The 57671-nt window shown below is 33.9% G+C and carries 41 protein-coding genes and 1 rRNA gene (1 of these 42 running past the window's edge); 13 read left to right on the top strand and 29 right to left on the bottom strand.

Annotation, left to right across the window (positions count from 1 at the left end; genetic code table 11):
- Both ACM55G_RS05000 and ACM55G_RS04995 read right to left on the bottom strand, forming a co-directional pair.
- Window positions 1-645, bottom strand: the 5' portion of a protein-coding gene (locus ACM55G_RS05000) for a DUF4861 family protein (RefSeq protein ID WP_416842825.1). 321 nt of this gene lie to the left of the window's left edge; only the first 645 of its 966 coding nucleotides appear in the window; the start codon lies at window positions 643-645; its stop codon lies off the left edge, out of view.
- A 153-nt stretch (window positions 646-798) separates the two neighbouring features.
- Entirely contained in the window at window positions 799-2181 is a 1383-nt protein-coding gene (locus tag ACM55G_RS04995; protein WP_416842824.1) for a glycoside hydrolase family 28 protein, read from the bottom strand.
- Window positions 2182-2554: 373 nt separating this feature from the next.
- Between ACM55G_RS04995 and ACM55G_RS04990 the strand changes: the two genes are divergently transcribed.
- Window positions 2555-3583, top strand: coding sequence for a LacI family DNA-binding transcriptional regulator (locus tag ACM55G_RS04990; protein WP_416842823.1), 1029 nt, complete (start codon window positions 2555-2557; stop codon window positions 3581-3583).
- 66 nt (window positions 3584-3649) lie between these two features.
- On the opposite strand, the gene ACM55G_RS04985 is transcribed toward ACM55G_RS04990, so the two are convergent.
- The 20 genes from ACM55G_RS04985 to ACM55G_RS04890 form a co-directional block, all read right to left on the bottom strand.
- Window positions 3650-5266 (bottom strand): UxaA family hydrolase, encoded by a 1617-nt coding sequence (locus ACM55G_RS04985; RefSeq protein WP_416842822.1) that lies wholly within the window; start codon window positions 5264-5266, stop codon window positions 3650-3652.
- Window positions 5267-5275: 9 nt separating this feature from the next.
- Window positions 5276-6739 (bottom strand): tagaturonate reductase, encoded by a 1464-nt coding sequence (locus tag ACM55G_RS04980; protein WP_416842821.1) that lies wholly within the window; start codon window positions 6737-6739, stop codon window positions 5276-5278.
- 65 nt (window positions 6740-6804) lie between these two features.
- The gene (locus ACM55G_RS04975; RefSeq protein ID WP_416842820.1) at window positions 6805-7476 is read right to left on the bottom strand and encodes a bifunctional 4-hydroxy-2-oxoglutarate aldolase/2-dehydro-3-deoxy-phosphogluconate aldolase; all 672 of its coding nucleotides are present in this window, start codon (window positions 7474-7476) and stop codon (window positions 6805-6807) included.
- A gap of 10 nt (window positions 7477-7486) precedes the next feature.
- Window positions 7487-8509 carry a PfkB family carbohydrate kinase gene (locus ACM55G_RS04970; protein WP_416842819.1) on the bottom strand — a complete coding sequence of 341 codons (1023 nt, stop codon included), beginning with the start codon at window positions 8507-8509 and terminating at the stop codon, window positions 7487-7489.
- A gap of 11 nt (window positions 8510-8520) precedes the next feature.
- Complete coding sequence (locus ACM55G_RS04965; protein WP_416842818.1) at window positions 8521-8880, bottom strand: cupin domain-containing protein; 360 nt, start codon at window positions 8878-8880, stop codon at window positions 8521-8523.
- Window positions 8881-8912: 32 nt separating this feature from the next.
- The gene (gene uxaC / locus ACM55G_RS04960) at window positions 8913-10313 is read right to left on the bottom strand and encodes a glucuronate isomerase (RefSeq protein WP_416842817.1); all 1401 of its coding nucleotides are present in this window, start codon (window positions 10311-10313) and stop codon (window positions 8913-8915) included.
- A 17-nt stretch (window positions 10314-10330) separates the two neighbouring features.
- Entirely contained in the window at window positions 10331-11116 is a 786-nt protein-coding gene (locus tag ACM55G_RS04955; RefSeq protein ID WP_416842816.1) for a gluconate 5-dehydrogenase, read from the bottom strand.
- A gap of 6 nt (window positions 11117-11122) precedes the next feature.
- Window positions 11123-11959, bottom strand: coding sequence for a 5-dehydro-4-deoxy-D-glucuronate isomerase (kduI, locus tag ACM55G_RS04950; protein WP_416842815.1), 837 nt, complete (start codon window positions 11957-11959; stop codon window positions 11123-11125).
- A gap of 179 nt (window positions 11960-12138) precedes the next feature.
- Window positions 12139-13131 carry a Gfo/Idh/MocA family protein gene (locus ACM55G_RS04945; protein WP_416842814.1) on the bottom strand — a complete coding sequence of 331 codons (993 nt, stop codon included), beginning with the start codon at window positions 13129-13131 and terminating at the stop codon, window positions 12139-12141.
- Window positions 13132-13251: 120 nt separating this feature from the next.
- On the bottom strand, window positions 13252-14787 hold the full coding sequence (locus ACM55G_RS04940) for an aldehyde dehydrogenase (NADP(+)) (RefSeq protein WP_416842813.1): 1536 nt from the start codon (window positions 14785-14787) through the stop codon (window positions 13252-13254).
- Window positions 14788-14870: 83 nt separating this feature from the next.
- Window positions 14871-15794 (bottom strand): 5-dehydro-4-deoxyglucarate dehydratase, encoded by a 924-nt coding sequence (locus ACM55G_RS04935; protein WP_416842812.1) that lies wholly within the window; start codon window positions 15792-15794, stop codon window positions 14871-14873.
- A 34-nt stretch (window positions 15795-15828) separates the two neighbouring features.
- The gene (gene garD, locus ACM55G_RS04930) at window positions 15829-17370 is read right to left on the bottom strand and encodes a galactarate dehydratase (protein ID WP_416842811.1); all 1542 of its coding nucleotides are present in this window, start codon (window positions 17368-17370) and stop codon (window positions 15829-15831) included.
- Entirely contained in the window at window positions 17371-18804 is a 1434-nt protein-coding gene (locus tag ACM55G_RS04925) for a GntP family permease (RefSeq protein ID WP_416842810.1), read from the bottom strand. It lies immediately after the preceding gene.
- A gap of 242 nt (window positions 18805-19046) precedes the next feature.
- Window positions 19047-20492 (bottom strand): MFS transporter, encoded by a 1446-nt coding sequence (locus tag ACM55G_RS04920; RefSeq protein WP_416842809.1) that lies wholly within the window; start codon window positions 20490-20492, stop codon window positions 19047-19049.
- A gap of 629 nt (window positions 20493-21121) precedes the next feature.
- Window positions 21122-21397: a DDE-type integrase/transposase/recombinase gene (locus ACM55G_RS04915; RefSeq protein ID WP_416842808.1), complete on the bottom strand. Its 276-nt coding sequence runs from the start codon at window positions 21395-21397 to the stop codon at window positions 21122-21124.
- Between the two features lie 812 nt (window positions 21398-22209).
- Window positions 22210-24126, bottom strand: a complete 1917-nt coding sequence (locus ACM55G_RS04910; RefSeq protein ID WP_416842807.1) for an alpha-amylase family protein — start codon at window positions 24124-24126, stop codon at window positions 22210-22212.
- A 287-nt stretch (window positions 24127-24413) separates the two neighbouring features.
- On the bottom strand, window positions 24414-25169 hold the full coding sequence (locus ACM55G_RS04905; protein WP_416842806.1) for an NUDIX hydrolase: 756 nt from the start codon (window positions 25167-25169) through the stop codon (window positions 24414-24416).
- 1035 nt (window positions 25170-26204) lie between these two features.
- The gene (locus ACM55G_RS04900) at window positions 26205-28430 is read right to left on the bottom strand and encodes a glycoside hydrolase family 3 N-terminal domain-containing protein (RefSeq protein WP_416842805.1); all 2226 of its coding nucleotides are present in this window, start codon (window positions 28428-28430) and stop codon (window positions 26205-26207) included.
- Window positions 28431-28507: 77 nt separating this feature from the next.
- Complete coding sequence (locus tag ACM55G_RS04895) at window positions 28508-30247, bottom strand: cellulase family glycosylhydrolase (protein WP_416842804.1); 1740 nt, start codon at window positions 30245-30247, stop codon at window positions 28508-28510.
- 32 nt (window positions 30248-30279) lie between these two features.
- Window positions 30280-31740 (bottom strand): glycoside hydrolase family 30 protein, encoded by a 1461-nt coding sequence (locus ACM55G_RS04890; RefSeq protein ID WP_416842803.1) that lies wholly within the window; start codon window positions 31738-31740, stop codon window positions 30280-30282.
- Window positions 31741-33528: 1788 nt separating this feature from the next.
- On the opposite strand from ACM55G_RS04890, the gene ACM55G_RS04885 reads away from it, so the two are divergent.
- Together ACM55G_RS04885 and ACM55G_RS04880 are read left to right on the top strand one after the other, a co-directional pair.
- Complete coding sequence (locus tag ACM55G_RS04885) at window positions 33529-34746, top strand: triple tyrosine motif-containing protein (RefSeq protein WP_416842802.1); 1218 nt, start codon at window positions 33529-33531, stop codon at window positions 34744-34746.
- Window positions 34747-34870: 124 nt separating this feature from the next.
- On the top strand, window positions 34871-35002 hold the full coding sequence (locus ACM55G_RS04880; protein WP_416842801.1) for a helix-turn-helix transcriptional regulator: 132 nt from the start codon (window positions 34871-34873) through the stop codon (window positions 35000-35002).
- Window positions 35003-35062: 60 nt separating this feature from the next.
- Here the strand turns inward: ACM55G_RS04880 and ACM55G_RS04875 are convergent, their stop codons facing one another.
- Together ACM55G_RS04875 and gldJ are read right to left on the bottom strand one after the other, a co-directional pair.
- On the bottom strand, window positions 35063-36346 hold the full coding sequence (locus ACM55G_RS04875; RefSeq protein WP_416842800.1) for a UDP-N-acetylmuramoyl-tripeptide--D-alanyl-D-alanine ligase: 1284 nt from the start codon (window positions 36344-36346) through the stop codon (window positions 35063-35065).
- A gap of 65 nt (window positions 36347-36411) precedes the next feature.
- Window positions 36412-38097, bottom strand: coding sequence for a gliding motility lipoprotein GldJ (gldJ, locus tag ACM55G_RS04870; RefSeq protein ID WP_416842799.1), 1686 nt, complete (start codon window positions 38095-38097; stop codon window positions 36412-36414).
- Window positions 38098-38295: 198 nt separating this feature from the next.
- Here gldJ and porU point away from each other — a divergent pair, with 198 nt between their 5' ends.
- The 5 genes from porU (at window position 38296) to ACM55G_RS04845 (ending at window position 46689) form a co-directional block, all read left to right on the top strand.
- Window positions 38296-42126 (top strand): type IX secretion system sortase PorU, encoded by a 3831-nt coding sequence (porU, locus tag ACM55G_RS04865; protein WP_416842798.1) that lies wholly within the window; start codon window positions 38296-38298, stop codon window positions 42124-42126.
- A 38-nt stretch (window positions 42127-42164) separates the two neighbouring features.
- Window positions 42165-43334 carry a type IX secretion system outer membrane channel protein PorV gene (porV, locus tag ACM55G_RS04860; RefSeq protein WP_416842797.1) on the top strand — a complete coding sequence of 390 codons (1170 nt, stop codon included), beginning with the start codon at window positions 42165-42167 and terminating at the stop codon, window positions 43332-43334.
- A gap of 78 nt (window positions 43335-43412) precedes the next feature.
- Window positions 43413-43895 carry a cytidine deaminase gene (gene cdd, locus ACM55G_RS04855; RefSeq protein WP_416842796.1) on the top strand — a complete coding sequence of 161 codons (483 nt, stop codon included), beginning with the start codon at window positions 43413-43415 and terminating at the stop codon, window positions 43893-43895.
- A gap of 146 nt (window positions 43896-44041) precedes the next feature.
- Window positions 44042-45040, top strand: coding sequence for a pyruvate dehydrogenase (acetyl-transferring) E1 component subunit alpha (pdhA, locus tag ACM55G_RS04850; protein WP_416842795.1), 999 nt, complete (start codon window positions 44042-44044; stop codon window positions 45038-45040).
- A gap of 8 nt (window positions 45041-45048) precedes the next feature.
- Window positions 45049-46689 (top strand): pyruvate dehydrogenase complex dihydrolipoamide acetyltransferase, encoded by a 1641-nt coding sequence (locus tag ACM55G_RS04845; RefSeq protein WP_416842794.1) that lies wholly within the window; start codon window positions 45049-45051, stop codon window positions 46687-46689.
- A 55-nt stretch (window positions 46690-46744) separates the two neighbouring features.
- Here the strand turns inward: ACM55G_RS04845 and ACM55G_RS04840 are convergent, their stop codons facing one another.
- Window positions 46745-47986 (bottom strand): glycosyltransferase, encoded by a 1242-nt coding sequence (locus ACM55G_RS04840; protein ID WP_416842793.1) that lies wholly within the window; start codon window positions 47984-47986, stop codon window positions 46745-46747.
- A gap of 111 nt (window positions 47987-48097) precedes the next feature.
- Between ACM55G_RS04840 and ACM55G_RS04835 the strand changes: the two genes are divergently transcribed.
- Window positions 48098-48679 (top strand): MiaE family protein, encoded by a 582-nt coding sequence (locus tag ACM55G_RS04835; RefSeq protein ID WP_416842792.1) that lies wholly within the window; start codon window positions 48098-48100, stop codon window positions 48677-48679.
- Between the two features lie 81 nt (window positions 48680-48760).
- On the opposite strand, the gene ACM55G_RS04830 is transcribed toward ACM55G_RS04835, so the two are convergent.
- From ACM55G_RS04830 to ACM55G_RS04820, 3 genes are all read right to left on the bottom strand, one after another.
- Window positions 48761-50629 (bottom strand): OmpA family protein, encoded by a 1869-nt coding sequence (locus ACM55G_RS04830; RefSeq protein ID WP_416842791.1) that lies wholly within the window; start codon window positions 50627-50629, stop codon window positions 48761-48763.
- A gap of 18 nt (window positions 50630-50647) precedes the next feature.
- Window positions 50648-51565, bottom strand: coding sequence for a PorP/SprF family type IX secretion system membrane protein (locus tag ACM55G_RS04825; RefSeq protein WP_416842790.1), 918 nt, complete (start codon window positions 51563-51565; stop codon window positions 50648-50650).
- A gap of 66 nt (window positions 51566-51631) precedes the next feature.
- Window positions 51632-55678 (bottom strand): T9SS type B sorting domain-containing protein, encoded by a 4047-nt coding sequence (locus ACM55G_RS04820; protein WP_416842789.1) that lies wholly within the window; start codon window positions 55676-55678, stop codon window positions 51632-51634.
- A gap of 809 nt (window positions 55679-56487) precedes the next feature.
- Between ACM55G_RS04820 and ACM55G_RS14920 the strand changes: the two genes are divergently transcribed.
- Genes ACM55G_RS14920 through ACM55G_RS04805 form a run of 4 tightly spaced genes read left to right on the top strand, consistent with a single transcriptional unit; the run spans window position 56488 to window position 57478 of the window.
- A complete protein-coding gene (locus ACM55G_RS14920; protein ID WP_465245444.1) occupies window positions 56488-56622 on the top strand; it encodes an ISAon1 family transposase N-terminal region protein in 135 nt (44 codons plus the stop codon).
- Between the two features lie 25 nt (window positions 56623-56647).
- On the top strand, window positions 56648-57004 hold the full coding sequence (locus ACM55G_RS04815; RefSeq protein WP_416842788.1) for a hypothetical protein: 357 nt from the start codon (window positions 56648-56650) through the stop codon (window positions 57002-57004).
- On the top strand, window positions 56983-57303 hold the full coding sequence (locus ACM55G_RS04810; protein WP_416842787.1) for a transposase: 321 nt from the start codon (window positions 56983-56985) through the stop codon (window positions 57301-57303). The genes ACM55G_RS04815 and ACM55G_RS04810 overlap by 22 nt, the downstream gene beginning before the upstream one ends.
- 10 nt (window positions 57304-57313) lie before the next feature.
- Complete coding sequence (locus ACM55G_RS04805) at window positions 57314-57478, top strand: hypothetical protein (RefSeq protein ID WP_416842785.1); 165 nt, start codon at window positions 57314-57316, stop codon at window positions 57476-57478.
- A 79-nt stretch (window positions 57479-57557) separates the two neighbouring features.
- Here the strand turns inward: ACM55G_RS04805 and rrf are convergent.
- Window positions 57558-57667: ribosomal RNA gene (gene rrf, locus ACM55G_RS04800) — 5S ribosomal RNA — on the bottom strand.
- Window positions 57668-57671 lie beyond the last annotated feature (4 nt).

Here is a 57671-nt window from a genome sequence, read left to right as displayed (position 1 = left end):
CGTACAAATTCCAGCTATTTTTTTTGACGATTGAATGGTATGTTTGGTATAACGCTGGTCAGGATTAATGGTTAATTCAGATGTGAAATCAATTTTATCCGAAGCTGTTTTCCAACCATAATACTGCACCTTTACACTTGAATTATTTGGTTCATTTTCTACTCTAACTATTGTAGAATCTACTGCATAAAAATGTAATCTTTCCTTGTTAAGATAACGATCGATGGAACCTACTCCGATTCCTTTTCCAGCTTTTAGAATATCAGCACCCCAATCGCTCATTTCATGATAGGAATCAAAATTATCCTGTCCCACTTTTGACAAAACGATTGCTTCGGTTTTTTTTCCAAAAATATCAATTGCATTTCTCCAGTCGAGATACAAGCGATACCCTATTTTATTACTTTCCCACCCAGCACCTTCATATCGAATATCAAAAGAATGATCCGTATGTTCCGGAGCAACCTTTAATCTTTGAACATTTTTATAAGTACCCCCAACGTATTTACGTCCTTCCCATTTACCGCCCTCTTTTACAGATACTTCAGCATAGGTTTTGGATGCTGTTGCTATTTTTTTCTCTTGTGCTTTACAAGAAAATAGTGATACTAATACTGATGCGGCAATGCTTTTTATTATTTTCATTTTTATGTTGTATTAGAATTATTCGTTTATTGTAATAAAAAATTAAATTTTCTTCATTATTAAAAAAAGGAGCTTGACAAACCAATCAAGCCCCTAATAAAAAACAAAAAAATTAAACCAAAATCATTTTATTATATTAGTAGTGGATTTATTTTATTTTGGGCTCGCTACAAGCGCCCCATTAGCATAAGTATCGATTAATTGAAGCCCTTCTACATTTTCAATAGAATAAGCTTTACCAACTTTCTCAATTTTTACGTTTTTAAATACCACATTTTTAATAGGAGCTTCTTTATAGCCTTTGGCCAAAATACCATACTTCCCACCGTCTTTTACCTTTATGTTTTCAAGAAAGACATTTTGTACTCGAGGAATAAAATTTCCCGACTGACTTCCATATACATTATAAAACATATCTATTATCAAAACTGACTCTTTCACTTGTCCAATGTCTAAATTTCTCACGTAAACGTTTTCAATCAAACCTCCTCTTTTAGAATTTGATTTTAGTCTAATTGCTCTATCTAAATTTGGGCTATCCATAACGCAATTTTCTACAAAGACATTTCTTACACCTGCGGAAATTTCACTCCCCATAACAACGCCTCCATGACCATCGATCATTTTGCAATTTTGAACAATTATATTTTCACTTGGTATCGCCACACGTCTTCCATCAGCATCTCTTCCAGACTTAATAGCGATGCAATCATCCCCTGTATTGAACGTACAATTTTTTATAATAACATTTTTTGAATATTCCGGATCACATCCATCATTGTTAGGTCCATGACTTTGAACCGTAACCCCATCCACTGTAACATTGGTAGACTTGATAGGATGTATTACCCAAAATGGAGCATTAATAATTTTCACCTCTTTCAAAAGCATATTTGTACATTCAAAAAACTCTATGAAATTTGGTCTCAAATAATGTCCTTCTCCAAAAACGCGCTCCGAAACAGGAACTCCTTCTTCAGCCATAGCAACCAATATCACTCTATTTGCGGGGTCTCCTTGACTTGGCATTCCTTCTTTCCAGCCATATATTTTGCTTCCGCACCACCACAACCATTTTTCGTTGTTTGCCTGACCATTCAATATTCCTTTTCCAGTTATCGCCACATTATTTTTCTTGTAGGCATATATCAAAGGCGAATAATTCATCAATTCTGTTCCTTCCCATGAAGTATGAACAATCGGATAATCCGCGGTATTGGTACTAAATAAAATTTCAGCACCTTCTTCTAAATGGAGATTTACATTGTTTTCTAAATGTATAGGACCCGTTAAATATTTCCCAGACGGAACCAAAACTTTCCCTCCCCCATTTTCAGTGCAAATTTGAATTGCTTTTTTAAATGCCTGAGTATTATCAAAAATACCGCCATTTTGCGCTCCAAAATCAGTAATTATATAAGTTTTATTACGAAAAGAAGGCACCTTTACACCGTCAATAATATGCTGCATGGTTTTCCATGGATTATCACCTACAATCGATTGCTGTTGCTTTACCCCACAGGAAAGAAAAAACATTGAAAACAAAATCAGAAAGACGTTGTTTCTTGTAAAAAAAAGATTTATTACCATTTGATTTATTAAAATTTCTAAATTAACCTTATTCTTTTATTAAAAAACAATTTTATGCAATCGATTACACAAACTTAAATATTAATTTTCAAATAACCAACATAAAATCAATTAAAATAATATTCTTATAAAAATAAACAGTTATTAATACAGTTATTATAAAAATAATGCGTTTAAACCACATTATTGCTATTAGTTCTTTATTAAAACACTTACAAATACTAGTAATTGTTAAAACTTTATGCAATCGATAACAATACGCAAAAACAGACATAAAAAAACATTAATTTTGCTACTCTCTAATAAACATTAATTCATTGTGAATAAAAAAACAACAATTTACGACATTGCAAAAAAACTTGATACAACTGCCGCTACGGTATCTCGTGCTTTAAATAATAATCCTAAAATAAGCGCCAGTACTCGTAAACTAGTTTTAGAAACAGCGGCTCTGATGAATTATAAACAAAACAAGCTTGCTTTAGCACTACAAAGTGGCAAAAGCGGCAATATAGGAGTCATTGTCCCGCGCATTGATAGTAATTTTTTCGCTTCTGTTATTAGAGGAATAGAGGATGAATTACAACCTGAAGGGTATCATGTTATCATATGTCAAACACATGAAAACGAGAAAAGAGAAATCGACAATATAAATACACTATTAAATGCACAAGTGGATGGTATTTTAATATCTGCTTCGAATGTTTCTAAAGAGAATAATTCCATTATTAATAGAGTCATTGAAAAAAATGTTCCATTGATCTTTTTTGACAGAAAGAAAAATATTGATGGTGTTAGTTCTGTTACAATAAACGATTTTGAAGGAGGGTATTTAGCGACTAAACATCTCATAGAAGAAGGATGTACTAAAATTGCCCATTTAACAGGAGACCAATCTTTAGAGATATATGAAAATCGGAATAACGGATATAAAAAAGCACTCCAGGACAGTGGCATCGAATATAATGAGGATTATATAATACAAACAAAAAGTACCGTTGAAGCAGGAAGACAGGCTGTAGAAAAATTATTAAAGTTAAAAAATCCTCCAAATGCCATATTCTCCTCAAGTGATTTTGCAGCTTTGGGAGCCATCCAAGAACTAAAAGAACAAGGTATAAGTATCCCCGAAGACTTTTGTGTGTTTGGTTTTGGTAATGAACCTTTTACAAAATTCATGGAACTTTCTATATCCTCAGTCGATCAGTCCCCTATGGAAATGGGCAAGATGGCAGCAAAAGTATTCTTGGAACAAATAAACAGTACCGAAAAGATTAAAATAGAGAAAAAGGTAGTGTTGAACCCCGAATTGCATATTAGAAAATCATCTATGAGACACGGTCTTTAACGATAATAAAAAGTGTCAAGCTATAAACTTCACACTTTTTTTATCTTAAAAAATTCGATTTTTCTTTTACAAAGAAACCCCTCTTTTCCAAGGAATAAAATCATTCTGATTTAAAATAGCTGCTTTGGTTTTAATCGTACCACTTGCTACATTTATAATAAACTCCAGCATTTCATCTGCCATTTCATTAATTGATTTTTCACCAGTGATAATTCCACCAGTGTCAATATCGATAATATCAGACATTTTTTGCGCTAATTGAGTGTTAGAAGATATTTTCACAACTGGCGCAATTGGATTTCCTGTCGGAGTTCCTAAACCTGTCGTAAACAATACCATATTTGCTCCAGAACCTACCATTGCCGTTGTACATTCTACGTCATTTCCTGGGGTACATAACAATGTAAAACCTGGTTCATTAATATATTCGCCATAATCGTAAACACCTACAATTGGGGATGTCCCTCCTTTTTTAGCAGCACCCGCAGATTTCATCGCATCAGTAATCAAACCGTCTTTAATGTTACCTGGTGATGGATTCATATCAAATCCAGAACCGGCATCAACTACGGTTTTTTCATACCATTGCATTAATTCCAAGAAACGTTTTCCGTCTTTGTCATCTACACAACGGTTTACCAATTCTTGTTCTACACCACATAATTCAGGAAATTCAGAAAGAATGGTAGTTCCTCCTAAAGCAACCAAATTATCAGATAAAACACCTAATGTTGGATTAGCAGAAATTCCAGAGAATCCATCAGAACCACCACACTCTAAACCAATTCTTAATTTTGATAATGGAGTAGGAGTTCTTTTAATTTTATTCGCTTCTTTGATAGCTGCGAAAGAGTCTTTGACAACCGTATTCAACATATCTTCAATAGTCCCAATCTGTTGTTGGTCGTAAATCAAAACCGGTTTATCACTGTTTGGATTAATGGCTTTCATCGCATCTTGGAAAATAGATATTTGCAAGTTTTGACAACCTAAACTCAAAACAGTAGCACCAGCTACGTTTGGATTGTTTACGTATCCAGCCAAAAGTTTTGCCAAAGAGTGTGAATCCTGACGAATTCCACCACAACCACCTTGATGTTGGATAAATTTCACTTCAATATTTTCAAACAAATCTACTTCGTTTGATTTTGTAACAACATCTTCAGTCCCTTTTTCAGTATTTACTAAAGAACGCAGCAACAATTGGTAATCGTTTTCTTTAGGTTTGGTTAGTTCTTTTTCGAAAATTCCTTTTAAGATTTCGATGTTTCTGTTTTCACAAAAAACCAATGGGAAAAATAACCAAACATTCTCCGTTCCTACTTGTCCGTCTGTTCTCTGGTATCCTTGAAAAGTTCTATCTTTCCATTTAGTTACATCAGGAACAGTCCAACCGATAGTTTGCGTTTTAGCTGTTACTTTTGCACTTTCGTGTTTTACATTTTCAGTAGAAAGAAACCCCCCTTTTGCAATTGCCGCACTAGCTTTACCTACTAAAACACCATACATAATAATTTTTTCTCCTATTTCAAAAGGATACATTGCAATTTTATGCTTCATTTTCACATCGGTCTCGATAGTGATATCCTCACCTTCGAAGTTGATAACTTCACCAGCAACTAGATTAACTAATGCTACAGCAACATTATCGGACGGGTTTACTTTAATTAATTTTTTTTGCATGATTATAAATTATATACTGATTGACTTATTTTCATATTGTTTGTTAAAGTTAACAAACCCATTTTCAACTCCATTTTCTTCAATTTCATTCAAAGCTAGTACTAAAGCTTCTGACAATCCTTTGATTTTTGTTAAATCTTCACCCCAGAATTCGTTATTATCTAAAATTTTAGTTACAACCAAATCTAAAGTTCCTAATTGCCAGTCATTTTTAAATGCTTCCACTATCTCTGGAGAATCTCTTACAGGTAATACTTCGTTATTCCAAGTTCCTTTGTAGAATTGGATTAAACAAGCTAATGAAAAAGTTAAATTAGTAGGCAGTTTTTTATTCGCATTATAATGTTGCAATAAACTAGGTAAAACTCTTACTTTGAATTTTGAAATAGAATTTAAAGCAATATCAGCAAGTGCATGTTTGATAAATGGATTTTTAAACCGATCCATTACCTCTTCAGAATAGGCAAGGATTTCATTTTTGTCCATATCAAGGGTACCACTAATTTCACTAATAATGCTGTTTACGAATTTTCCCGTAAAACTTCCGTTAACTGTTTCCATTACTAATTTATTACCGTGCAAAAGTGAAACAGGAACCATTGCTGTATGCGCACCGTTCAAAATACGAACTTTTATCATTTTAAAAGGTCGTATATCGTCAACGATCTTCACATTCAAATTCGTTTTATGAAAAGGCAATTTTTGTTTTAAAGCATCACCGCCTTCAATAGCCCAAAGGAAAAATGGTTCAGCAGCAACAATTAAATCGTCTTGATACTCTAATTTGCTATTGTATTCTTCAATTTCAGCTCTTGGATATCCAGGTACAATTCTGTCAACCAAAGTACTGTGATACGTACAAGCTTCTGATACCCAAGTTTTAAATAAATCGGCTAATTTCCATAAATCACAATATTGCAAAATATATTTTTTTAAAGTCTCCGAGTTATAATCAATCAATTCACAAGGAATGATAGTCAATCCTTTAGCAGCATCTCCATTGAAATGTTTGAATCTTTCGTACAATAAAACAGTCAACTTTGCCGGGAATGAAACTGGTGGTTGCATATCTGGAGTATCACTTTCAATAAATTCAATTCCAGCTTCTGTGGTGTTTGAAACAATAAATTGAAGTTCATCTTCTTTGGCTAAAGCTAGATAATCTGCAAAATCAGTATATGGATTTATAGCTTTCACAACATTAGTAATTAACTCAATATCCTGTATTTTCTCTCCTTTTTTGATTCCATTCATAAACAACGTGTAAAGACCATCTTGGTCATTAATCATGTTTACCATACCATCTTTCAATGGCTGAACTATTGCAATTCCAGCATTGAAATCAACTTCTTTATTTAGTCTTTGAAAAGCATAATCAACGAAAGCTCTTAAGAAATTACCTTCCCCAAATTGGACTACCTTTATTGGGAACTTCTTTTCTAATCCTAAATTTTTTCTATTTAATTTTTCCATTTTATATTTAAATAATTCGGTTTATATTTATGTTTTCGAACAAGCTTTAAAAGCTAATTGTTCTTTTATTTATTTCTAACTTTATTTATTATAGCTAAGGTTTGTTGTACTTTCAGCTTCAAGCCATCATAATCTTTATTCGCCAAGATTTCATTAGAAATAAGTTGAGAACCAATTCCCACACAGGTTACACCAGCGTCAAACCAACCTTTTAAGTTGTCTTCCGAAGTTGAAACACCTCCAGTAGGCATGATGCTTGTCCATGGGCAAGGCCCTTTTATTGCTTTTATAAAATTTGGTCCATAGATGTCTCCAGGGAATAATTTTACAATCTCACAACCCAATTCTTCTGCTCTCGCAATTTCAGTAAGGGTACCACAACCCGGTGACCACAATACTTTTCGACGGTTACATGCAATCGCAATATCTTCCCTTAAAACTGGAGTTACTATAAAATTAGCTCCTAATTGCATATAAAGTGAAGCTGCTGCGGCATCCGTTATAGAACCAACTCCCAAGATCATTCCCGGTAATTCAGCTAATGCATATTTATTAAGTGCTCCAAAAATTTCAAAAGCAAAATCACCTCTGCTGGTAAATTCCATCAGACGTGCTCCACCATCATAACAGGCTTTTACAATTTTTTTTCCTAGTTCAACATCGGTATGAAAAAACAAAGGAACCATTCCTGTTGCTGCCATTACACTTGCTACTTCTATTCTTGAATATTTTGCCATAATTTTTTATTTATCTTGAAACTAATCCGGCGGAATCACCATCTAGCATATTTTCAACTTCTTTTAAGGTAACTAAATTGTAATCTCCTGCAATTGTATGTTTTAAACAACAAGCTGCAACTGCAAAATCCAACGCTCGTTGATCGTTATTTGGATATTCTAACAAACCATAAATTAATCCACCCATAAAAGCATCTCCACTACCTACACGGTCTACCACAGGAGTTACTTCTTTTACGGCTGCATTATAAATGGTTTTACCGTCAAATAAAATACCTCCAATTCTTTGATGAGAAGCACTTACAGAATAACGCAATGTAGTTGCCACAGTTTTCAAGTTTGGACATAATTCAAACAACTTCGTATACAAAGCCGGAAGTGTTTTTTCATCTTGATAATTCGGGTTTACTTTAGCTATTCCTAACATAAAATAAGCCGTATCGATATCTCCCAAAATTACATTACTGTATTTCAATAGCTCCGGCATCACCTCACTTGGGGTTTTACCATATTGCCATAATTTAGACCTGTAATTTAAATCACATGAAATAGGAATCCCTAATTTATGGGCTATTTTTACCGCTTCTAAACAGGCTTCAGCGGCGCTCTCCGATATGGCTGGCGTAATACCACTCCAATGAAACCAAGTAGCACCTTTTAAAACTTTTTCCCAATCAATAGCCCCTTTTTCAATGGTTGCCATAGCACTATGGGCACGGTCATAAACTACATTACTTCCTCTGGTCCCTGCACCAGTCTCCAGAAAATAGATTCCTAAACGTTCTCCTCCATAAATTACATTTTTGGATTCTACATTCATTTTTCGCATTTCTTTTAATGCGCAAGTTCCTATTTCATTATCGGGAAGCCTTGTTACAAACTCTGCATTTACACCATAATTAGCTAAAGAAACAGCCACATTAAATTCACCTCCACCATAGGAAGCTGTAAATGCTTTTGCTTGCTCAAAACGCAAATGCCTTTCTGTTGAAAGACGTAACATTATTTCGCCAAAAGAGACTACTTTATTCATTATATATAAAATTAAATGTTTGTCTTTTTCATAAAATCTTCTCTTATAGGGCTAAAAACGTCTATAAGCATCCCTTCTTCCAAGCAAACAACACCGTGTATTTTATCAGAAGGAATATAAAAGGAATCTCCTTTTTTTAATATTCTAGTTTCATCTTCAATAGTTACTTCAAATTTACCTGCGGCAATATGAGTAACTTGAGTGTGATGATGATTGTGCAAAGGACCTATTGCTCCTTTATCAAATTTAACATTGACCATCATAACCCTATCATCAAATCCTACTATTTGACGTTGCACGCCTTGACCAACTACTTCCCATTGGGTTTCTTCTTCTTTAAAAAAAAGATTACTTTTTGCTAAATAGGTCATAATCTAGATGAAATTTATAGTTATTTAAAGTATTAAAATTTGAAATACTCTTTGGCATTATTATAACTAATGTCCGAAACCATCTTACCAATCCACTCCATATCATTAGGAAGTTCGCCTCTTTTAATTTCGTCTCCTAAAAGATTACAAAGAATACGTCTGAAATATTCATGTCTTGGAAAAGACAAGAAGCTTCTTGAATCCGTTAGCATTCCGATAAAACAACTAATCAATCCCATGTTAGAAAGTGCGTTCAATTGTTTAGTCATTCCATCTTTCTGGTCTAAAAACCACCATCCGGAACCAAATTGTACTTTTCCCTTTACGCTTCCATCATTAAAGTTTCCAATCATGGTAGCCATAACTTCATTATCAGCAGGATTTAGATTGTAAATAATTGTCTTTGTCAATTTATCTTTACTGTCTAAAGCATTTAAAAAACCGGATAATTTTTGTGCCTGTGGATAATCTCCAATAGAATCCCATCCGGTATCAGGGCCTAAAATTCTATGCATACGTGCATTATTATTTCTTAACGCACCTAAATGAAACTGCTGAACCCATCCATATTGATGGTATGTTTCGCTTAAAAACAATAAAACAGCACTTTGGAACTTTAAAGCTTCCTCATTACTAATTGCTTGATTTTCTCTTTTCTTTTTGAATATTGAATTCACTTCACTTTCTGTAAAGTTTTCAAAATAGATTTGGTCTAAACCATGGTCACAAAGTTTGCAGCCATTTTTATCAAAATATTCAATTCTGTTTAATAACGCCGTACACAAATCAGCATAAGAATTAATAGAAACGCCCGCTACTTCACCTAAAGTATCTAAGTAAGCGTTATACCCATCATTTGAAATTAAAATAGCTTTATCAGGTCTAAAAGCGGTACTAACTTTAGTTTGAAAAGAACTTTTTGCCAGTTGTTGGTGGTATTCTAATGTATCAATTGGATCTTCAGTAGTACATACAAATTCCGCATTTACTTTTCGAAGCAAATTCTGAGTGCTGTATTCTGCCGAATTTATTTTAGCGGAAGCTTCGTCGTATATTTTCTCTGCAGATTTTTCGTTTAATAAATCATAAATATCAAAATAACGCGCCAGTTCTAAATGCGTCCAATGGTATAATGGATTACGCATGGTATACGGAACCGTTTTTGCCCAATTCATGAATTTATCTTTATCAGAACCGTTTCCAGTGATAAATTGCTCATTTATTCCCAGAGTACGCATCGCACGCCACTTGTAATGATCTCCATTTATCCATACTTTAGTTACATTGTCGAAAATGGTGTTTTCAGCAATATGCTGTGGGGATAAGTGGTTGTGGTAATCAATGATAGGCTGATTTTTAGAATAATTATGATATAATTCTTCCGCGTATTTATTCTCTAATAAAAAATTATCGTTTATAAACTTTGTGCTCATTATAAATTTATTAAATATTAATTTTCATTTGAAGGTTTTCCGATGGTAGCTAAAATCCCACCATCAACATATACAATTTGCCCATTAACAAAATCACTCGCTTTTGATGCTAAAAAGACGGCTGTACCTGCTAAATCTTCAGGATTACCCCAACGTGCGGCTGGTGTTCTATTAATTATAAAATCATTAAACGGATGCCCGTCAACTCGGATAGGTTCCGTTTGTGTTGTCGCAAAATAACCTGGTCCTATTCCGTTTACTTGCACATTATATTTTGCCCATTCGGTAGCTAAATTTCGGGTAAGCATTTTCAAACCACCCTTTGCCGCAGCATAAGCAGAAACACTATTTCGTCCCAATTCGCTCATCATAGAGCAAATATTAATTATTTTACCTTCTTTTCGCTCAATCATCTGTTTAACAACTAATTGTGACATAATAAAAGGTCCAACTAAATCTACATCTATCACTTTTCTAAAATCATTAACAGGCATTGTTATTGCCAATTCTCTCTTAATAATTCCAGCGTTATTGACTAGAATATGAATCTCTCCTAACTCTTTAGTAATTAATTCAATATTTTCTGCAGCTGCTTTTTCATCAGTCACATCAAATAAATAACCAGACACAGTATATCCTTTGCTTTTATAATAATTCAGCGCTTCTTCCATCTTACTTGGAGTCGTCCCTGTAATTACAAGCTCTGCTCCAGCAATTGCCAATCCTTCAGCCATTGCCATCCCTAAACCATGAGTTCCTCCGGTTATGAGCGCTCTTTTTCCTTTTAAGTTAAATAAATTCATATTCAATTATCTTAATTCATTAGGTGGACAAATATCCATATCACTATAATCTAAATTTTCTCCAGCCATTCCCCATACAAAAGAATAATTTGAAGTTCCCGCACCAGAATGGATGGACCACTCCGGAGACAAAACCGCTTGGTGGTTTTGCATGAAAATATGTCTTGTGTTTTGAGGTTCTCCCATAAAATGGCAAATAGTTTGGGGCGCCTCTATGTCAAAATAGAAATAAGCTTCCATACGTCTGTTGTGAGTGTGAGCAGGCATTGTATTCCAAACATTACCCGGTAACAATTCCGTAATCCCCATTTGCAGCTGACAAGTTTCAACGATACTATTTACTATTAGCTTGTTTAAAACTCTTCTATTGGCAGTTTTTTCTTCTCCCAATTGAATGATTTCAGCATCTTCTCTTCCAATTTTTTTGTTTGGAAATTTCTTATGTGCCGGTGCCGAATTAATATAAAATAAAGGTTGCTCCCCATTTGCTCCAGAAAAAATAACTTCCTTACAACCTTGGCCTATATATAGCGCTTCTTTTTTTTGTAAATCATATTGCACTCCGTCAACAGTTACCGTTCCTCTTCCTCCCACATTTATAATTCCCAATTCTCTTCTATCTAAAAAATTTTCAGATTTCAAATACGGAATGGTTTCTAATTTTAAACTTCCACCAACTGGCATTATACCACCAACAACATACCTATCATACATAGAATAAGTCAGTTGTATTTCATTTTCAACGAATAGCTTTTCAATTAAAAATTGCTCTCTCAACTCGTTTGTTCCATATTTGTTTACGTCTGTCGGATTCGAGGCGTATCTAAAAGAAAAATTTGTCATAATAAATTATTTATGTAATCGATTGCACAAATGTACTTTTTAATTGTATTAATTTATATATATTTTATAAAAAAAAATGTGGCAACTGTAAAAAAAAAAACATATTTATTGTCATTTCATAAAATTTAAAGGAAATTATTTACATTATATGGTAAAACCAGTTTAATAAACAAGTTACACTAAATATTCCTAATAATCTTATCCATTATCCAGCTGGTATGTAATCCTGAGGCTCCACTGGAAGGATGCTCCATATTTCCAAGCAAATGTTCCCGTATATTTTCTACGTGATAAAGCTGAACATTCTCCGGATGTTTTATAACTAATTCAATTTGGCTCTGTTTCGTACTCATTCGAATGGGGTTTTCATCAAATACAGAAAACTCTATCTTACCTTTACTACCCATAATTTGAACATGATCTTCCCGAATTCCGGAACCAAAATTCCAACTCCCTGTCCCCGTAATTCCAGATTCATGAACCCAAGAAGCAGTTACTGCATCATTTGCAGTATACAATCCCTGCTGATTAATAGTAAAACCAGATACGTCTTTTATTGCACCCAACAAGTGTACAAATAGGTCTAAACCATGGCTGGCTAAATCGTCAAAATAGCCACTTTGTGCTATTTTAGAATCTGTTCTCCAATTGTAATTCCCTGATAAATCAACATCAGATGCCGGCGCACTTAAATTCCAGCTAATGTATCTAATGTCGCCTATTTCATTAGCATCAAGCCACTTTTTTACTTGAGTAAACCTGGGCAATGAACGTCTATAATAAGCCACAAATAAAGGAATATCCTTTTCCTTAAATGCGTTATAAATCACCAGACTATCTTCATAAGTTGGCGCCATTGGCTTTTCAATACAGCATGGTTTTCCGGCCTGAGCCACTTTAAGTCCATAAAACTTGTGAGAATCGGGAGGAGTGGCGATATAAATAGCATCAATTTCAGGATCATTAATCAAATTATCCGCATCTGAATAGGATTTCTTAATCCCATGTCTTTTTGCATAATCCGCACTTTTAAGCGCATCCCGCCTCATCACAGCCGAAAGCTCAAATCCTTCCGTTTTTTGATACGCTGGCCCACTTTTTATTTCGGTGACATTACCACACCCAATTATACCCCAACGAATTATTTTTGATTTCAGATCTATATTCTCCATTCCTTTTTATTTAAAATTATCCCAATTCATAAAAAGAGGACTCGCTAAACATTTAAATTTCATTTCTCATAAACACAAAAAAAGGACAAAGCATTCGCTTTATCCTTTTTAAAAAAATTTTTATTTTTCTAAATTACCATTTACCAATCTCCAAATATTTAAGGGATTTTCATTTCTGAGTGCAATAGGCAATAACATATCCGGATAATCCTGATAACATATTGGTCTGGCAAAACGCTTAATTGCATTTGTACCTACTGATGTTGTTTGGGAAGTTGTAGTAGCAGGATATGGCCCTCCGTGTACCATAGAATGGCAAACCTCAACACCCGTTGGATAGCCATTGATTAAAATCCTTCCTACTTTTAATTCCAAAATATCAAATAATTCTCTGAATTCAGCAAAATCAGCATCAGTGCCATGGATTGTTGCCGTAAGATGTCCTTCAAGATTTCTGGCTGCGTCCAGAATTTGTTCTTTTGTTTGTGCTTCTACAATTATGTTTGACGGACCAAAATTCTCTTCTGCCAGTTCTTGATTTTGAAAGAACGTTGCTATTGATGTTTTAAAAACCCTTGCTTCGGCACTATTTAGAGCATCCACTGATTTTCCAGTGGCAATTACTTCAATAGTATCAATTTCTAAAGTGCTTTTGATTTTTTTATCGTAGGCTGCATTAATACCCGCCGTTAACATTGTTGCAGCAGGGACTTCATTTATTTTAGAAATTAAGTCCGCAATAAATTTATCGGCAGCATCCGATTGCTGAACAAATGTTAAGCCTGGATTAGTACAAAATTGTCCAACTCCTTGCGTTATTGAACCAGCCATTCCTGCTGCAATCGCTTCTGCTTTTTCTTTAAGGATACCCGGCAAAATAAAAACTGGATTTGTACTTCCCATTTCGGCAAAAACTGGAATAGGTTCTGATCTTGTGTTTGCGATATCAAATAATGCTTTTCCACCTTTAAATGAGCCTGTAAATCCAACTGCTTTTATTCCTGAATGCTTTACTAAAGCCTCACCTACCGCATTGGTATTCCCTTGTATTAATGAAAAAACACCGTCAGGCATTCCGCAAGCGTTCATCGCTTTTTCTATAGCGCCGGCAACCATTGCTGATGTTCCAGGATGTGCGGGATGCGCTTTTACAACAACAGGACAACCTGCTGCCAAAGCGGATACTGTATCTCCTCCTGCTACCGAAAATGCCAAAGGAAAATTACTCGCTCCAAATACCGCTACAGGACCCAAAGGCAGTAACATATGTCGGATATCTGATTTAGGTAACGGAGCTCTGTCCGGAATAGCCGTATCAACGCGAGCGTCTACCCAAGAACCCTCTCTTACAACCGAAGCAAATAAATTTAATTGACCGATAGTTCTTCCTCTTTCTCCCTGTAACCTTGCCAATGGCAGTGCGGTTTCCAAATGGCATCTTTCTAAAAGAGTATCTCCAAGGTTTAAAATTTCTGCACCAATACGCTCTAAGAAATTAGCAATACTGTCTTTATCTTTCTTTCTGTAAATATCAAAAGCTTTACTAGCTTTTTCTACTGCAGCATCAATTTGGCTTTCCGTTGAATTTATAAACGCTCCGTCCAATAATTCATTATTGGTGGGATTTACTGCGTAGAATTTTTCGAGATTACTCATTTGTATTTTTTTATAGGATTTATTAACATCTGAAAATAGAACAGCGGTTAAAGAAAAATTAGCTTTTTGAGAGACACTTTATATTAATTCAGAAGTTCTTCTTCCTTGTCAATAATTTTTTGAAGTTCCAATAACTCCTCCGCTGAAGGCATGATTAATGGCGCACGAACATCTCCTGCACTTTTGCCTATTAATTGACAACCCGCTTTAATTAAACTCACTGAATATCCTTGGTTTTTACTTCTTAAGCGAATAAAAGGAACAAAAAATTCTTTTACAATTCGGTTGACTGTTTCAGTATCCCCCGCTCTGAGTGACTTATAAAAATGATTTGCCAGTTTTGGAACAAAATTAAATACTGCTGAAGAATATGTATTTACCCCAATTGACAGATACGCTTCCGAAATAATTTCTGCGGTTGGTACGCCTCCAATATAAACTAAGCGGCTTCCTATTGATTTAATTGTAACATTTAATTCTTCTATGTTTCCGGTTCCGTCTTTCAAAGCGATAAAATTTGGACATAAATCTGCCAATTTTTTGATCTGTTCGCCTGACAATATTCCATTACCGCGGTTATAATAAATCACAGGTAATTTTGTATTTTGCATTATCGTTTTGGCATACTCCACTATTCCGCTTTGAGGACATTCTGTCAAATAAGGTGGCATTAAAAGTAACGCATCAATACCCGCCTCTTCAGCTATTTTTGCAAATTCTATGGCTTCGGGAATACTTCTTCCAACACTTGAAACAGTTGGTACTCTTCCATTAATAATTTTAGAAGTTACCCCAACGATTTGTTTGTATTCTTCCTTTGACAAGGAAAAAAATTCACCTGTTCCCCCTGCTACAAAAACAGCTGAAACTTCGTGACTTACAAACCATTCCAATCTGTCTGCAAAAGTGACTGCGTTAAATTGACCATTTTCATCCATATCCGTTATTGGAAAAGATAACAATCCATCACGTAATGCATTTTCAATTCTTGTATAAGATAATTCCATTGTAAATAATGTTTAAAAAATTTATATTCAATTTCTATGTCAGTGGTCCTGGATTAAACAAAACCAAATCATTGTGCAATCCTAATATATCGCAGGCAACCTTTTTCTTTCCGCTGGCTACATCCAGAATTAAGAAAAATAATTCCCAACCCATTTCCTCAATTGTTTTTTCACCTGATGCTATCTGTCCAGCATCCAAATCAATTAAATCAAACCATCTTTGACTTAATTTAGAATTTGATCCCACTTTAATAACGGGCACCATCGACAAGCCGTAAGGTGTTCCCCTACCCGTCATAAATACATGCATATTCATACCTGATGCCAATTGCAGTGTACCACAAACAAAATCACTGGCGGGTGTTGCAGCAAAAGACAATCCTTTTTTTCGAATTTTTTCACCAGGTCCAAGCACGTCTACTATTGGACTTTTTCCAGATTTTGCAATAGATCCCAACGCTTTTTCTACTATTGTACTCAAACCACCTAATTTGTTACCCGGTGTTGTATTTGCACTTCGATCTACCTGACCTTGCAAAAGGTAATCATCATACCATTTCATTTCATCCAAAAGTGCTCTTCCCACTGTCGGATTTATTGTTCTTGGCACTAATAAATGAATGGCATCCCTAACTTCGGTTACTTCGGAAAACATAACACTTCCGCCCGCTCGAACTATTAAATCTGTAGCAAATCCTGCAGCTGGATTAGCTGTCAAACCTGAAAAGGCATCACTTCCTCCACATTGCATTCCTACAACTAAATCTGAGGCAGGACAAGTTTCTCTTTTACGTTTGTTTAAGCTTTTTAAATGGGTTTCGGCAGTTTTCATAATTCCCTTCACCATATCATTAAATCCATGAAAGGATTCATCTTGCATATAGGTTATACTGGTAATTTCATCAGAATCGTCATTGTTTTTAGGCAAAAGGCTTTCAGGCCTTAATTTTTCACATCCTAATCCTATAATCATTATTCCTCCTCCAAAATTTGGATTTGCTGCAATATTCTTAATAGTCCTAATTGGAACAATTGCTGCAGGTGCATTGATAGCCACACCACATCCATAAGAATGATTGAGTGCTACAACATCATCTACATTTGGATATAGGGGAAGTAATTCTTGTTTAATTTTCTTTACCAGATGTTCGGTTAAACCGGCCACACATTGAACACTGGTGGTGATGCCTAAAACATTCTTGGTTCCTACACTACCGTCTGAATTTCGAAACCCTTCGAAAGTATATCCTTCCAAAGGTTCTACAGCAGGAATACTGTTCTCTGATAAGGAAATAAATTGCAAATCAGGAGGATTCGGCAAGTCCATTTTAGACTCCTCTATCCATTCTCCTTGCTTAACTAATTTATTTGCATATCCAATAGTTTGACCGTATCGGATAATTTCTCCACCTTTATTTATATCGGATAATGCAACTTTATGTCCAGATGGAATATACTGTAACAACTTTATTCCTTCTTGAATTAAAGTTCCTTCAGCCAAACCAAGAGTATTAGCCACAATTCCAACATTATCTAATGGGGTAGTTTTAATTACTATGTTATTTGTTACTTGCATTTAAATAAAAGGTAAAAATTTTGAAAGAATCATAATTAGAATTAAACCTGAAAATCCCATAACCATTGACAGAAAAGAAAAATGACGAATCGTTTCCTTTTCTTCCATCGCACACATTTCGGTAACAATCCAGAAAGCGCTGTCATTCATCCAAGTGAATATTTTAGAACCACATCCTATAGCCAAGGCTACATAAACTGGATTAAATTCCAGACCTGTGCTACTAATACCACTCATAACTCCTGCAGCTGTTACCATCGCAACCATTGCTGAACCTTGTACCGTTCGAACTGCAGCCGTTATAAAAAATGCTAAAGGCAAAACAGCCATCTGATAACTTGCTGCCAAACCACCTAAACTAATTCCGATTCCTGTCTGCTCCAGCATCTTACCAAATACACCTCCTGAAGTGGTTATCAGGATAATCACTCCGGCACTACTTATAGACTCGGTGATTACTTTTTGAAAACTCTTAGTATCCTTCAGCCTTGACCATAATAAAAATACCGCTATTGCTGCAGAAATTGCCAATGCAATATTAGGATCCCCTAAAATAGCAAAAGCCGAATTCCAGTACTTTTCAAACGAACTCAAACTGGCTTGATCTACTTTGCTTGACATTTCAGAAAAAGTATTGACCGTAATTAAAACTAAGGGCAGTATGACCGGCATAACAGAAATCCATAAACCTGGCAATTCTGAATTGTCTTTTTCAGCTAAACTTTTCAGATCATCAATACTGATATCTGGAGTATCCCGCATCGGTAAATTCCATCTTTTATTAGCCCAAAGTGCATAAACATACCCACATAAACTAGTGAATATCCCAACAAAGAACCCTCCCATTATCATGGTTCCGGTATCAATACCTAAGGCTTGAGCAACAAACAATGGCCCTGCAGCTGGCGGAACCAAGGAATGCGCCATAACTCCACCGGCAATAACCATCATTAAATAAAGACTGTATTTTTTAGGACTGTGGATTCCTAAACTTTTTATCAAAGGCAACATCAGATAAAAAACAGTTTGAAAGAATACTGGAATTGCCAATAAAAAACTACCGCACATTAAAGCCAATGAAGCATTCTTTTTTCCAAACAATCCCAAGAAACTGCGCACAATGCGTTCAGCACCGCCACTTTTCATCAAACAAGCTCCAATAATAGAACCTAGAGCGATTAAAATCCCTATTTTCCCACTAGTATTCCCAAAGGCGTCCGCTAATCGTTTTCCAATCCCCTCGTTTGACAACGACTGCGAATCTTGAATTGACATTCCTTTATGAATTGCATATTCATAAATAAGATCTGAAGAAGTTAACAAACCGGTAATTAAGGCTGCGAGTAACAAAGAAATAACAGCATGTAGCTTTAATACGATGATGCAAAAAAGGACTACTAAAGTTCCTGTTAAAATGATAAAAATCGGATCCATATAATAATTTAATTACTTTATTTATCTAAATTTAATTTGTTCTGTGAGATTCTATTTTATTGGAAATTTGGTTTTATTGAAAATTATTGCTGTTCAAATTTTTATTTCAATCCATTGAGTTGAATCGAAAATAAGCCGCTTTTCTCTATATATAAAGTATGGATTTAAACCTCAGAATAGTACCCAATTGGCATAATCTAAGTTTTCAATCAGCAAAAAAGCGGCTTATTAACTAAGTTATATTACAAATCCGTAATTGGAGCATATTTAGGAACTAGTGATTTCATTACAATCCAACCTGTTAAGTAACAAACCGCACAAATGGAGAAAATGATAAAATATCCAGCTTCAATCCCTTGAAAACCCATAAAATCCATATTAGTTTCTTTGGAATAATCAAATAACAGTCCTGAACCTTTATTGATCATAGTAGAGCCTATACCTCCAGCTAAACCACCAATACCAGTAATGGTAGCGATTGCTTTTTTAGGGAACATATCTCCAACTGTTGTAAAGATATTTGCCGACCAAGCTTGGTGAGCTGCACCTGAAATACCAATTATAATTACTGGCAACCAATAGCTAATATATCCCAAAGGTTGTGCTATTAAGGCTAATAATGGGAAGAATGCAAAAATTAACATGGCTCTCATTCTACCTTCATAGGGATTCATCCCTTTCTTTTCTACAAAATAAGTTGGCAACCAACCTCCAATGATGGAAAGTAAAGTAATCATGTATAGAACAAATAATGGCAAAGCAGCTTCTGTAGAATCCATTCCGTAAACCGAGCTTAAATAAGCAGGAGTCCAGAATAAAAAAAACCACCACACACCATCTGTCATAAACTTACCAAAAGCGAAAGCCCAAGTTTGTTTGTACTTAAGACAATCCATAAGAGATACTTTGGTAGCAGTTTCGGGCACGTAGCCTTCTAGTTTACTATCGGCAATATCATCTTGCTGGATATATTCTAATTCAGCAGCACTAACTTTTGTATGGTTTTCAGGTTTATCATACATAAAAACCCAAAATCCCATCCAAACAAAACCTAAGGCCCCAATAATAATAAATGCCATTTCCCAACCAAAAGATTTTGCAATAAATGGAATAGAAATTGGAGCAGCCAATGCACCAACAGTTGCACCAGCATTAAAGATACTGGTAGAGAATGCTCTATCTTTTTTAGGAAAATATTCCGCTGTAGTTTTAATAGCGGCAGGAAAATTTCCAGCCTCACCTACTGCCAAAACAAAACGAGCAAAAATAAATAAGGTAACACTCACGTTAATTACCATCCCGGTATCATTTACATTACGAATTGCTTCTTTCGCACCTTCAAATCCAACAAACCATTCGCCTGTTATTATCCCTGCTGTTGCTACACCGCAAAATGCATGTAAACAAGCTCCTATAGACCATATTCCAATAGCCCAAAGAAATCCTTTTTTGGTATCTAACCAATCCACAAATCTTCCTGCAAACAATAAAGAGACAGCATAAAATATTGAAAATAAGGCCGTAATATTTCCATAATCATTGTTAGTCCAGTGGAATTCAGGCGCAATAAAATCGCTCCATGTTAAAGATAGCACTTGTCTGTCCAAGTAATTGATGGTAGTTGCAAAAAAAAGCAAACCACAAATTGACCAACGGTAATTACCAATACCTTTATTTGTTTCGTTCATAGCTTCAATTTATAGAAAGTTAAATATTAAATTACTTTTGATTACACCTACATCTTTTAAAAAGTTGCAATAAAATCCAACTTTATATTAAAAATAAAATACTTCACTTAAAATTAATCTATTAGTCGTTTTAGCAAGAAATCTAAATTGAAATAGTAAACAATGTAATCGATTACACAAATATACTTTTTAATATTTATATTCCAACCCTTTTAAATAAAAATTTAAATTTGTAACATAAATAAACATATAAAACAAAAAAACCATTATAAATTAAACATTTTAGAAAGTAAATCATTATTGTCCGATAAATTAGCTTGTTATTTTACTCTTCTTGTGAGAATTCGATAATCGAAAAAAAAATTTGGAACAAGTACACTTCAAATACAACTTTTAAATCATTGTCTAAAAGGCAAAGTTGTTCATTCCTGACTTTATCAATTCTCATTCATTTTCAGGGTGGATATGCAAATGAAAACTGCAAATTAAGTGAAGCTACATTTTTATAATTAATTTGATTGTTAAATTCTTCAATAGTTGCATAATTCAAAGCAGAGTCTCTCAAATTTCAATGTATTCAATGACTTCAAGTTTCATTTGTTCTTTAGAAATCAGCTTGTTTCCATAAATTATTCAGTTTTTAAGGATTTAAAAAAGCTTTCTGCTACTGCATTGTCCCAATAATTTCCTTTGCGACTCATACTACGGGTTATTTTTTTATAGGAATCAAGAACATTTACAAACTTTTTGCTTGTATATTGAACACCTCTGCCGGAATGAAAAACTAAACCTTCATTAATATTTTGGTTTTTAACCGCTATTTTCAAAGCTCCAAGCGTAGTTTCATCTCTACTCATTCCATCGCTCAAACTCCAACCTATAATTTTTCGGTCATATAAATACATAATATTTGTCAGGTATACGAATCCCTCTTTGGTTTGGATGTAAGTAATATCCGAAACCTAAGCTTTTGAGGGTATTTTACAGAAAACGCTCTGTTTAATATGTTTTTGACGATTAAATAATTATGATTTGAGTTGTTTGTTAATTTGAATTTTATGCTTGATTTACTTCGTAAGCCTAGCTGTTTCATATATTTTGCTACAGTAATTTGCTTCGCCTATTCGAGCAAAGCTCTCGGGTCTTGAAATTTTATAACCAATACTACAAAGTTCTAATGTATAAGGCTAAGATGTATTTCATAAATTTCTATATGTTAAATTGTAAATATTAATTTTTCAAAATATACAATCTTCTCGTTAAACCGTTTGGAATAAAATTTGACAGCGTATGATTATTTTTTCTCACTTCAAGTTTACCCTAATAATAATTAGATTTGGAAAACTACATCTCTAAATGTGAATTCCAAACAGTCATTTTACTTGCCGTGGATTCCCCCAAGCAATTAAGTTAAGCCACATTTTCCCGTTATCTTTCCATACTCGAATCGTTGAGGAATTACTTCCCCAACAAACCCTTATGTCGGGTCATAAAAAACTCCATTATTTCTAACGGAGTTCTTTTAAAAAAAAAATTGATGCTTTTATAATTTAAGACTAACACGGGGCTTAGTATTGCTTCAAACTCTTGCTCCAAAACATTTTTTTCGTTGAAATTATACTGGAGCCAAAGGTTTATAACAACTCATAAATAGTTAATTTACGAATTCTAATCTTTATTTAATTTTAAAATTTTACTAAGCGCCTAAAAATGTTTATTATTCTCTAAGCCATAATACATCATAAGCACTTATAAAGTTTTTTTGTTGAATATCCATTTCTCTTTTAGTCAGTAAATTGAATAATTTATTTCCGCTCCAATTGGCAAATAAATTACTTTCGAAAAAAGTATCAAATCCGGAGAAATTTGCAATAACATAAACAACATCCCTATGATCTGTTTTTTTATACACTAACAAATGCGTATTTTCATAATCAATATATTCTAAGTCATTAGTATCGGCAAAAGCAGGGGTTTGTTTCCTGATTTCAATTAACTGTTTTAATTTATTGTAGACCTGAGCTTCTGCCGATGGAGTATCTTTTATGTTTTCGACCAAACTCCAGTTCATTTTAGATCGGTGCAACCAACGGTTATCGTATTTTTTACTTTCATCATTTAAGTACTCATAATTATTTGGCAAGGCAACCTCATCACCGCTATAAATCATTGGCAAACCACCTAAAGACAAAATAATGGCATGCTGTAAATTAATTCGTTTTATAGCTAGTTGAATTTCTTTTTCATTATTTTCTTTCAGTGCTTTTTCAAAACCGCATAAAGCCGCCATAGAACCTGAAATACGTGCCTTACCCGTTTCATGCTCTATCATAAAGCGTTGTCCAAGTGAAAAACTGCCATTAAAACCATCACAATAATGCTTTAAAATATACAGCCGATGTTGCAAACTATCCAGTCCAAGTTCAGTCACTAATTGATCATCAAATCCCAATCCTATGTCATCATGACAACGGGCATAATTTATCCATGTTGTATTTCTTGGTTTCTTAGGAACCGCATTCATTGATTTTTTAAGTAAACTAGTATTTCGTGTAGCCAAAGCTTCCCAACTTAAAGCCATAAAATTAGCATTATAAGCAATGTCGCATTCATTACCTTGAGCCAATCCTTCCCCAAAATATTTTATAATTTCTTCAGGAGCCACTATCGCTTCAGCAATATAACCCACACCCGGAGCTACAATTTGACCAGACAATTTAAAGAGTTGTAACAAAAGATGAACTTCTGGCAGGTTTTGATTAAATTTCCCTATTTCCTTCCACATGAAAGCCACTGCATCTAACCGAAAAATATCAATTCCTTTATTCGACCAGTATAAAATCGTGTCAATCATTTCTACTAAAACCATTGGATTCTTGTAATTCAAATCCCATTGATAGCCATAAAACAAGGTCATCACCCATTGATCACTCTCCGGTAAGTAAGTGAAATTACCCGGCGAAGTATCCGGAAAGATTTCAATCATCGTCTGTTCATAAGCATTCGGCAAATTCCTGTCAGGAAAAAAATAAAAAAAATCTTTGTATTTAGGATTACCTTTACGAGCTTCAACTGCCCATTGATGCTGGTCTGCACAATGATTAAGTACAAAATCCATAATTAAATTCATGTCGTTTTTTTGAAACTCTTTTACCAAAGCTTCAAAATCCTTCATAGTTCCAAATTTAGGATTCACTTCACGATAATTGCGGACCGCATAACCACCGTCGTTTTCAAATTCTGGCACATCCAAAAAAGGCATAAGATGCACAGTATTAATTCCCAAATCCCTGAGGTAAGGAATTTTATCTTTCAATCCATTGAAATCAGTATTAAAAAGATCCACATACAACATCATTCCAACAATTTTCTCGCTGGAATACCAGTTTGGATTAGATACACGTTTCAAATCACGTGCCTTTTGTAATGCAGAACGTTCTTCAAAATTCTTGACTAGAGACTGCATTAGTAATCCAAACGCCTCCTCTTTATAGGGACTATTAGCGTATAATTTTTGATATAAGTCACTAATAATTGGAAAATTTGCTCCAAATCTTATATGGAAATTCTTATCATCGATTTTTACATCTTCCAAGAAAATATTCAATTTTGATAACTTTTCAGCCTGTTGCATATTTTTATAAATTTTTTACCTATTTATCATTTTTTTTACTAAAATAATAGGAAATATTATTTCAAATATAAATTATTTTAAACATAATAAAAAATTACATGGAAAAAAAATACATTGAGAACAATCATTTATTACCAAAAATAATTACCCATTATACATTATCCTTTTTAAGCATAAAGGCCGCCCTATTGGACAGCCCTTACTTTTTATTATTCTTTAAAATTGGTTCCTTGAATATTTTTAATTCCACGCTTTGACTCTGCTGAATCAATCATTGAATACAAAAATCACCAACCCTGATGCAAACCATTCCTAACGACTTCGTTGTATCTTTCTTGGTCGAAACTATATAAATTAGGCGCTTTATGCGCAACATTACTTTTCTTTTCATCTAGTTTTGTCAATATTCCGATAGCCGTTATTTTGCGAAGAAAATTTCTGCGATCAAGCTTTCTACCCAAAATAGTTTCATATAATTTTTGTAGTTGAGGAATGGTGAATTTTTCAGGAAGTAAATTATAACCTACTGGCATTAAATTCAATTCCATGCGAACTGTTTCTAATGCTTTTTCCAAAATTTCCTTATGATCTAAAATCAAATCCGGTACTGCATGATGGTCTATCCACTCCACAATTTCATCTTTACCTTCCGGTTGAGGGACTGCTTGTAAAAAATCGACCAAAGCATAGTAACCAACAGTTACAAAACGATTTGTATACCACTTTCCCTCATCTAAAGGTATTCCGTAAAAGTTTAAAACTCGGTTACTAAAATCAATGCTATTTCTTTTAACGGCTCCAAATGTAGCAAATTGTCTCAGGAAAATTCCCTTTAACCCTGTTCTGCCATACAACACGCTAACAGCTGCATCATCGATATCTTCATCAACAGGCACAAAACCGCCCGGCAAAGCCCATTCATGGCTGTGTTTTGTTTTTATCAATAAAACTTTGAGCTGGTTATCCTGAAATCCGAAAATCACACAATCTATTGATAAACCTGGCTGATAATCATCCCTGTTATCTAAAATGTTTTTTAACATGTGATTATTTTTATAGTTAAATTTTTAAATACTTTAAAGCTCAATTTAGCTCAATTTTTTTTAAGAAAATAAATGAAATACCTAATTTTCAAAATTCATCTTTAATTACTTTAGGATTAAAATAAAAGAAATGATTTGAACAAAGAAAACAAACCTATTTAATAATAAAACATATTTTCAAAAGAAATTAACTAAAAAAGAACATTTATAAAAAAAATACGAAAATTTCATGCGAAATACATAGGGAATCAAAAAAATATACACATTAGGTCAAAACAACACAATTCTTTTGAAGTAATATAAATTACCCGAAAAAATCAAATTAAAGATTATAAAAATAATTTCAAATACTATTTTGGAGTAGCATTTTCAGCTCAATCGAATGGCCAAAGTGTAAATTATAGAGGAACGCAAAAATCACATTGGAAGAAACAGATGTGTTCTGGAGAACATCATGGACTAAAGATCAGAGAAAAGCGGTTATATGTTTAGAAGCTATATTAACAGATACGCCAAAATTATTATTATTTGTTATCTGTAATTAAATTCAGACAAGAAAATCTAAACGCTACTGGAAGAATCAAATTAAGAATTAGAAAATTGGCTATTAAAAAGTAGTAAACAGAATTTAAAAGAGGTTATATCATAAGACAAACCTCTTTTTTAAACTCCCTCTTTCTCAAATTTGCTGTCCTAATTTAATACCATAACTACAAGTTCTTTTAGGAGAATTGATTTAGAGTCAATACTTTTAATTTTTATTTACATCAATTTCAATATCTCTGCACAAGTAAATAAATTAAAAAATACCGCTTCAAATATATTAATTTTTGGCTATAAAGCCTTTATCTTTATTAAAATATAAGAGGTTTCCCTGTATATTAACACAAAACCCAAAGGTTTAAAATAAAAATTCAAATTCAGATCATCAAATTTCTTAACAAAAAAGAATGATTTTACAAATAACATTTTCTTTTTTATTCTTATCTCTTTCCAAAAAACTTTCTAAACAAGACATTCCTTTTTTAATAATTATTATTTCACCAGTTCAAAAGTACCTCTCAAACGAATATCCGCAGAAGACGACCCAATCATTAAATCAAAATCTCCAGGCTCAGTACCCCATTGCAATCCTGCATTGTAAAAAGATAGTTTTTCTTTGTCAATACTAAATTTTATAATTTTAGTTTCCCCAGCATTCAGTTCAATCTTTTGAAAATCTTTAAGTTCAATAATTGGTCTTACTACTGACCCCACTTTGTCTCTTAAGTACAACTGAACTACTTCTTCTCCTGTTACTTTTCCTGAATTGGTTACATTTAATGAGACTTCTATCTTTTCAGTATTTTTAATTTTATTTTTGGACAACTTCAAATTCGAATATTCAAAAGAAGTATAACTCAAACCGTATCCAAAAGGAAATCTAGAATTATTTTTTAAGTCGGTATAGGCCGAAACATAATTGGATTCCGTTTCGTTTTTAGCTGGTCTGCCGGTATTAAAATGATTGTAATAGATGGGAATCTGCCCTTCTTCCCTAGGGAAAGACATTGGTAATTTCCCTGAAGGATTGTAATCGCCAAACAAAACATCGGCAATAGCATTTCCCGCTTCGCTTCCCAACCACCAGGTATACAAAATCGCAGGGAGATTGTCAGCGGTCCAATTAAAAACAAGCGGTCTTCCTGCATTGATTAAAACCACAACCGGTTTTCCTGTAACTTGAATCGCTTTTATCAAATCTTCCTGAACGCCAGGTAAACGAAGATTACTGCGGCTTTTAGCTTCACCGCTCATATCTCTTCGTTCTCCAATACTTAAAATCACTACATCAGCTTGATTCGCAACAGCTATTGCTTCGGCAAAACCATCTTTGTTATCGCCTTCAATTTCACAACCTTTGGCGTAAAGCAACTCAGCGGTATTCCCAATCTTATTTTGCAAACCTTCCCATTGTGAAATAACGTGTTTGTCATAATCCACTTCTGGCAATTCTACTGACCAAAAACCCATATTTTGCTTGTGTTCTTTAACCAAAGGTCCAATAAAAGCGATCTTTTTTATGTTTTTGGAAAGCGGTAAAATGTTTTTTTCATTTTTCAATAACACGATACTTTTTGCAGCAATATCCCTTGCTGCTTTTCGGTGTTGTGGATTGTTCAACGCTGCTTGTTCTCTTTCCGGATTAGAGTATTTATATGGATTATCAAATAGTCCTAACTCGAATTTCTTGCGTAAAATTCTTTTTACGGCATCATCAATCAAGGCAATTGGCACTTTATTTTCTTTAACCAACTCCGCTAAATGATATCGATACGCATTGCTTTCCATATCCATATCACTCCCTGCAATTATAGCTTGTAATGCGGCTTCTTTTCTGTCTTTTGAAAATCCGTGATTGACCATTTCTCCTATCGAACCCCAATCGGAAACTATAAAACCTTGAAAGTTCCATTTTCCTTTTAGAATATCTCTTTGCAGGTATTTATTTCCTGTTGCAGGAATTCCATTTATATCATTAAACGAATTCATAAAGGTGGCGGCTCCAGCATCTAAAGCTGCTTTAAAAGGAGGCAAATACGTTTCCCAAAGCATTCTTTCACTCATATCAACCGAGTTATAATCTCTTCCGCCAACAGCCGCTCCATAAGCCGCAAAATGCTTAACACAAGCCATCACGCTATTGACATCTCCCAATTTCCCTTGAAATCCTTTCACTCTTGCATAAGCAATTCTCGAACCTAAATAGGTATCTTCTCCAGCACCTTCCATTACACGTCCCCAACGAGGATCACGCGCAATATCCACCATGGGCGCAAATGTCCAATGGATTCCACTTGCAGCCGCTTCTGTTGCAGCAATTCTTGCTGAAAGTTCCATCGCATCTAAATCCCAACTTGCAGCTTCAGCTAGTGGAATTGGAAAAGTAGTTTTATATCCATGAATAACATCCTGACCAAAGAGTAAAGGGATCTTTAATCGGGATTGCATCGCTAATTCTTGGTATTGTCTCGTGTATTGCGTTCCCAAAACATTCAACATAGAACCAATTAAACCTGCTTTAATTTCGGATTGTTTATTAGGATTTATGGTTATCGGTCCGGTAGCAGCATTGTCCCCAGTATATTGATTAAGCTGCCCTATTTTCTCTTCGAGGGTCATTCGCTTTAGCAAAGCATCCACTTTTTGGTCAATCGTTTTTTGTTGAGAAAACGCAATAAAGCAGGTCAACAAAAGTGTTGTGATTACTATTTTTTTCATTTCTAAAGGCTGTATTATTTTATAATCAAATTCATTTATTCTATAATCCAAAGATTAGGGAATGGGATTTTATTTTTTTACTCGTTTGTGTTCTTGAATTCTAAAAAGTTTAAATTGAAATTTCCTTTTTCGAAATAGACTCTGATTTTATTCGTTCCTTGTCTTAAAACCACATTTTTTAAAGTTACTGTTTGCCAATTATTTATCCCTCCAGAAGATGGAACGGCAATAGTTTCAGAAATTTTATCGTTTTCATCTTTAAGAAAAAGCTTTCCTCCCGCCACCTCACTCGAATACCGAATAGCAACATCAAAAGTAGTTTTGGTTTTTACCTCAACTGTGTATTGCAACCATTCACCATTTTCAATAAAGGCTACATGAAACCCATTCGTGATTTTATCATTACAAGACTGAATGTCAACACCATCATTTCTCATGGCATCACCTTTGTTCCATTTGGTAAATTTAGTCCCGTCATAATTGGCGACATCTTTATCAAAATAAGCGAATCCGTTTTGACCTAAATCATATTCTGTCGCAAATACTTTTCCGGGCAAAGTATGATTTTTGTATTTTTTAGTATCGGTTGTTTGTACTTGTCTGAACATCGCATCGATTACATCGTATCTGATAGTCAGTTTTTTCATTTTGTAATTTTCGGCAGTTTGCATTAATGCTTTTTTTGCAAAAGCTACTGTTGGTTTTTTTCCTCCGTTTGCCCAATATTGCAATAATTGCTCGTATTCCGGTGTTTTTGTAACGGAAGTAACTCCTGCTAGATTTTCAATTTTTTTCATTGGCCAAAAAGCCCAGCCAATAGTATTTGATTCCATTAAAGCGATTGCTTCCTTAAACCACACATTAGAGTTCTCACCACTTTCACCCAACCAAATTGGGATATTATATTGGGTTCTAAAATTCAACATATTTTGTATGGAAGCTACATCATTATCATTCCAGTATTTGTGAAAACTTAACGCCATATTATCGTCCCAAAGCGGAAACATACCATTGTAATTATTTCCCCAGCAATTTCCTTCTATGAAAATTAAATGATTGGTATCGACTTCTCTTATAGTTTTTGTAATTTTAACTTGCAACGCTCGTAGAGGCGCGTTAGACTTTTCATCACATCCATTTTGATTCGTTCCTGTGAAATTCCAATTGGGTTCATTGATGATATCATAGGCTCCAATCCACGGATTGTCTTTGTAACGTAAAGCCAACTTTTTCCAAAGCGCCACCATTTTATCCTGATTCTCTGTACTCTCCCATAGTGATGGTTTTGAATCATCATAATCGGATATATTAGCATCTTTTCCCTGACCTCCGGGAGCTGCATGTAAATCTAAAATCAAATATATTTTATTGGCAGCACACCATTTCAATAAATTATCTGTCATTTTAAAACCTTCTTCAAGCCATGTATCCTGCCCTGAAACGGTTTCTTTTTCAATAGGCAATGTATACAAATTGAAATGCATGGGCAATCGAATGGAGTTGAACCCCCAAGCCGCCAGTGAATCTATATCTCTTTTTGTAATTCCGTTTGCTTTATAGGCCTCGTAAAAATTTTTAGTGTTTTTGGCACCAATTAGATCCGTAATTTTCTGTTTTATTGCATGTTGCGAACCTGCAAACGAACCAGTTTGCAGCATGTATCCTTCCTGAACCATCCATCCGCCTAATCCCAAACCGCGCAATACAACGTTTTGCCCATTTCCATCGACAATTTTCTGTCCATTTCGATGTAAAAATCCTTGTCCGAAGGAGGAAACTGATAGGAAACTAAAAACTATTAAAACTATATTTTTCATAACGTGGGTTTTAAAACAAACCGTTCTGGAATTTAATAAACTAATGTTTGAATCCCATGTGCAGGAATTACTACCACTATTTTTTCTGAAGCTATGATTAAATTATACGTTACTTTTTTATCGCTTTTGTTCATCACTACAGTAACCATTTTTCCGTTTGTATTAAGAAATGAAGTACTTAACAAAGTACTTCTGCTTACTGCGGTACTTACTCTTTTAGCATCAGGACGAATGAATTTCGAAAAGTGACCTATATAATAATAACTCGGAGTATAAATTAATTCTCCTGAATTGGTATCTGCATGAATTGGTGCAAAGCAAAAATTTCCTACGTGATTTGGACCTCCGTTTTGGTCTAAAAGAATGTTCCAATCCGTCCACCCCACAGTCCCATTATTGAAATCATTAATCATAGCAATCCCGTAACGTTCGCCATTTGCCCAAAATTGGTATTTTTCGGCATCAAATCTTTCAACACACCCTTCTGTGAACAATAAATTTTTAGTTGGATATGCTTCATGAACCTTATTAACATTATCAAACATTGGTACTCCGCCTGTCCAATTTTCGTACCAATGAAACCCCATTCCCCAAGCATATTTTGAAGCTTCTGGGTCAGAAAAAATAACATTTGCTCTTTGATTCATCAAATCACGGTTGTGATCCCAAACAACAATTTTTTTATCTCCTAAACCTTCTTTTTTCATTGTTGGTCCTAGAAAATTCTTCAAGAAATCTCTTTCGGCTTCAGCAGTATAGACACAAGACTCCCAAGTTTGAGTGGCCATAGGTTCATTTTGGATAGTAAGTCCCCAAATAGGCATTCCTTCTTTTTCATAGGCTTTAACAAATTTTACATAATAATTTGCCCAAGCTTGGTAATACTCTGGCAATAATACCCCTCCTTTTAGCATACTCTTGTTACTTTTCATAAAAGCTGGAGGACTCCAAGGTGAAACATACATGGTTAATTTCCCCCCTGCTGTTTTAATAGCTTCCTTAAGCATTGGGATGCGATATTGTCTGTCGTGGTCAACATTAAAAGTCTTCAAAGCTGCATCGCCATCTTTGATGTAAGTATAACTTCCACTACTAAAATCAGAACTATGAATTGTAGTTCTTAATAAAGAATAACCAATTCCTTTTTCTTTATCATAATAAGCATTTAAAAGTTCTTGTTGCTTGTCTTTGGTCAATTTTGCAAAAACCTCAGCACTTGCATCTGTGATTGCACCTCCAATTCCCATGAAGGTTTGAAACGTTTTTTTAGGCTCTACAAAAACCGACACTTCGTATTCCAGAGGTTGTTTTGAAGCAGTAAAAGTTAATTTGTCTGTTTGTGTCAGTCTTGATTTTGTACTGTCAGCTGTAGTGTAAACGATAACTGTTTTATCTTTTGTTGAAAAAGGCTTCGATTGTATTTTACTTTTCTGCTGAGCAAGAGCTAAAAAAGACACTGCTAAAAGTGCTACTGTTGTTGCTGTTATTTTCATGATTATATTATGTGTTTATATTATTTTTACCAACTATATGTTTCTACCGAACCTACATCTAATGAAGTTGTAACCCATTTCCGCTCACATTAACATCTTGTGCAGGTGCATAAACTGAGAATAGATAAAAAAATTTGTAAATTTCATATTTATAAATTTTTTGGTTAATTAATTAGTGCTTTTCAGCAATATTACGTTTATTTTTTCTATATTCTGATTTATATTTCCATACAAAAACACATCACAATCATTTTTATTACTTGACAAAAACACATCAAAATATTAATAAATAATTTATGTTTTATTTTTAGTGTTGCAAAAACATTAATTTTTAAAAAACCACTACATTTATAAAAATAGGGGCAGTGGCTTCATTTATCAAAATTTGACCAAAAAAATATTGCTTCTTATTATTTCATGAGTAGAAACTAAAGTCTTTTTAAATAATAATAATAATCAATTCATTACATTTAGAATTTAATAATGAAATTTACAAAATTCAATCTTCTAATTTTATTAGTAACCACGACACTCTTTTGTCAGGTTAAAAACATTGGCCTTCCTGATATTCAGAATTATAAAAGATCCGATTATAAAGGAGGTACTCAAAATTGGGATATTGACCAGGACCTAAACGGCAAGTTATATTTTGCTAACAACAATCGTCTGTTTCAATTTGACGGTTCCTCATGGCGGAAATATAATATTCCAAACTCCACAGCTGTAAGCGTGTAAAAATTGATAATTCCGGAAAAATTTTCGTGGGAGGATACAGTTAATTTGGCTATTTTAAACCCAATTCAAAAGGGAAACCGGTTTATTTTTCTTTATAATTTTTCAATCATTTGAAAGAACTTATATCTTTAAGGATCACAAAATTAAAATTACTGAAGCACCAAAAAAATTACAGTTCTCCTTTCACGTAAAAAACCACCTCTATATTCAAGACATTTTAATGAGAATATTGGAATACAAGAAAGGAAAATTATTCCAGTTAAAAAACACTGCCATTATAAATAATACAGAAATCTGGGGTATCTTTCCCATGCCTGAAAACAAGTTGCTGGTTGCTACTTCGAACAAAGGGCTTTTTATATAAGGCAATGAAAAAATAATTCCTTGGGATACCGAAGCAAATGTTTTCATCAAAAAGAATAGTTCTCTTGGCGATGTCGCTATAAAAGATAAATTCATTGTCCTCAATTCTGTTTTAGACGGCATCATCATCTGCGATTTAAACGGGAAAATTATCCAACATATTAATCGCGCAAAAGGACTTCAGAACAACACCGTGCTATCTTCTTTTATTGACATTAACAATAATCTTTGGCTGGGGCTTGATATGGGGTTATATTTGTCAATGAAAACTCTCCTTTTACTTATTTGGATTTAGTTACAATATTAGTACAGTTTATGGCACCGCATTACATAAAGGGAATCTTTACGTAGCTACAAACCAGGGTGTTTTTTACCATTCCTGGAATAATTCAATCAAAGAAGATACTTTTAAACTCGTAGAAGGAACTACGGGATAAGCATGGAACATACAGGTGATTGACGACCAGTTATTTTGCTCTCATAACACCGGTGGCCTTTTGATAGCGGACGGAAAAACTATAAAAATACTGGACAACACAGGATACTGGATGTTTAAACAAATCCCCAATCATCCCAATTTATTTAATAGGCTCCAATTACAATGGCTTTTCAGTCTTTGAAAAAACTTCAAGTGGCTGGCAATTTAAAAATAAAATCGAAGGTTTTTCTAAATCATCAGGAGTATTTGAATTGGAAAAAAAAGATATTTGGATAAAAAAAGACAACTTAATCTATAGAATGACATTAGGTGATGATTTAAAGAAGTTTGTATCAATCAGAACATATCAAAATTTATCGAAAACGGTAAAAGCGATTGAAAACATACAACAACTGGAAAACAAAATCTATTTTCAGACAAGCAATCACTTTTATAGGTATTCCTATGAGCAAAATCTTTTTTTTGAAGATAAAAAAATGAGTAATTTATTTGCCAAGATTCCAAAAACAAACACTTTAACTCAAGATAAATATGGAAATATTTGGCGTCTCTTTGGCGAATCTTTAGGCGTCTTTAAGAAAACGAACAAAGGTGATTATAAAAATATTGTAGCCACTTTTTCAAAACTTACCGGTAATATAGTACATAATAATTTGTCTATAAACACAACGGGGCACAACGACACTTTCATTGGTTTAACAGATGGATTAGCGCATTATGCTCCCAATCTCTTAACCCATTACGAAGTAAAACCAAAAGCGTACATAACAGGTTTTTCATTTCCTGGAGACATCTTTATTTTAGGAAACGGTCAAAAAGCATTGGACAATTACAAAATTCCATACACTTCAAATCATGTCAAATTTACTTTTTCATCCCCTTTATACGAAAATCTTGAAAATCTTGAATTTTCATATCAATTAGAAGGTTTTGATAATCAATGGAGCAATTGGTCTACCAATATCTTTAAAGAATACACCAATCTAAAAGAAGGCAATTATACCATGAAGTTAAAAGCCAGAACTAATTATGGCAAACAATCCGAGCAAACAAAATTAAATTTCAGTATTTCTCCTCCTTGGTACAGACATATTTTGGCCTATTTATTTTATATTTTACTTATAGTAGCATCAGTAGTTTTTATTCGAAAACGAATAAAAACGAAAATACGAAAAAACAAATACTATGAAACTATTGAACAAAGAAGACTTTATTTAGAGAAAGAATCAAAAATCAGACAGGAACAATACGACCTTGAAAAGGAAATAGAAAAATTAAAAAACGATAAGCTTAAAATTAAAATTTCAGCAAAAGACAAGGAACTCGTTAATAATTCTTTTCAAGTAGTTAAGAAAAATAAAATCCTAAACGGAATCATCTATAAACTAAAAAATATTAATGTAGAGTCCTTTGATGAATCAACCAAATTCCAATTTACAAAACTAAACAAAAGAAGTAAATGCTTATAAAAGCTGGAAGGATTTAGAAAAACACATCCAGAACGTTCATTTTGATTTCCTTAAAAGATTGAAATAAAATTATCCAACGATTTCTCCAAGGGAATTGGATTTATCTACTTATTTATTGATGAATATGTCTACAAAAGAAATTGCCGAAATCATGAATATTTCAAATGGAGGTGTTGAATTAGCCCGTTATCGGTTAAGAAAAAAATTAGAACTCAATAAAAAAGAAAATCTCATCGGATTTTTAATGAATATTTAATTGGCCCAAAAAAGCCATCATGAATCAGATGATCGCTTTTAAATTATAAAATTGAGTTCCCTACAAAAAATCCAAAGTGCGCTCTAAAGCCATTCCTCTGGAGCCTTTTATCAATAGTGCGCTATTTTCAATTTTGGTTTCTTTTAAATGACTTGCAAAAACCTCAAATGTCTCATAAAAACGAAAATTGTCGTTATCAATTCTATTATTATAAAATGATTTACCAATAAAGTAACAAATTACATTTTCTTCATTAGAAAGCATTGTTAGAATTGCTCTATGCTCTTGTTCACTCTCCTGACCTAACTCAAACATATCCCCTAATATCATAATCTTATTTGGATTATCCAATTGTATAAAATTAGCAATAGCAACGCTCATACTGCTAGGATTAGCGTTATAGGCATCTAGGATAATTTGGTTTGTCCCTTTCGTCAATAGTTGTGACCTATTGTTTTCCGGAATATAACTTTCTAAAGCTTCTTTAATTGTATTATCCTCAACTTCAAAATATTTTCCTATAGCAAGTGCTGCATTAATATTATTGGCGTTGTACAATCCAATTAAATGAGATACAATTGTAATATTATTATAATTGATTTCAACAAATGGATTTGCTTTTACACTCGTTATATTCACATTTGCACCATCTTTATTTACACCAAAAGTAAATGATTTTAATTTTTTTGCTTTTTCAACCTGAATTGGATCTTCTAGATTTACAAAAGCAAGTTTGTTATTTTCCAAAAGATAGTGATACATCTCACTTTTCCCTTCAATAACCCCCGCTATTCCGCCAAAACCCTCCAAATGTGCTTTGCCAAAATTAGTGATATAACCATAATCCGGTTTGGCTAATTTACAAAGAAATTCTATTTCTTTTTTATGATTAGCGCCCATTTCTACAATACCAATTTCAGTTTCTGAGTTAAAAGAAAGCAAAGTCAACGGCACTCCAATATGGTTATTTAAATTTCCAATTGTTGCTTTAGTCTTATACTTTTTTGAAAGAACAACATTAATTAGCTCTTTTGTCGTTGTCTTCCCATTGCTACCGGTTAGAGCAATTATAGGCAATTTTAAATACGCTCTATGAAACTTTGCTAGTTCTTGCAAAGCGAATAAACTGTCTTCAACCAAAATAGTTCTTTGATCAATAAAATATTCTCTATTATCAATAATAACATAGGAAGCCCCTTTTTCTAAAGCTTCTACAGCAAATGTATTGGCATCAAAACGGTCCCCTTTTATAGCCACAAATAATGAATTTGGTTCAATTTTACGAGTATCTATTGAAACTGATTTACATTTTAAAAACAAACTATGAATGTAATTGATATCCATCTAAAAACGATTTAAAAAATAAAAGCCCTAATCAAAGGGCTTTTATTTACAATTTAATATTAAAATTAATTTCGTGCTGATTTTCTCTTATCTGCTTTAGCACCAACTCTCGACATAGCACATCTAAATCCAATGTAATCAGTTGCCATATCTTGAGGAAAATACCTTCTTTGCGCTGGATCTAACCAGTACGCTCTATCTCTCCAAGATCCCCCTTTGTAAACTCTTACCTCATCATTTATCAATGTAGTTCTCTTGTTTGATTTATCGTACTTCCTTACCATTTTACCTAAACTGTCTGTGGTGACATTATGTTTAGGAGAATTGTACATGATTTTCTCTTCTTTTTGTTTTTCACTTTCCGACTCAGAAGAACCAAAATTATAATATCTTGTAGATTGTTTGTCCCCATCTCTATAATTGATATTATCACTTTTATCAAAATTTTGTCTCAAATAAGTTTCTTGTTCATCAACTGGAACTTGAGCAATTTGACCTGGAAAATTTCTGGCAATTATTCTTCCATTGCTTAATGTATCATATTTCATGTTGGCCGCAGTAACGATTTCTACTTTACCATCAGCTCCAATTTTATTTTTAGTGTACTGATTCCCTCTAAAATAATTGAAATCATTTGATTCATTATCAATAATTGGTCTGTAAACATCTTGTACCCACTCGGCTACATTTCCAGCCATATCATACAATCCAAAATCATTCGCCGGATAACTTTTTACAGCGTTTGTAATATCAGCTCCGTCATCAGACCAACCCGCTATACCACCATAATCTCCATTACCTTGTTTGAAATTGGCCAATTGATCCCCTTTACTTTGTCTTTTTCCAGAACGAGTATAGCTACCTGACCAAGGATATTTTTTTTGTCCTTTGTAAATATTGTATTCTCTTTGCCCAACATCAGCTGCGGCTGCATATTCCCATTCTGCTTCAGTAGGAAGTCTATATTCTGGAAGTATAATCCCAGAAGAACGTTGTGCATATACATTTTTTTGCTCTGTAACCTTACCGTCTTTTCCAGCTTTTGGTGCTTTTTTACCACCTTTACCGCCTTTTAAAACAATTTCCTCATTCCCACCATAAGTTGATGTAGGACTATTCAAATACGTTTCAGTACTAAAAGAACTTTCTGCAGTTACATCTTGCGTTTTTGCATTTTTCTTAAGATATCCATTTTTTTCTAAAATTGCTTCATTTACACGATCAGTTCTCCATTTACTAAATTCAACTGCCTGAATCCAATTCACCCCCACAACAGGGTAATTTGCATATGATGGATGTCTCAAATAATTATTCGTCATTGTTTCATTATAACCCAATCTATTTCTCCAAACCAAAGTATCTGGAGATGCACCTTCATAAATATTTTTGTAATTTTCTTCCGTTGGCGGAAAGACACTTTTTAACCAATCTAAATATTCTAAGTACATAAAATTTGTAACTTCAGTCTCATCCATATAAAAGGACTGAACATGCTGCTGTGTTGGAGTATTGTTCCAATCATGCATCACGTCATCCTCAACTTTACCCATTGTAAAAGTCCCGCCTTCTACAAAAACAAGACCTGGCCCAGCTATTTGCTTTTTCGCTCCCGAAGCTTTTTTACCGTCTACATTCCAGCCAGTGGCTCTAGATGCATTTTTTGAGCTAGACTTTTTGCTACAACTCGCTAAACCCACAATCAATATCATAGATAGCATCAATCGTAAGGTCATAATTTTGTTTAGTTTCATACTCTTTAGTAAGGGATAATTTAGGTGCCGCAATATAAATAATTAACCATTACCCTGCAACATCCTTTTTTTAATAAATTTTATCAGAAAACAATACAATAAAAACGCAAATTTATAATATTTATTATTTACTATCATACTAAATGATTTATTTTTACTCATTAATAATATTTACCTATCTATCCCGTTAAAAAAATAATGAAAAAAATACTCCTAGTCTATTTATGCTTAATTTCTTTTGTCTCTTTTGCTCAAATTAAAGGCGATGTGACTATTGAATGGCTAGAAAAAACGGAAATGTCTTTTGGTCATTTCAAAATAAATATTCCTCAATTTTCCGGGAATAGCTATTATTATGACGTTTCAAAAAAAGAACTATTTTACACCCTTAACCTATCCGAATCAGCTACATTTAATGAAAATGATCTTCAAATCACCAATGTACTCTACGAATCGATTCCAACTTCTGAACTTGGTGAATTGACTTTAGAAAACATACCAAACACCCCAAATGCCTCATTAAAAATTACAAATTCCAGAGATTTAAGACACGCTTTTCTTTTCTTATCACCAATCGTAAAAGATGGCTTTGGATACAAACGAATCAAATCATTTTCTTATAATATAAAAAACAGTTCTTCTAGGATTTCAGAATCCAATAAAAAAACAAATGTAGTTTCTAATTCTATTTTGGCTTCTGGAGATTGGTATCGATTTTATATCGAAAAATCTGGTGTTTATAAAATATCCAAAAGTTTTCTGCAGCAATTAGGGCTCAACACTAGCAACATCAATCCAAAAAAAATAAAAATTTACGGTAACGGCGGTAAAATGTTGCCATTATCCAATAGCATTTATTACCCTCAAGATTTAACCGAAAATCCTATTCAAATTATTGGAGAAAGTGACGGTGTTTTTGACAATGACGATTCTATTTTATTTTATGCCGAAGGACTGGATACTTGGAACGAAGAAAGCCGAACCTTCATCAATCTATATGACACGAAATCCTATTATTACATCACCGTTCAAGGAGATGACGGAAAAAGAATTCCAGAAATGACGCAACCCAGCGGAAACAGCTCCTTACTATTAAATGCCTATGACGCCCATCAATACCATGAATTAGATCTTGTAAATATTGCACATCTTGGCCGCCAATGGTTTGGCGAATCCTTTGACATCAATCAGGAACAGGAGTTTGAATTTAATTTTCCAAACTATGATGCAACAACACCAATAAAAATCATGGCAACAACTGCTTCTGCTGCTTTTACGCCAACTTCATTCAAAATAGCAGCAAATGGACAAGAGGTTGGCACCATCCCATTCCCCTCTTTGAATACTAATTCAGACACGGAATTCAACTTAGGCTCTTTACCCAACAACATCTCTTTTAGCGGTTCTAAAAATGTAAAAATAAAACTAACCTACAACAATAACGGCGTTCCAGGCTCCAAAGGATATTTGGATAATATTCGGCTTATCGCCAAAAGAAAACTTCAGGGTTACGGAAAGCAATTTGCGTTTCAATACGACTTATCAACTTCTAGCTTTGGTATTGTTAGCTATTCCTTTTCTAATGCAACTGGCATTACTCAAATTTGGGATGTAACCGATTTATATAACGTCACTAAAGTTGAAAATTCAAATCAAAGCGCTTTTTCTTTTAAAGCAAATCTGGGCGAACTCAGAAAATATATCGCTATTGATCCGGCAGACTATTTTACCCCTTTAAAAGACAGTAAACCAAAAATTGCTAATCAAAACTTAAAAGGAACACTTTTCAAAAACGCTCAAGGCCAATTTCAAGATATTGATTACGTAATTATAGCTCCGAGTTTTTTAAAAGTGCAAGCTGAAAAATTAGCCAGTTTTCATCGCACAAATTCTAATCTGAATGTAAAAGTAATTTCACTTGAATCTATTTACCAAGAGTTCTCATCCGGAAAACAGGATATTTCCGCCATAAGAAATTGCGTAAAATACATCTATGAAAACGCATCAATAGCTACCAAAAGAATAAAATATGTAAACCTTTTTGGCGATGCGTCTTATGATTTTAAAAATAGAATCCCCAACAACACGAATATTGTCCCTATCTATCATTCCTTAAAAAGCAACACAACAGGTGAAGCTTCCTTTGCTTCGGATGATTTTTATGGATTAATGGACGCTAATGAAGGGAATATCATATCTTATTTTGGAGGAATCGACATTGCAGTGGGAAGGATGCTGGTAAATGACACCAAACAAGCTGATGAAATGGTCAATAAAGTCATCGAATACAATGATTTAAAATCATATGGAAGCTGGAGAAATAATTTTGTCTTAATTTCCGACGATTCAGATACGTCAACTGACGCCAGCCTACAAACCCGACAAAATAATTTAGCGGATGTTATTGCCAGCGAAAAGCCATTTTTGAATGTCAATAAAATAATATTGGATTCTTACGTCCAAGAAGCTTCCGCGGGAGGTTTTAGATATCCAAAGGTGAGAACTGATTTTTTTAATGCTTTCGAAAAAGGAGCTTTGGTATTTAATTATTTGGGACATGGCGGAGAAGATGGTTTATCAAGCGAACGTATTTGGGAAAAATCAGATGGCCAAAACTTAAGCAATCAATACAAATACCCATTATTCATAACCATCACTTGTGAGTTCTCCCGTTTTGACAATCCTTCTAGACCAACAGCCGGAGAATACACCTATTGGAATCCGAAAGGCGGAGCTATTGCAATGATTACAACCACAAGAGCAATAGGTCAGTATAATGCTGAAAATTTCAATGATATTCTTTCAAAAAATCTACTATCCTTTGGATCTAACGAATATACTTCTATTGCCGAAGCACTGCGAATCTCAAAGAACAGCAATCCAAACTCTGCCACTAATATAGTTTTTTATATTGGAGATCCTGCCTTAATGTTAGCAATACCTAAACCAAAAATAAATCTTATTAAAGTAAATGACATTTCAGTTTCTCTGCCGATAGAAGATTTCAAATCATTAGCCAAGATTAAATTGTCCGGAGAAATTACGGATGAAAACAATAATTTGATTCCAAACTATAATGGTGAAGTATCCACCACTATATTTGACAAAATTATTTCAAGAACAACACTTAACAACGATGGAAACAGCGCTCCTATAAATTTCAATGTTTTGGGCGAAACTATTTTTAGAGGGAATGCATCCGTTACCAATGGTAAATTTGAGTTTAGCTTTGTTGTCCCAAGAGATATTAGAATCCCGCTAGCCAATGGAAGAATCAGTTTTTATGCTAAAAAAAATCAACTATTAGAAAACCAAACAGGCTATAATACTCTTATAAAAGTAGGAGGAATTAATGAAAATGCCGTTGCGGACAATATTAGTCCAAGAGTTAAGTTATATATGAATGACGAAACTTTTGTTTCGGGAGGCACAACTAATGAATCGCCTTTCCTACTTGCTTTTCTTGAAGATGAAAATGGTATAAATACAGCCAGTGGAATTGGTCATGACATTGTTGCAATTTTAGACGGCGATGTGAATAATCCTTACATTCTAAACGATTATTACCAAACAAAATTAGACGATTACACAAATGGAACACTTCGGTTTCCGCTGCGTAATTTATCAGTAGGATTACATACTATTACATTTAAAGCTTGGGACGTTTATAACAATCCCATAATTACCGAAATTCAGTTTATAGTAGTTGGTAACGACACTTTAACGTTAACACATGTATTAAACTACCCCAACCCATTTGTCAATTACACTGAGTTTTGGTTTACCCATAACAGGCCTTACGAAGCATTAGACGTTCAGGTTCAAGTTATGACAATAACCGGTAAAGTAGTTTGGACGAAAAACCAAATTGTTTTAACCGAAGGATTTTTATCAAAAGAAATCACTTGGGATGGAAAAGATGATTTTGGAAGTAAAATTGGGAAAGGAGTTTATATTTATAAACTCACGGTTAAATCAAACTTAACAAATAAAAAAACTGAAAAGTTTGAGAAACTTGTAATACTTTAATATTATACTATATTTGTTTAATCAATATTCTTACAATAATGAAAAAAATTACGTCGGTTTTTATCTGTTTATTTATTATTTCACTTGCCAAGGCGCAAGAGAGAGTTATAACTACAGGAGTTCCGTTTTTATTAGTATCTGCTGATGCGAGAGCTGCAGGTATGGCTGACATAGGGGTTGCATCATCCGCAGATGCTTTTTCACAACAATGGAACCCAGCTAAATATGCGTTTGCAATAGACAAACAAGGTTTCTCTGTGAGTTACACTCCTTATCTAACTGATTTGGTAAATGACATTTCATTGGGACAATTAACCTATTACAACAAACTTAATGAACGAAGTGCATTTGCAGCGAGTTTACGCTATTTTGGTTTAGGCGAAATTGAATTACGCGAAACAGGGAATGTTGATGAAGTACCAAGAATAGTTTCTCCAAATGAATTTGCATTTGACGGCTCTTATTCCTTAAAATTAAGCGAACGATTTTCAATGGCAGTTGCCGGACGCTATATACGCTCCAGCCTAAAAGTAGCAACGGATAATGGCGATGCATCACCCGCAAGTTCATTTGCGGTGGATATAGCAGGATTCTATCAATCAGAAGAAATCGCTTACACCGACTTTAACGGGAGATGGAGAGCGGGATTTAATATTCAAAATTTAGGACCAAAAATAAGTTATGATAATGATGAATTTAGCAACAATTTTCTACCTGCAAATTTAAAAATAGGAACTGGATTTGATTTCATATTAGATGATTTTAATAAAGTAGCTTTAAATCTAGAATTCAATAAATTATTAGTACCAACTCCACAAAACCCAGATTTAAATGGAGACGGTACGGTAACCACCGAAGAAAGAGCACAAAATCAACAAGATTATCGCTCTATAGGATGGGTTTCAGGAGTATTTAAATCATTTGGGGACGCTCCTGATGGGTTCAGTGAAGAATTAAAAGAATTTACTTATGCCGCAGGTGCAGAATATTTATACCAAGATTCATTTGCGATGCGTTTGGGATATTTCCACGAAAGTCCAGCAAAAGGAGCCAGACAGTTTTTCTCTCTTGGAGCAGGATTTAAATATACAATTGTAAAAGTAGATGTATCCTATTTATTTTCCGCATCGAAAGTAAAAAACCCTTTAGAAAATACGCTCAGATTTTCGCTTACATTTAATTTTGGCGATAAATATGACGAATATTAATTAATACTATTTTTAAATATAAACTATAAATCCAAATTTCATATCGTTGAAATTTGGATTTTTTTTCCTGTAAAAAGAATGAAAGAAATTACTATTACGACACAATTTAACGTTTTTGATTCGACTGAGGATTTGCCAATTGACATCTTAACTTTAATGGAACAAGCGATAGCCATCAGAAAAAAAGCGTACGCTCCTTATTCTCAATTTAGAGTCGGCGTCGCAATTCTTTTAGACAATGGAAAGATTGTATTGGGCTCAAACCAAGAAAATGCAGCGTATCCCTCTGGCCTTTGTGCTGAACGTGTTGCAATTTTTCATGCTGGAGCTATTTATCCTGAAGCAAAAATTTTAAAGATGGCCATAAGTGCTGCTTCTGACACAAACAAAACAATAACGCCTATACCTCCTTGTGGCTCTTGCAGGCAATCAATCGCAGAATATGAAATTAAACAGGAGACCCCTATTGAAATCTATTTTATGGGAGAAGTTGGTGCCATTTATAAATCATCATCCCTAAAAAATTTACTCCCTTTTATGTTTGACAAAAAGTTCTTGTAAAAAAAAGCCAAAAACTAGCTTATAAATTTTACTTCTTAGTCGGAATGTCTTATTTTTGCGATTCGCAAATTTGTCAGAGAAAACCATTTTGCGTTATAGGTACCAATTGACAACACAATAACACTTTAGCAAAAGAATTAATTCAGATGAAAGAAGTTACAAAAGAAGTTTATTTAAAGTGGTATGAAGACATGCTGCTTTGGAGAAAGTTTGAGGACAAACTTGCAGCATTATACATACAACAAAAAGTTAGAGGATTTCTACACTTATATAATGGTCAAGAAGCCGTTTTGGCAGGTGCTTTACACGCCATGGACTTGACAAAAGACAAAATGATTACCGCTTACAGAAATCACGTTCAACCAATAGGAATGGGTGTAGATCCAAGACGCGTAATGGCTGAGCTAATGGGAAAGGTTACAGGAACATCCAAAGGAATGGGTGGTTCTATGCACATTTTCTCAAAAGAACACCGTTTTTATGGTGGTCACGGAATTGTAGGTGGACAAATTCCTGTAGGTGCCGGATTGGCATTTGGAGATAAATACAACGGTACTGGCGGTGTTACTATGACCTATTTTGGTGATGGTGCTGCACGTCAAGGTTCTTTGCACGAAGCCTTTAACATGGCTATGTTATGGAAACTTCCAGTAGTTTTCATCGTTGAAAACAACGGTTACGCTATGGGAACTTCTGTAGAAAGAACTGCAAACCATACTGATATTTGGAAACTAGGTTTAGGATACGAAATGCCTTGCGGACCAGTTGATGGAATGAATCCTGTAAAAGTTGCTGAAGCAATGACTGAAGCTATTGACAGAGCACGTCGTGGTGACGGTCCAACTTTCCTTGAAATGAAAACATACCGTTACAGAGGACACTCCATGTCTGATGCACAGTTATACCGTTCAAAAGAAGAAGTAGAAGAATATAAAAAAATAGATCCAATTACACAAGTTTTAGATGTAATTAAAGATCAAAAATATGCTACCGAAGAAGAAATCGAAGTAATTGACCAAAGAGTTAAAAGTTTAGTGGAAGAATGCGTAAAATTCGCAGAAGAATCTCCTTATCCTGAAATTCAACAATTATACGACGTCGTATACGATCAAGAAAACTATCCATTTTTACCTCATAAACTATAAAATCAATTATGGCAACAATAATAACAATGCCTCGTTTGAGCGATACAATGACGGAAGGAACGGTAGCGGCCTGGCTAAAAAAAGTAGGTGATAAAATCGTTGAAGGTGATATCCTTGCAGAAATTGAAACTGATAAAGCAACAATGGAATTTGAGTCTTTCAATGAAGGAACTCTTTTATATATTGGTATCCCAGAAGGAGAAACTGCACCTGTAGATTCTCTCCTAGCAATCATAGGAAATGAAGGTGAAGATGTTTCAGCTTTAATAGCTGGAAAAGCCGCTCCTGCAACTGAAGAAGCTAAACCTGCAGCTACAGAAACTGCAACTGCTACCGAAGTTAAAAAAGAAGAAACAACTACAGCACCTGCAACTCCCGCTTCTTTACCACAAGGAGTAATCGTAGTTACTATGCCTCGTTTGAGCGATACAATGACCGAAGGTACCGTAGCTACTTGGTTGAAAAAAGTAGGTGAAAAAATTACCGAAGGTGATATTCTAGCTGAAATCGAAACGGATAAAGCAACAATGGAATTTGAATCTTTCAACGAAGGAACTTTATTATACATCGGAATTCAAGAAGGAAATACGGCACCTGTTGACAGTCTTTTAGCCATCATTGGACCTGAAGGAACTGACATTAGCGGTATTGCTGAAAATTATAAAACTGGAGGAGCTCCACAAGCTGCTGCAACAGAAGAGGCAAAATCAGCACCAGCTGAAAAAACAGCAGAGCCAATTGCACAAGAAGCATCAACTGATGGACAACGAATTTTAGCATCTCCATTGGCAAAGAAAATTGCAAGTGACAAAGGAATTCAATTGTCCCAAGTGAAAGGTTCAGGTGAAAACGGTCGTATCGTAAAAAGCGATATTGAAAACTTCACACCTAAAACTGCTGCTGCAACTGCTGCACCAGCCAAAACAGAAACTGTTGCTGCAGCAAAACCGTTTGTTCCAGCAGGAGAAGTTTTTACAGAAGAAATCAAGAATTCGCAAATGCGAAAAATCATTGCTAAACGTTTAGCAGAATCTTTATTTACAGCTCCACATTACAACTTAGTAATAGAGGTAACTATGGATGAAGCAATGAAATCAAGAGTTATCATTAACAGCGTTCCTGATACAAAAGTATCATTTAACGATATGGTGATAAAAGCCTGTGCATTAGCACTGAAAAAACATCCGAAAATAAATTCTCAGTGGAAAGAAGATGTTATCATCATCAACCATCACGTGAATATTGGAGTTGCCGTAGCTGTTGAAGACGGACTAGTAGTCCCAGTATTACGATTTACAGATGCCATGAGTTTATCTCAAATTGGCGGAAACGTAAGAGATCTTGCAGGAAGAGCTAAAAACAAAAAATTATTACCTACAGAAATGGAAGGAAGTACTTTTACAGTTTCTAATCTTGGAATGTTTGGTATTACAGAGTTCAACTCAATCATAAACCAGCCTAACTCTGCAATCCTTTCAGTAGGAGCTATTGTAGAAAAACCAGTGGTGAAAAATGGACAGATTGTAGTAGGAAATACAATGATGTTATCTTTAGCTTGCGATCACAGGACAATAGATGGTGCTACAGGAGCTCAATTTTTACAAACGTTGAAACAATTTATAGAAAATCCAGTTACGATGCTTGCCTAATAACTTGATCTTTAAAATACATATCCCGTCTTGTTTAAAAACTTGACGGGATTTTTTATTTATTCTTTGCTTCAATCCATAGGGACATATATTTTGTGCTTTTTAAAGTATGATGTTGCAACATCGACCCTATAAAGTTATTTAACCGATGTTTTTGCAAATCGGCTTGCAATATCATCACTACTTTTACAAAATCATCCTCGAATAATCCTCTCAAATACCGTTGATTGATAATTGTGATTCCGTTTTGTTGGGCTTTAATCCAAATATTTTTGTCTTGATACAATTGTACTGCCTTATCTGTAAAATCAGTTATATCATCGGTAACAAAACCATTCCAAGGTAAATCACCGTGCATTGATTCACCACCAATATTTGTCGTAACACTTGGTGTTCCGCACTGCATCGCTTCCAATAATTTCCCTTTTATTCCGGCACCAAAACGTAAAGGAGCCAAGACAACTCGTGCATTTTTCACAACTTCACGAGCGTCATTCGCACGACCCTTAATGAAAAAGCCTTCTTTGACATTATGTAATTGCACTACTTTTTGCGACGGATATGCTCCGTAAATATGCAAAACAGCTTCCGGTAATAGTTTTCTAATCAAAGGCCAAATCGTCTCTTTTAAGTACTGAACGGCATTCCAATTAGGTTCATGAAGAAAATTTCCGATAAAAATAAAGTTTTTTCGTTCTTCAAATGAGGGTAATTTTAGCATTTCAATACTATTAATGGGCTCCAATAAGAAAGGTAAATAGTAGAATAACCCTTTATCGATTTTAAATACAGATTCCAACAATTCTATTTCAAACTCCGAAATCATCAGAGAAAGATCACTTCGTAAAATACTTGCGACCTCTCGTTTTGCAACGTCTTCAAGAAACAAATCAGTTGCATTAAAAGACCGTTTTTCCTTGAATGCTTTTTGTCGTGCTAAACGTAAACAATGTAAATCCTCTGTATCTAACAGTCGTAATGCATTTGGACAATTTTCGGCAACACGCCAGCCAAATTGTTCTTCCATCATAAACCGATCAAATAAAACAATCTCAGGGTTCAGTTCTTTTATAAAAACATCAAAACTATAATTATTTAGATCAATTGATTTTTTATCAACCCCCAAACTTTCTAAATCGACCATAAAATCACTGTCTTGAGCTGGACTAGCAAACGTAATATTAAAACCTTGCCTTTTAAAAAGCGAAATTAATTGGATCATCCTTCCTCCTGCTGCTGACGAATTGGGCTCTGGCCAAACAAAACCAATAATTAAAAGTTTTTGAACTTGATTCATATTTACATAAAATTATATTTGCAAAATAATGCTATTTTGGTCGCAATCCCATCATTTCGAATAAAAATCAGTAAGAAAACACTAATTTTGCTCTAAATAAATTCCAATAAAATGTTAGGATTAAAATTAGCCACAGACCCACGTTGGGTAAATATAGTCGAATCAAATATTGAAGAAATTTTGACTGATCACGCTTGGTGCGAACAAAAAGCAGCATCAAACGCAATAAGTTTAGTTACTTACAATTCAGAATTAGAGGAATTAGTCACCGAAATGTTGATTATTGCTAAAGAAGAATTAGACCATTTACAATTGGTTCATAATTTAATAAAAAGCAAAGGCTTAACTTTAGGTCGAGAGAGAAAAGACCATTATGTAAATGAACTTTTCAAATTCATGAAAAAAGATGGAAGTCGAAGAGATGCCCTTTGTGATCGATTGCTATTTTCTGCTATGATTGAAGCCAGAAGTTGTGAACGCTTTAAAGTACTATCCGAAAATATAAAAGATCCCGAACTGGCTACCTTTTATCGAGACCTCATGATTTCAGAAGCTGGTCACTACACTACTTTTCTGGGCTTCGCACGAAAATATGCTGATAATATTGATGTTGATAAACGTTGGGCAGCTTGGATAGAATTTGAAACATCTATCATTACCAATTATGGTAAAAACGAAACTATTCATGGTTAAAAATCTACGGAAATTTCACAACAACAAAAAAAGAGGATATTCACTTGAACATCCTCTTTTTTTGTTATAATTCTAATTATTTTATTTTATAATCATAAACTCTGAGCGTCTGTTTAAAACATGTTCTTCATTAGTACATTTATGCTTACAAAGTACTTTTGGTTGCGACTCTCCAAAGCCTTTTCCTGATATTTTATCCCTATTAATTCCTTTTGAAACAATATATTGGATAGTAGACTTAGCTCTTCTTTCGGAAAGATCTAAATTATATTTATCACTCCCCCTAGAATCAGTATGAGACTTAACATAAATAACCAGCTCATTATTTTGTGACATTATATAAACTAATTTATCCAGTTCTGCAGCTCCTTGTTTGGTTATATGACTTTTATTGTATTCGAAATAAATGGGTTTCAAGATAATTTCTTTTTCCGTTACTGTAACTCCAATTGGATCTATTGCAGCCTCTATACTCAACATTTCTTTTTCGATTTTAGTTACTGGAAATGATTTAGTAACAAATCCATCTTTGTGAACTTCTAAGACATATGGTTTTTGACAATCAATCTCAAATGACACTTCCCCTTTGTTATTAGACATTTTAGTGTCTAAAATATTATTGTTTCCATCCAAAATAATTACTTTAGAATCGACTAAAATAATATTGTTTTTTGCGTTTTTTACTATTGCTTGAATCTGTCCATTACAAACGGGAAGTACGCTATAAATATGATCTATACCAGACCTATTACTGGATAAATATCCTATGTTTTTTTCTTTGTTAAACGTAAAAGCAAAATCATCCTTTTCTGTATTAATTGGCGCCCCCTGGTTATTAGGTGTACCAATTTTATTTAAATCTACAGAAAAAACATCTAAGCCGCCAAATCCCGTTAGACCATTTGAAGAAAAATACAGAACAGCGTCATCTGTTACAAAAGGGAAATTCTCGTCACCAGCAGTATTAATTGCATCACCCATGTTTTCTGGTATCCCAAAACTTCCATCTGAATTTACGGTTACTTTCCATAAGTCAGTTCCTCCAATTGAACCAGGCATATTTGAAGCAAAATAAAGAAATTTTCCATCTTTGTCAATAGATGGATTTCCAGTAGAATAACTTTTACTATTAAATGGAAGCGGTGTAACCGCAGCCCATTTTCCGTTTTCTTTAACTGCTTTAAATAAACTTACCTGACCGTATTTTAATTTTTTGGGTTTATCTTTTTTGAATAACTTCTCATTAAAACTTTCACTTGAAAAATAAATAGTATTTCCATCTTTTGTCATCGTTAAAGGGCCTTCATGAAAAACTGTATTTAATGCTGAAATTGCAGTTGGTTCCGAATAACTTCCATCTCTCTCTTTATAAATCGATTGATAAAGATCTAAAAATGGTTCGTCGTTCCATCCATAAATTTTACCACTTGCATTTCTTGCACTTGCAAAATAGAGGATATTATTGTAAAGTGCTGCTCCAAAATCAGATTTTTTAGAATTAATATTTATTTTTTTTAGTTCAAATAGTTGTACTTTATTCTTCAATCTTGCAAGATAATCGGGATTTTGATTGAATTCCTTAGTTCTTTCATCATTAGGTAATAGAGTCGAAAATATTTTCATTTGCACATCAGATTCTGCATATTTTCCGTTTGACTTAAGCACCTGAGCATATCGATAATACGTTTCGGCATCTTGTTTAAACTTCAAGGTTTCTAAATACCATTTTTCAGCTTCAGCAGTATCAAGCCTATTATAATAACTATCCGCCAAATGTTTATAAACATAAACATCCCCCTTTCCTCTTTCAACTAAAGCTAAATATTCCTTAATCGCTTGAACATATTCGTAACTTTCAAATAATTTATCCGCCTTTTTAGTATCTCTATTTTGCGCTGCTAGTGAAATGCTAACTAAAACAAAAAACAATAGTATAGTATATTTTTTCATTAATTATAAAATTAAATATTAGAAAAATCTTGAGGAACGAGATACTTTTTTAGGAACAAATAAATCATATAACAATATGAATTCATGCGAAGATGGCGACGTCACTTTCAAATCTGAGACAATGTGGTCATAGGCATAACCTATTCTCAATTCGGGTGTAATTGCAAAATTTACCATTCCTCCAAAACTGTCTTCTAATCTATATGTTGCACCCAATTCAAATTTCTCTAAGTACAAAAAGTTTGCAGAAACATCCAAAGAAGGAGAAACATTAAATGCTGATTTCAACATGAAGGAAGGTTTGAATTTCAATTCATAATTGATATCGAATACATATCCCGCAGTTAAAAAATAATGGGATATATCGGAACCATATTCTCTTCCATTATAATCTAAATGCGCCGATTTTAAAATATTGGGTACTGACAAGGACACATAATATTTATCTGTATAATAAAAAGCCCCTGCACCCATATTCAAAGAAGAATCATTGATATCTTCTCCAAATATACCTTCTGAAGGATCCGGCAAACTAGACTGAATTTCCCTAAGTCCGACCTTATGGAATGACACACCTGCCTTTAAACCTAAGGCTAATCTGTGTGTATCATTTAATTTTAATGTGTACGAAAAATCTCCATAAACATTTTGTTCTGTCACCGGTCCTATTTTATCTGAAATGAATGACAAACCAAGACCTACATTATTACCTGCAGGAGTATGCCCTGCAAAAGTAAAAGAAGTCGGAGCATCTTCAATATTTACCCACTGTTTTCTGTATAACAGACCAAAAGAGATATTTTCTTTTGTACCCGCGTAGGCTGGATTAATAACATTCATATTGTACATATATTGAGTATAATGTGAATTTTGTTGCGCTTTCATATCCATTAAGGCAATAAGAACTAGAATAGACGTCAAAAATAATTTGTTCATATCTATGTATTTTTCGGTTTAGCAGTCTATGGAAAATTTCAAAGACTAATAAATATAATTAATTTACTATTTTTCTCTGATTAGATAAATCCAACCTGTTTTTATTTCTCCATTATTAAATTCTATCACATAGTAATAGGTTGCGCTTGGCAACTCATCTCCTTTATCTGTCTGACCCTTCCATTGATCTGTATAATTAGACTGACTATATACCTTAATCCCATACCTATTAAATATCTCTAGTTTTTTAACATCTAATACTCTTAAATCGAAGTAATCATTTGAACCATTGCCATCTGGAGAAATTCCTTTTTGTATATTACAATAAATAGATTCCACTGCCGCAATATTTGTTGTTTCACAACCAGTCGCAGTTGATTTTATAGTCAATGAATACTTTACGGGAAATACTTCTTGTCCAGGTGAAGATACAATTACTTCTGATACATTTAAAATATTAGAATTAGTCCCAACAGGCGCACCTGTACTATCTTTCCATTGATAATCAACATTATTAGAATTATAAGAACCTGCTATTGCACTAGCTGTTAAAACATAATCTTTAGACTCACAGTCTCCTGAAATTTCGAATTGAATTTGTGGAGGAATAGGGTTTATAATTACTTCTGTATTGGCTTTACATAAACCTAAAGTAGCGGTTACTGTATAGTTTCCAGATGGAGCAATTACGCTATTTCCAGAAATTGAAACTCCTAATGATGGACTTACCGAATAAGTATAAGAAACATTATAATTAGTTATTATAAAATTTCCTATTTCACTACTACATGTTGGCTGTATCACACTACTTAATGTTGGCTGAGTAGGAATACTTGGTTGTGCATTTACAGTATTACTTCCTGAAGGAGTTGAAGTACATACCCCTAAACTAGCAGTCACTGTATAATTTCCAAAAGGTGCAGTTACAGTATTTGCTGAAATTATAACACCAACTGACGGACTTGCTGCATAAGTATAAGAGGCATTATAATTAGTTATTGTAAAACTTCCTGTTGCACTACTACATGTTGGTTGTGTAACACTACTTAATGTTGGCTGAGATGGAGTGATCGGTTGTGTATTGATCGTTACACTTGTTGACAACGTACATAAACCTATAGTAGCGGTTACTGTATAGTCACCTCCAAGAGCAGTTACGGTATTTCCAGAAACTGAAACTCCTAATGATGGACTTACCGAATAAGTATAAGAAACATTATAATTAGTTATTGTAAAACTTCCTGTTGCACTACTACAAGTTGGTTGTGTTACACTACTTAATGTTGGCTGAGTAGGAATACTTGGTTGAGCATTTACAGTATTACTTCCTGAAGGAGTTGAAGTACACACCCCTAAACTAGCAGTCAATGTATAATTTCCAAAAGGAGCAGTTACTGTATTCCCTGAAATTGTAACACCTGCTGACGGACTTACTGCATAAGTATATGACGCATTATAATTAGTTATTGTAAAACTTCCTGTTGCAATACTGCATGTTGGGTGTGTTACACTACTTAATGTTGGCTGAGAGGGAGTAATTGGCGGCGCATTTACAGTACTACTTACTGAAGTAGAACTACATACCCCTAAAGTAGCAGTTATGGTATAGGTTCCAAAAGGAGCAGTTACGGTATTTCCTGAAATTGAAACTCCTAATGATGGATTTACCGAATAAGTATAAGAACCGTTATAATTAGTTATTGTAAAACTTCCTGTTGCACTACTACAAGTTGGTTGTGTTACACTACTCAATGCTGGCTGAGATGGAGTAATAGGTTGTGCATTTACAGTATTACTTCCTGAAGGTGTTGAAGTACATGCCCCTAAACTAGCAGTCACTATATAATTTCCAAAAGGAGCAGTTACTGTATTTCCTGAAATTGTAACACCTGCTGACGGACTTGCTGCATAAGTATAAGACGCATTATAATTAGTTATTGAAAAACTTCCTGTTGCATTACTACATGTTGGCTGTGTTACACTACTTAATGTTGGTTGAGATGGAGTAACAGGCTGCGCATTTACAGTATTACTTACTGAAGTAGAACTGCATACCCCTAAAGTAGCAGTTACGGTATAGGTTCCAAAAGGAGCATTTACGGTATTGCCAGAAATTGAAACTCCTAATGATGGATTTACCGAATAAGTATAAGAGCCATTATAATTAGTTATTATAAAACTTCCTGTAGCATTACTACAATTTGGTTGTGTTACACTACTTAATGTTGGCTGAGATGGAGTAATCGGTTGTGCATTTACAGTATTACTTCCTGAAGGTATTGAAGTACATACCCCTAAAATAGCAGTCACTGTATAATTTCCAAAAGGAGCAGTTACTGTATTTCCTGAAATTGTAACACCTGCTGACGGACTTGCTGCATAAGTAAATGAAGCATTATAATTAGTTATTGTAAAACTTCCTGTTGCACTACTACAAGTTGGTTGTGTTACACTACTTAATATTGGCTGAGATGGAGTTATTGGAATCGCATTAATTGTTAAGGCTGACGTTGATGAAGTTACACAAGTATTATCAGTAGTTTTTCTAACATACAAAGTATAATTATCCGGCGCTAAACCTGAAAATACATTAGAATTTTTATAAGCTAAACCATCTATACTATATTCCACTCCTGGTTGTGAATCTATAACTATAGTACCCGATTGTATAGAACATGTAGGCTGAGTAACACTGCCCGTTGGAACAGAAACAAAATTCATCATAACATTTGCCTCGGAATAACAAGGTGTTAATGCAGCTGAAGAAACTACAACTGGATTTGGATCTTTTAAATTATAATCTACTGAACCTATTCCATAATCTAAATTACTAGTTCTTTCTGGACTTAAAAAAGAATTAGTAACTGTTTGGCTACCATCTTCTTTATCATTCATAGTGAATGCAAAAAACTTAATATCCCCGGTTGTATAACCAATGAGTGATTTTAAAACTTCAACTTCAAAACCTAGATTGTAATCATTAATACCAATATTATTTTTATTAACACCCATTATGGATGATGGAAATCCTGTCGCAGCACTTCCTAAATAGGTTTTAATAGAAGTTCCAGTTTTTAATTCTATAACATTTGCATAATAATTAGTCTCTCCTCTATCTGTAGAAATAACTAGACAATAGTCGGCTTGAAAATAGGAATCAAATATACTCGGATTAGTATTAAAAAGATTAAAGGATCTAACTAATGGGTCCAAATCTGCTTCATCGCCATAATTTGACAAACTAAAACCGCCTGGTTTTGTGTCAAGAAACAATAATAAACTTCTATTATTTGAAACTTTACCCGCAACACCAAAAACCAATTTATCCTCCGAAGCACTAATTTTTAATGAGTTAACATACCCATTCGAAGCATTAGCTGACAAGGGTGCTGAAAGAAAATTATCCTCTAAAACTCCAGTCCCCCAAGTCTTTTCAGTAATAACTCCATCCATAACTACCGCATATCTAGTTCTCACTCTTACAACTTGTCCATCAGTTAAAACACTAGTTGTAAAAATTTTGCTTGTTGACATAGCCTGCATTACAACACCGTCAACAGAGAACTCAAATAAATCAGCTCCACCAGAGGCTGTAAAAGTAACAGACGTTCCTAAACACAATGGATTTGTAGTATTATTAGCTGGCGAAGCTGTCAAAGTAACTGCTGGAGGTGCGAAGTATACTGAAGCAACAACTGGTATACGTGTACTAACATCACTTCCAGATCGACTACGCACGTAATATGTTTTAGTTGTAATAATACTTGGACTGTACACAGTACCGATATATATAGGACTTACTGATGTTTGAGATATGAACCACTCAATAGTTTCAGAATTATTATTACCGAAGGCATAAACATTAACTTGTACTGGGTTAATACCATCTCCACAAGTACTACCTGCAGTTGTAGAAGGAGGAGATAAAAGAGCGATTGTTCTTAAAAACTTCGATGTTTTCTTATATTTTTTTATTGTATCTGAAGAAACTATCGTTGTTACTAATTCTAAATTAACATTATAAGAATTCACAACATCAACCAAATTTTTCGCACTTAATTTATTACCCAATAACAAATGAAATAGTAAAAATAAAAGTAATTTATTTTTCATAAAATGAATTTTATTGTTATTAGTTATAAATAAACGATTAATAATTTAAAGATTAAAAGTAAGTATTTATTTCGAAAGAGAGAATTAAAATTTAATGAAACTTTAACTAAATTGCCTACTTTAAACTATTTTTTTTCATGGAAGAATACAATGATAAGATAAATCTGTATAATGTAATTACCTGATTATAAATCAAGCCTAAAGGTTACCGGAAATTATTGTTGATTCCTTCGAATTAACCTCATACAAAAAAGGACAATAACTACTTCTTCTTTATTTAAAAGAGGTCAATTCGATTCCCAAAGAATATCGTCTACACAAATTAAGTTCAAAAGGAATCTTTGATGAGATAACCGTTCAAGATTTCCCAATTTGCGGACATCAGGTATACACGCGCACATCACCAGAAAAAATGCCTTAATGAGGATACTAGACAAGTCGTTTTTAGAGATCTAATTGAACTATTTTGATAACAGAAAGCACAAATGGCTTGACTGAATCTTTCAATGCTAAAATAAAACCTTTTAGATCGCCATTTAGAGGTATAAAGTCTAAAACTTGTGGAGAAAAATTAAAATGTCTATTTATGTATTCAAAAATTATATAGCAATGCAAGATTCATTTGGAGAACTTCTCAAGTTATTGTTACCCGAGATAATAGTGGATACTTTGAACTTAATTCTTGTCAAAAAGGAGAAGAAATACTTCATCTTTATTTAAAAGAGATCAATTCGATTTCAAAAGAATATCGACACTGTAAATTAAGTTCCAAGGGATTCTTTGACGAGATAACCGTTTAGAATTTCCCAATTCGCGGACATCAGGTATACCTACACATCACCCGAAGAAGATGGCTTAATGAGGATACAGGAGAAGTCGTTTTTAAAGATTGGAATTTAGTGTCAGACACAACTCATGTAACACAAGAGTTTGCGTTTTTTTAAAAGAAATTAATAGATTCTAAGCCTAATGATTGCAATGCTATTGCCTCTTTTTATGAAGTTACGGGTAAAAAACTGCAACATCAATACAAAGGATTTATTAAGTGATTTCAAAACTTGGAATCAACTATCGCACGCCAAACAATGGCTTATTTTTCCAAAAAACATAGACAAACGTTTATCGATATATAAAACTTCACTCTCCAATGGTGAACTCTATACTATTGCAACCAATAAAGCAGGCAAACGAAAGAAAAGAACCATAGTTGCCGTTATTACTGGAACTAAAGCTGAACGTGTAATTTCTTTATTGAAGCAATCCCTCTCAAACTGCGCAATCAAGTCACAGAGATTACACTGGACATGGCAGCAAATATGGGATTGATAGCCAAGAAGTGTTTTCCTAATGCGACACAGGTAACCGACCGCTTCCATATTCAAAAATTAGCCTTTCAAGCTTTACAGGAAATCAGAATTAAATACCGTTGGCAAGCAATAGATAAGGAAAATAATACTATAGAAAAAGCTAAAAAAGCCAATAAAAAATATAAATCTACAGTGTTAACTAATGGAGATACTCTTAAGCAATTACTAGCCCGAAGCCGTTATTTTTTATATAAAAAAAATCTAAATGGTCACAACTGCGAAGCACATCACGAAGACAATATTTTAATAAAAATGTGAGTAAAACCAAATGGACCGTGCCGCTTTATTATTTGAATTATATCCTGATATCGAAAAAGTATACGATTTAGCTCAAGATTTGAGAAATATCTTTGAGAAAACAACCGATAAAATTATTGAACTTTCAAGATTCGCCAAATGGCATGAAAAAGTAAATCAATCTGGGTTTAAGTGAACCTATCCACCTTTTTGACAATAAAAGTTATTTTACGCAAAAAAAATCCTCATCAAATAAATGATGAGGATTCTTTAAAGAAAGGCGACGACATACTCTCCCACATAACTGCAGTACCATCTGCGCAGGCGGGCTTAACTACTCTGTTCGGGATGGGAAGAGGTGAGCCCCGCCGCAATAACCACCTTAAGAG

This window comes from Flavobacterium algoriphilum (assembly GCF_048158655.1).
Taxonomy (GTDB): Bacteria; Bacteroidota; Bacteroidia; order Flavobacteriales; family Flavobacteriaceae; genus Flavobacterium; species Flavobacterium algoriphilum.
Note: the sequence above shows the minus strand (reverse complement) of the source record. Positions and strands in the feature narration are given on the sequence as shown.

Coding starts and splice junctions, on each gene's coding strand:
- ACM55G_RS04995 (WP_416842824.1), bottom strand. CDS start 2,181: ATGTTTTTTCTTTCCTGTGGGGTAAAGCAACAGCAATCGATTGTAGGT.
- ACM55G_RS04985 (WP_416842822.1), bottom strand. CDS start 5,266: ATGCAAAAAAAATTAATTAAAGTAAACCCGTCCGATAATGTTGCTGTA.
- ACM55G_RS04980 (WP_416842821.1), bottom strand. CDS start 6,739: ATGGAAAAATTAAATAGAAAAAATTTAGGATTAGAAAAGAAGTTCCCA.
- ACM55G_RS04975 (WP_416842820.1), bottom strand. CDS start 7,476: ATGGCAAAATATTCAAGAATAGAAGTAGCAAGTGTAATGGCAGCAACA.
- ACM55G_RS04970 (WP_416842819.1), bottom strand. CDS start 8,509: ATGAATAAAGTAGTCTCTTTTGGCGAAATAATGTTACGTCTTTCAACA.
- ACM55G_RS04965 (WP_416842818.1), bottom strand. CDS start 8,880: ATGACCTATTTAGCAAAAAGTAATCTTTTTTTTAAAGAAGAAGAAACC.
- uxaC (WP_416842817.1), bottom strand. CDS start 10,313: ATGAGCACAAAGTTTATAAACGATAATTTTTTATTAGAGAATAAATAC.
- ACM55G_RS04955 (WP_416842816.1), bottom strand. CDS start 11,116: ATGAATTTATTTAACTTAAAAGGAAAAAGAGCGCTCATAACCGGAGGA.
- kduI (WP_416842815.1), bottom strand. CDS start 11,959: ATGACAAATTTTTCTTTTAGATACGCCTCGAATCCGACAGACGTAAAC.
- ACM55G_RS04945 (WP_416842814.1), bottom strand. CDS start 13,131: ATGGAGAATATAGATCTGAAATCAAAAATAATTCGTTGGGGTATAATT.
- ACM55G_RS04940 (WP_416842813.1), bottom strand. CDS start 14,787: ATGAGTAATCTCGAAAAATTCTACGCAGTAAATCCCACCAATAATGAA.
- ACM55G_RS04935 (WP_416842812.1), bottom strand. CDS start 15,794: ATGGAATTATCTTATACAAGAATTGAAAATGCATTACGTGATGGATTG.
- garD (WP_416842811.1), bottom strand. CDS start 17,370: ATGCAAGTAACAAATAACATAGTAATTAAAACTACCCCATTAGATAAT.
- ACM55G_RS04925 (WP_416842810.1), bottom strand. CDS start 18,804: ATGGATCCGATTTTTATCATTTTAACAGGAACTTTAGTAGTCCTTTTT.
- ACM55G_RS04920 (WP_416842809.1), bottom strand. CDS start 20,492: ATGAACGAAACAAATAAAGGTATTGGTAATTACCGTTGGTCAATTTGT.
- ACM55G_RS04915 (WP_416842808.1), bottom strand. CDS start 21,397: ATGTATTTATATGACCGAAAAATTATAGGTTGGAGTTTGAGCGATGGA.
- ACM55G_RS04910 (WP_416842807.1), bottom strand. CDS start 24,126: ATGCAACAGGCTGAAAAGTTATCAAAATTGAATATTTTCTTGGAAGAT.
- ACM55G_RS04905 (WP_416842806.1), bottom strand. CDS start 25,169: ATGTTAAAAAACATTTTAGATAACAGGGATGATTATCAGCCAGGTTTA.
- ACM55G_RS04900 (WP_416842805.1), bottom strand. CDS start 28,430: ATGAAAAAAATAGTAATCACAACACTTTTGTTGACCTGCTTTATTGCG.
- ACM55G_RS04895 (WP_416842804.1), bottom strand. CDS start 30,247: ATGAAAAATATAGTTTTAATAGTTTTTAGTTTCCTATCAGTTTCCTCC.
- ACM55G_RS04890 (WP_416842803.1), bottom strand. CDS start 31,740: ATGAAAATAACAGCAACAACAGTAGCACTTTTAGCAGTGTCTTTTTTA.
- ACM55G_RS04880 (WP_416842801.1), top strand. CDS start 34,871: ATGTCTACAAAAGAAATTGCCGAAATCATGAATATTTCAAATGGAGGT.
- ACM55G_RS04875 (WP_416842800.1), bottom strand. CDS start 36,346: ATGGATATCAATTACATTCATAGTTTGTTTTTAAAATGTAAATCAGTT.
- gldJ (WP_416842799.1), bottom strand. CDS start 38,097: ATGAAACTAAACAAAATTATGACCTTACGATTGATGCTATCTATGATA.
- porU (WP_416842798.1), top strand. CDS start 38,296: ATGAAAAAAATACTCCTAGTCTATTTATGCTTAATTTCTTTTGTCTCT.
- porV (WP_416842797.1), top strand. CDS start 42,165: ATGAAAAAAATTACGTCGGTTTTTATCTGTTTATTTATTATTTCACTT.
- cdd (WP_416842796.1), top strand. CDS start 43,413: ATGAAAGAAATTACTATTACGACACAATTTAACGTTTTTGATTCGACT.
- pdhA (WP_416842795.1), top strand. CDS start 44,042: ATGAAAGAAGTTACAAAAGAAGTTTATTTAAAGTGGTATGAAGACATG.
- ACM55G_RS04845 (WP_416842794.1), top strand. CDS start 45,049: ATGGCAACAATAATAACAATGCCTCGTTTGAGCGATACAATGACGGAA.
- ACM55G_RS04840 (WP_416842793.1), bottom strand. CDS start 47,986: ATGAATCAAGTTCAAAAACTTTTAATTATTGGTTTTGTTTGGCCAGAG.
- ACM55G_RS04835 (WP_416842792.1), top strand. CDS start 48,098: ATGTTAGGATTAAAATTAGCCACAGACCCACGTTGGGTAAATATAGTC.
- ACM55G_RS04830 (WP_416842791.1), bottom strand. CDS start 50,629: ATGAAAAAATATACTATACTATTGTTTTTTGTTTTAGTTAGCATTTCA.
- ACM55G_RS04825 (WP_416842790.1), bottom strand. CDS start 51,565: ATGAACAAATTATTTTTGACGTCTATTCTAGTTCTTATTGCCTTAATG.
- ACM55G_RS04820 (WP_416842789.1), bottom strand. CDS start 55,678: ATGAAAAATAAATTACTTTTATTTTTACTATTTCATTTGTTATTGGGT.
- ACM55G_RS04815 (WP_416842788.1), top strand. CDS start 56,648: ATGATTGCAATGCTATTGCCTCTTTTTATGAAGTTACGGGTAAAAAAC.
- ACM55G_RS04810 (WP_416842787.1), top strand. CDS start 56,983: ATGGCAGCAAATATGGGATTGATAGCCAAGAAGTGTTTTCCTAATGCG.
- ACM55G_RS04805 (WP_416842785.1), top strand. CDS start 57,314: ATGGACCGTGCCGCTTTATTATTTGAATTATATCCTGATATCGAAAAA.